The sequence below is a fragment of the Pedobacter quisquiliarum genome, assembly GCF_014642175.1.
GTDB lineage: Bacteria > Bacteroidota > Bacteroidia > Sphingobacteriales > Sphingobacteriaceae > Pedobacter > Pedobacter quisquiliarum.
In genome coordinates, this window is sequence record NZ_BMIL01000008.1 from 172,238 (window position 1) to 226,667 (window position 54,430).

The window sequence follows — 54,430 nt, forward strand, 5'->3', positions numbered from 1 at the left end:
CATACTTGGGTCTTCATTTTACGGTGTCTTGCCTCGGATTTTCAGCCGAACTACAAGTGGCGTAGCCTAGTTAATCCATCTTTTTCTTTCTGGTATTGGCTTTAACAGGTAGTTGCTCTGGCTTGTTTTTGCTGTGCCTTTCCGCTTTAATTCTTGGGTATTCGGCTGTGTGATTTGCCTTGAATTGATATTCTTAATTGGAGTGTCGGCGATGAATGCTGCTATATGTAGAGGGGATTATATGCGGTATGAGCCTTGAATTTTAGCTCATGTGATTAGCTGAAACATTTGCTCTGTGGCCTTGATATTCGTGCTTATGACCATCCAAATTTCATGCTATAGCGATGCCCAATGCACGCCTAATACTAGCCATTGGCCTGCAATTTATGTGGTGTATCCTGGAAGGTGTTACTGTAGTTTCTTACGTGTTTTATAGATCGGGTACAGGAAAACAGCGCCTAAAATTAACACTGCTCCGATGTAGAAACCCAGGGTCATTTTCTCCTGTTTTCCGAAAAAAAGGAAAGCTAGCATTATGCCATATACAGGCTCCAGATTGGTGATTAGTGCCACCCTGAAAGCGGAAAGCGTACGCATAACAGATACCCCTGCAACGTAGGCAAGCGCAGTACAGATGGTGCCCAATACCACTAAATAGATCCAGTCTGTACCACTTAGGCTGAAGGTCTCTGTGGCGAGAGATCCATCGAAAAGACGGTAGATGGTAATCCAGAAAAAGGCGCCTGCGATCTCATAAAACCCAATCACCTGAGGCTCGGTTTTCTGAACAAGTGTAGAGTTAAAGATGTTGAATATACTCGATGCAAGTGCTGCAGAAAGCCCAAAGATTATACCCAGGGTATACTGACTCTCAAACTTAAAGATCAGGTAAATGCCCAGGATGATGATCAGGCCGATTACGATGTCTGCAACCAGTATTGGCTTCCTTTTTATCAGGGGTTCCAGGATTGCCGTAAACAACGTAAACGACGAAAGGCAGACCAGCGTTACAGAAACTGTCGACACTTTGATGGCGTGGAAGAAGAGAATCCAGTGAAGCGCCACGATGCTTCCGATCATGAAAAACTGCACAAACTGCTTCCTGCTTACCTTGATATTTACCTTCGCAATCGTGAAATACAGGAACAAGGTAATGCTTGCAATAAGCACCCGATACCATACCATTTGTACGGCATCGATGGAGATCAGAGCACCCAAAATTCCGGTGAAGCCCCATACAAAAACCGTAAGATGAAGGATCAGGAGGTTTCTTTTTTCAGTGGCAGGAGTGATGTCAGACATGATTATTTAGGTGCTTTTCTAAGCAACACGTAGCCTAGAATTCCGAAGAGTATGGTGGGTAGCAGTACTGCAAAAAGGGGTGGAATACCGCCTTTAATGGAGAACATTTTTGCGAATTGGTTTAATACGATGTATCCGAAGCTCAGGAAAATTCCGATCCCCAGTGGTAAGCCCACGCCTCCGCGAACTTTACGCGAGGAGAGTGCGACACCAATTAAAGTCAGTACGAAGGCCGAGAGCGGCTGTAAATAGCGCTTATATTGCTCAAACAGGAGGTCGTTCATGATGCCGGATCCACGGACGCTTTCCTTGCTGATTTTATCAGAAAGCTCCCGGTTGCTCAGGTTCTCATAGATGTTATCATACGCGGAAAAATCATCCGGCCGCATATCCAGTATGGTGTCTTTCTTCTTATCACCACCGTTAATAAAGGTTTCTTTTAAGCCATCAATGTTGCGGATGGTGTAGTTGCTTAGCCTCCAGGAACGCTTGGTAGAATCCCATGTTATGGACTCCGCCACGATCTTCTTGCGCATCACATCACCATCGAAGTTATCGAGGATGAACTTCGTCCCAATTTTGGTTTTGTTGTCAAAACCGTCGATATAGATGTATGTGTTTTTATCCAGCTTCATGTGAATCTGGCCTTTCACAGAAGGATTGCCCTGCTTCACATAGGTATTCTCAAAGGTATTCTTGAGGGTGTTGGTGTATGGTAGGATGTAGAGGTTCGCTGCCAGATTCGCCGCAAAAATGATGAATGCGGAGATGAAATACGGCCTTAAAAACCTGTTGAAACTTACGCCACCACTTAAAATCGGTACAATCTCCGTCTGGTCGGCCATCTTTGCTGTAAAGAAAATTACGGCGATAAAGTTGATCAACGGGGAGAGCATGTTGACGTAGAACGGGATGGAACCGGCGTAGTATAAGGAAACAACCTGCCAGAAGCTAAGGTTGTTCCTTAAAAAATCGTCCAGCTTTTCAGAGAGATCGAAAATCACAATAATCACAACAAAGATCGTCAGGGTATATATAAATGTACCCAGATACTTGCCAATGATGTGGCGGTCTATGATTTTAAGTCTGCCTGTAAGGAAGTCCATTTATAGTTTTTGTCCTAATACTTGCACCATTTTGTTTTTCCACTCATAAAACGTTCCATTAATGATCCGTTCGCGGGCTTCTTTTACCAGCCATAGGTAGAAATTCAGGTTGTGTAGGGTGGCTATCTGGGCGCCAAGCATCTCTTTAGAGTGCATCAGGTGCCTTAAATATGCTTTGGAATACACCTGATCGGCAAACAGGTCGCTATCTGCTTCAATTGGCGAGAGGTCATCTGCCCACTTCTTGTTGCCGATGTTGATGATGCCGTTCTTGGTGAACAACATGCCGTTTCTGGCGTTGCGGGTCGGCATCACACAGTCGAACATGTCTACGCCTAACGCGATATTTTCCAGGATGTTGATTGGGGTTCCTACGCCCATCAGGTAACGTGGTTTTTCTTCCGGGAGGATGTCGCACACCACTTCGGTCATGCCGTACATTTCTTCTGCAGGTTCTCCAACGGAAAGACCGCCGATTGCATTGCCTTCGCGGCCCATGCTGGCGATGAATTCTGCGGATTTTACACGAAGATCTTTGTATACAGAGCCCTGAACGATTGGGAAAAGTGTTTGCTCGTAGCCGTATTTTGGCTCTGTGCTGTCTACACGTTCGCAGCAGCGCTTCAACCAGCGGTGCGTCATCTGGATGGATCTTGCCGCATAGCGGTAGTCGCAAGGGTATGGTGTACACTCATCGAAGGCCATAATGATGTCTGCGCCGATTGTACGTTGGATATCCATCGCAATTTCTGGCGTAAACAAGTGTTTAGAGCCGTCGATATGGGAGCGGAAGGTTACGCCTTCTTCCTTGATTTTGCGTACTTTGCTTAAAGAATATACCTGATAGCCACCACTGTCGGTAAGAATGGGACCGTCCCAACCGATGAATTTGTGGAGTCCGCCTGCTTTTTCCAGGACGTCTAATCCTGGGCGGAGGTATAAATGATAGGTGTTTCCTAAAATGATTTGTGCCTTGATGTCATCTTTGAGTTCCCGCTGATGAACCGCTTTAACGGTACCTGCGGTACCTACCGGCATGAAGATTGGGGTTTGGATTTCGCCGTGTGCTGTTGTAACTGTCCCTGCTCTTGCTTTTGAAAAGGCATCTCGTGCCTCTAAACTAAACTTCATATATTAATTTGCTCGCCAAATAATCCGTCAAAAGTAGCAAAAAAGGCGCTATTAACGCGTTTAAATTTTTATCAACATCGGGAACATTACAGATTATTAATCAGAAATTTGGCCACCAAAAATACACCGTGAACTTATCTATAATAGCGCTGGTGCTGCTTGGCACTTTCCTCTTCTGTTTTCTTGTCCAGCTCTATTTCACCCTCTTTGTACACCTCAAACTTGCTAGGTTTTCAGTTCCGGAGGTTAGTCCTGCTGCAGCCGGGCCGGTTACGGTGATCATTTGCGCGCGTAATGAGGCGGAAAATCTTGAGGCCAACCTGCCAGCTATATTAACACAAGATTACCCCGATTTCGAGGTTGTTGTGGTGAACGACCGTTCCTGGGATGGGACAAAGGAGGTATTGCGTGCATTTGAAGCGCAGTATAGCAATTTGAAAGTGGTTACTGTGCCTGAAACGGCCAGGTACATTGCGGGTAAAAAGTTTGCAGTTACCATGGGCATCAAGGCGGCAAAGCACGAATGGCTGGTGTTTACAGACGCAGATTGTAAGCCTGAATCTTCGAATTGGTTGATGGGTATGCAGCAGCCGGAAGATGCCGCCGTAGAGATTGTGCTCGGCTATTCGCCATACACCAGAACCGGGGGCTTGCTGAACGCGCTCATCCGTTTTGAAACCTTTTTCACAGCAGTAAATTACCTGTCTTTCGCCATAAAAGGTATGCCGTACATGGGCGTGGGCCGGAACATGGCCTACAAAAAGGCTTTGTTTTTCAAGAATAAGGGCTTTGCCACACACATGCATATCCCCTCTGGAGATGATGATCTATTTGTTAATGCGAACGCGCACGCGGGGAATACAGCCATTCAGATACACCCGGATACCTTTATGCATACCGATCCAAAAAGAACCTGGGGCGCATATTTGAAGCAGAAGAAGCGGCATTTTGGCGCTGGAAAAATGTATAAAGCACGGCATAAGTTTATATTGTCTGCACAGATTATTGTTCAATTTCTTTTCTATGTATTGCTCACCGCGATGTTTTGCCTCCGCGAGACGCAGCTCATCGCTGCAGGATTGTTTATCCTGAGTATATTAATACGTGCGTTGGTTTATCCACGACTGCTGATCAAGCTCGGCTACCCGGGCCTTCGGTGGTGGTTTCCTCTGCTGGACATACTATTATTCATTTTTTTAGTGTTTAATGGCATTCTGTCTATCTTTGTCAAAAAAGTACAGTGGAAATAAAATCAGAGCTCCTACAGCAATACTTCAGTAATCTTACCGAAAAGCAGATCCAGCAGTTTGATCAGTTATTTGAGCTTTACAGCTTTTGGAACGCACAAATAAATGTGATTTCCAGGAAAGATATTGAAGCGCTTTATGAACGGCATATCCTGCACTCGCTGGGCATCGCGAAGTTTATTTCCTTTAAACCGGGTGAGAAGGTGCTTGATGTAGGTACTGGAGGTGGCTTTCCAGGCATTCCGCTTGCCATCATGTTCCCGGAGACGCAGTTCCATCTCGTGGATTCCATCGGTAAAAAGATAAAGGTGGTGACGGAGGTTGCAGCGGCACTGGGGTTGACCAATGTTAAAGCTTCACACTCCCGTGCGGAGCAGATCGACGGTAAGTTCGACTTCGTGGTTTCCCGTGCAGTTACCCGCCTGATCGACTTCTATCCTTGGATAAAAGGTAAGTTCAATAAAGACTCCAAGAATTCAGTGCCCAATGGAATCCTCTACTTAAAGGGTGGTGACCTTCGGGAGGAAATCGAAGAGTCGAGGCTGAAAGCCGAGCTTTATCCTTTGTCTGAATACTTTAAAGAGGAATTCTTTGACACCAAGTACGTGGTGTACATTCCGCAGTAAATTTCTGAAGCTAAGTTAAGATCTTAGGCAAAGGTGCTGTACGTTGTAGTTAACCTATGGGGTGAGTAAGGCGCCCAATAGGTTATCTGCTATCTCTGAATTTGCAACAAGCTATCGTATTCCTATTGTTCATACCTTTCGATTTACTTAGATGTCATAACTTACATTATGACGTTGATCTCCAAAATCGCGCTTACGCTCATCAAGGGTGTCGGGCATGTAACAGCCAAGAATCTGCTGGCGACCTTCGGCGATGCCGACTCCATCTTTAAAGCTTCCAAAGAAGCGCTGATGCAGGTTCCGGGCGTGGGGGCTGGCATCGCCGCACAGATTCTGGAAACAGATGCACTTGAAGAAGCTAGCCGCCAGCTCAGGTTTCTGGAGAAGCATAAAATTGAAACCCTATTCTTCAAAGATGACAACTATCCTCGTCGCTTAAGAGAATGTCCGGATGCACCAATTATATTGTACTATAAAGGTACAGCAGATTTAAACCATGCTCGGATAGTAAGCATTGTTGGTACTCGTAGGGCCACAGAATACGGTAAGATGCTATGCAGGCAGCTTGCGGAAACACTAAGGTCATATAACGTGCTGGTGGTGAGTGGACTCGCCTATGGTATAGACATCGCTGCGCATAAGGAGAGTCTTGCCAATGAAATACCGACCATTGGTGTGCTGGGGCACGGATTGGACCGGATTTATCCAAGTATGCACAAAACCATCGCACAGGGGATGCTCCGCAATGGGGGCTTGTTGACCGAGTTTCCGCTAAACACCCTTCCTGATCGGGAGAACTTCCCTAAACGAAACCGCATTATAGCAGGCATTGCCGATGTAACGATCGTAGTTGAAGCAACTTCAAAGGGCGGCGCTTTGATCACTGCAGACATTGCGGGCTCCTACAACCGCGATGTCTTCGCCTTCCCGGGCCGTACGACGGATGAATATTCCCAGGGCTGTAATTTTCTGATCAAGACCAACAGGGCAGGGCTATTAAACCACGCACGGGACCTCGTGTACTACCTGGGCTGGGATGATCCACATCGGAAAAGCGCAGAAAGGCAGCTTAAATTGCCTGTTGGACTATCTCTTGAAGAGCTGAGCATTGTTCAGGTACTAAGAGATGCACCTGCAATGGTAGATGAAATCGCGATAAAAACAACCTTACAGCAAAGCAAACTGGCTATTCATTTGTTGAGTCTAGAGATGCAGGGGGTATTGACATCCTTACCTGGAAATGTTTATAGATTGAATTAATTACCGTATTTTTGTTGCTATGTGGTACAACAACATCCTAGAAACCATTGGAAATACACCTCTGGTAAAATTAAATAACGTAACGGAGGGTATCGAAGCGACCGTTCTGGCTAAAATCGAGAGCAACAATCCTGGAAACTCAATTAAAGACCGTATGGCCTTGAAAATGATTGAAGATGCAGAGAACAGCGGTGCTTTAAAACCTGGCGGTACCATCATAGAAGGTACTTCGGGGAATACAGGTATGGGGCTTGCTATGGCAGCCATCATCAAAGGATACAAATGTATCTTCACCTCAACCGATAAACAATCTAAGGAGAAGTTTGATGCTTTACGTGCCTTTGGTGCTGAAGTGATCGTTTGTCCTACTGATGTTGATCCTGAAGATCCACGTTCTTACTATTCTGTTTCTTCAAGGCTGGAGCGTGAAGTTCCAAACTCCTGGAAACCGAACCAGTATGATAATCTCTCAAATACCCAAGCGCACTACGAGCAAACCGGTCCTGAGATCTGGAAACAGACCGAAGGTAAAATCACGCACCTTGTTGTAGGTGTAGGTACTGGTGGTACCATTTCTGGCGCAGGGAAATACTTGAAAGAGCAAAATCCAGATATTAAAGTATGGGGCGTAGATACCTACGGTTCTGTATTCAAAAAATACAAGGAAACCGGTGAGTTCGACAAGAATGAGATCTACCCGTATATCACAGAAGGTATTGGGGAAGACTTCCTACCGCAGAATGTGAACTTCGACGTGATCGATGGATTCGAGAAAGTTACGGATAAAGATGCTGCCGTAATGACCAGAGACATCGCTTTGAAAGAAGGAATTTTCGCTGGAAACTCTGCTGGTGCTGCTGTCGCAGGTTTACTGCAACTGAAACACCACTTCAAACCAGAAGATGTTGTTGTTGTCATCTTTGTTGACCATGGCAGCAGATACATGGGCAAGATGTTTAACAAAGAATGGATGATGGAGCGTGGCTTCCTGGAAAATGAAACCATTACGGAAATCACCAAGTAAAATAAACTACTAAGCTTTACAACGTTGCGAATGCAGCGCCACAGCAGTTATGCTGCATAAAGCTTTTTCCATAAACAAGAAAAGCCCTGATCATCTCAGGGCTTTTCTTGTTTATGGATAGTATTTAGTGGCCTGGGCCATTACCATCAACACGTTTTATTTGAGCACCAAGTGCACGTAAACGGATGTCGATGTCCTGGTAGCCACGTTCAATCTGTTCAATATTATAGATCGTAGAAGTTCCTTCAGCGGATAATGCAGCAATCAGTAGCGAAACACCTGCACGGATATCCGGAGAAGTCATGCTGATGCCTCTTAAACGGTATGCCTTGTCGATTCCGATAACACTTGCACGGTGTGGATCACAAAGGATAATCTGCGCACCCATCTCAATCAGCTTATCTACGAAGAACAGGCGGCTTTCGAACATCTTCTGGTGGATAAGCACGGAACCTTTAGCCTGTGTAGCAACAACCAGCACAATGCTCAGCAGGTCTGGCGTAAAGCCTGGCCAAGGTGAATCTGCGATGGTAAGCATAGAACCATCAATAAAAGACTCAATCACATAGTGATCCTGAGAAGGGATGTATATGTCGTCACCTTTAAGTTCAAACTTAATACCCAACTTGCGGAAAACATCAGGGATAATACCCAGTTCTGAGTAGCAAACATCTTTAATGGTAATTTCAGAACCTGTCATTGCGGCAAGGCCGATGAAAGAGCCGATCTCGATCATATCCGGAAGCATGCGATGTTCCGTGCCACCCAACTTTTCTACACCTTCAATGGTCAGTAAGTTAGAACCGATACCGGATATTTTCGCACCCATGCGGTTCAGCATCTTACAAAGCTGTTGCAAGTAAGGCTCGCAAGCAGCGTTATAGATTGTTGTAGTGCCTTTCGCAAGCACTGCAGTCATCACGATGTTTGCGGTGCCCGTTACCGAAGCCTCATCCAATAGGATGTAAGTGCCCTGTAAATTGGTTGCATCAACGTTAAAGAACTCGTTTTTACTATCGTAAACGAACTTTGCGCCAAGCTTTTCAAACCCAAGGAAGTGCGTGTCTAAACGGCGTCTGCCAATCTTATCGCCACCAGGTTTAGGGATTGCAGCACGGCCGAAGCGACCCAAAAGCGGACCTACGATCATAATTGAGCCCCTCAAACTACCACCTTTTCTCTTAAAAGTCTCCGATTTAAAGAAATCCAGGTTGATGTTAGCCGCTTTAAACGTGTAGGTGTCTTTAGACAGGCGTTCTACCTCTACACCAAGATCTCCAAGCAGTTCGATCAATTTATTCACATCCTGGATGTCAGGAATATTACTTATGGTAATCTTTTCTTCAGTAAGCAGCACGGCAGATAAAATCTGAAGTGCTTCATTCTTTGCGCCCTGGGGCTGAATTTCACCTTTCAGTTTCTTACCACCAATAATTTCAAATGCATTCATGTGTTGTGTGTTTCTTTTTTATGGTATTCTTAGAATCTAGCCTTTGGGTTATTGTTGTTACGTTGCTGCGGGCGATTATTGTTATTCTGTTTACCTTTATTATTATTGTTGTTATTGCTTCTGCCGCGATTATTATTGGCAGGTCTGTTATTCACCACTGGCTTAAACTCCACCTTGTTCAGGTTAAAGTTTTCATCCAATTTCAATGCACCGCCAGACAGTTCACGCAGGTTTTTAAGGATGGTTTCATCTGCAACGCTGTCCTTGTTCCATTGTACATACGCCATTTTCATGAAGTTAGCAATGCCCTGAGCCATGCTCAACCGGCGCTCGGGATCTTCAACAGCCTTTGTTTTCTCAATCAGATCCTCAACCGTCTTACCATAATGCTTGTAAGTGATTTTCTTCTGCGGATAACCAATGTGTTTAGGTTTCACTTGCGCCTGCTCAATGGTTGGCTTAGGATAGGGGCTATCTACATCAATCTTATAGTCTGATATGATGTGCAGGTGATCCCACAGTTTGTGTTTAAAATCCGCGACATCACGAAGATGTGGATTCAAAAACCCCATCAAATCAATAACTGCCTGTGCATATCTATTGCGCTCCTCCCTGTCTGGCAGCTCGCAAATGTACTTAACCATATTCTGTACATTCCGCCCGTACTCTGCAAGGATCAGTTCGCTTCTGGTGGTATTATAATCGAAATTCATTTTATGTATTTATGAGCCTGGAGCGGGAGAGTGATTTCCAGGCACTTTAATTAATTTAGTAAAGATATATTGTTATTTGACAATCCGCAATTTAGCGAACTTAAGTAACAGTTGTTTGTTGCCCAGCCCCTGGAAAAATACCGTTGCTTTAACATCCGGAAGATTACCTTCCAGGTTAACGATTTTTCCGAATCCAAACTTCTCATGCTCAACTTCCATTCCATTTTGAAAAGCACTCGCCGCATCAGGCGCGAAACCCGGTGTTGGCACGTGTGCTTTGGGCAGAATTGACGTCGTTTTTGGCCGCTGTGCGGGCGTGGCACTGTTTGCCGTACTTGCGCTCGCTGGTTTCGGCTTACTAAAGGCATCCCGCTGTTGCGACCAGCTCCTGCGTTCATCAGAGAAACTGTTTTCACCCAGGGAACTCATTGCAGACTTCGCAACCTCCAGCTCCAGGTATTTTGCATTAATCTCGTTAATGAAACGGCTTGGCTCACAGGTGGTTAGGTTACCCCAACGATAACGTGAAGTTGCGTAAGTTAGTGTAAGTTTTTTCTCAGCACGGGTAATTGCGACATAGAACAAACGTCGTTCCTCTTCCAGATCACTTCTCGAATTCAAGGACATCTGCGATGGAAATAGATTTTCCTCCAGCCCCACCACGAACACGTTTTTAAACTCCAGACCCTTTGCCGAGTGAATCGTCATCAGGGAAACGGTATCTTTTTCTTTATCATCCTGACGATCGTCATTGGTTAGCAAAGCCACGTCCTGCATGAAAGTCGCCAGACTGCGGTCCTCAATGTCCTCACGTTCGGCAAATTCCTTGATACCATTCAGCAATTCGGAAATATTCTCGTACCTGCTCCGGCCTTCAATGCTGTCGTCGGTATGTAGCTCCTTTAAAATGCCTGAATGTTGTGCAATATATAGCGCGGTTTCATAGGCGTCCAACTTTTTCGCCTCCGCCATAAAGCTCTTGATCAGCATGGCAAAGTCGTTCAGCTGACTTGCTATCCTGCCGGGGATGTATTTCTGCGGGTCGCAAACCACATCCCACATGGTGATGTCGTGCTGATCTGCAGCGACAATGATTTTATCAACCGTAGTATCCCCAAGACCCCTTTTCGGGTAGTTGATCACACGTTTAATCGCTTCCTCATCTCCGGGATTGAAGGTCAAACGGAAGTAAGCAATTAAATCCTTGATCTCCTTACGTTGGTAGAAACTTAGTCCACCATATATTTTATAAGGCACATTCAGCTTCCGCAAAGCCTCCTCCATAGCTCTGGACTGGGCATTTGTGCGGTATAGAATGGCGAAATCTTTATGGTCATAACCTTTAGAAGTGCGTTCCTGTACAATGGCTTCAGCAACAAGCTTACCTTCTTCGTTGTCGGTAAAAGCACGTTGAACCTTTATACGGTCGCCACTTTCATTATCTGAAAAGACGTTTTTCTTCAGCTGGTTTTTATTGTTTGCAATAATGCTGTTAGCAACCTCTACAATATTCTGCGTAGAACGGTAGTTCTGCTCCAGCTTGTAGACGTTCAAATCCGGATAATCCTTTTCAAAGTTCAGGATGTTCTGAATGTTCGCACCGCGGAAACCATAGATACTTTGCGCATCGTCGCCAACCACACATATATTAAGGTATGCAGCCGCAAGTTTCTTCACAATGGTGTACTGCGAAAAGTTCGTATCTTGGTACTCATCCACCATCAGGTATCTGAATTTCTGCTGATATTTATTCAGCACGTCGATATGATCTTTCAACAAAACGTTTGTTTTGAAGAGTAGATCATCAAAATCCATCGCACCAGCCTTAAAGCAACGCTTGGTGTAAGTTTCGTAAATTGTACCAATCAGCGGACGCTTGTTAGAAACATCTTCTGCCTGAATCTCTGCACTTTGCTGATATTCCACATGGGAAATCAGGTTGTTCTTCGCTGCAGAAATGCGGTTATAAACGAAATTCGCATTGTATAATTTATCATCCAGCTGCATTTCGCGCAGGATGGAACGGATCAGACTTTTGCTATCGTCCGTATCGTATATCGTAAAGTTGGAAGGATATCCAATTTTCTGTGCTTCAACCCTTAAAATCTTCGCAAACACAGAGTGGAAGGTACCCATCCAGATGTTTTTAGCCTCTGCACCGATGACTTTGATGATACGCTCGCGCATCCCCTTAGCCGCTTTGTTGGTAAAGGTTAGTACCAATATATTGAAAGGATCCACACCTTTTTCTATAAGATGCGCCACCCGGTAAGTAATCACCCTGGTTTTACCCGATCCTGCTCCAGCAACAATCATTGCCGGGCCCTCGGTATTCTCTACTGCTGCACGCTGTTGTGGGTTTAATCCTGCTAAGTAATCCAAATGAAAAAAATTAATGCGCGAAGTTATAAATTGAGGAGGTAATTTATAGACGCTGTTTAAAACAAATCAGTTAATGGCAGCCTGCTGATCCAGCTAAGGGTAAGCGGGAAGAACAGCGATTATGAACGGCTGCGCACAAATATACCAAAAAGTTTAGCTTTGCTTTAATTCAATTGTTAAAGGAGATGCGGTACAACCTTTATATACCCTTGTTTATCATGGATAAAGATTGATTAACCTCAAAGTATTGGATGTTGATGTTGGCGGCACCGATAGAACTAAGTCGTTCACGTTGCTTTTCTGCGAAACTCCTTGCATTTTCAGCATTGTCAAACAGGTGAATTCCACCAGCAACGCCGGTTTCCTGATTCTCAATCCATATCTTAGAAATAAAGCCTTCCTCCAGGTTAAGACTTTCTGCTAATGGCTTGCCATTTTCGGCCAAACGGTTTCCCGACATATTTTTGTCGAAATCAAAATGTATCTGCAGTAAAATCATGGAATCAGCTTTCCGCATCAAATTGTAACCCTGTACTAATTGTAATATGCCGATGCGCGATGGTTGGCCAGCTGCCATTGATGTTTCGCTGAACCAGTGGCCGGCCGGGATGTGGAAAGTAGGTACAGGACACTTCAAGTTTAGAAGCTATGCAAGTATTCATAGGGTGAGAGTTAATAAAGATCGTAGCAAATATAATATAAGTCACCATAAGGTGACCAGGTTTGTGCACATAAAAGCTGATCTACAAGTATTTTGGTGGTACGGATCAACTCATGGACGAATATATCCAGACCAAAGACTTCTGGAGCAACGTTAGGGCGAGAAAGTGCCTAATGCAATTACCGACGGCGGCAAGGCATTCGTCGAAGAAATGCTGTTATTACAATTTGATCAGGTCGCCGGCGATGAGGCACTTCAAAAGCTTCTGTTGTGGCGGCTAACAGAACAACGAAATTCCCTTCAAAAGCTGGTTGAGGCACAGGAGGCAAACGGCGAAATCTTGCTAAAGAGCATCACTGACCCACATTTTCAAGACCGGTCTACGCAGTTTCGCGCCATAGCGGCCTTGCTGATTGGCGGCACCTACTACCTGGATTTATACGCTGCTGTAAATGGCAGTGTTTTTTGTGGTATTGATCTGGCAACGGAATCCGGAAGAAACGAAATCAAGAAGGCATTGTCCTTTCTGGTAGATACCACATATAAAAATCTATAAATCAAAATTATTACTCGAAGGCTTCAGAAAACATAGTTTGACGCCTTGACGCTCCTGAATCGACCTTTGTGAATCCCCAAATCCAGCTAAGAAGTAATGACTGTGATGTGATAAAGTATTTTTATACTTTAGCATCCTCACATTCGGGTGCGTTTTTGCGCGATGCCTGTAGCCTTTTCCGCGTTGAAAACCGCTATAAACAGGCTATGAAAAGCTTTAAGAAATCACCAAACGATCCTGAGACCATTTAATAAAATTGAAACATTCATTGTTATGCAAGAGATCAAAAAATATGTAGAAGAAAATAAGGAGCGCTTCCTGGAAGAGCTTTTTGAACTGCTTCGTTTCCCATCGGTAAGTGCGGATCCTAAATACAAAGGTGATGTACTAAAAACAGCGGATTACGTCGCGCAAAAGCTGAAAGATGCTGGTGCTGATCAGGTAGAAGTTTGTCAGACTGCAGGGTATCCAATCGTTTACGGTGAGAAAATCGTAGATGCTGCTTTACCTACGGTCCTGATCTACGGACATTATGATGTACAACCTGCAGATCCATTGGAGCTGTGGCATACGCCGCCTTTTGAGCCTACGGTACGCGACGGCAAAATTTACGCCCGTGGCGCCTGCGATGATAAAGGTCAATTCTACATGCACGTGAAAGCTTTTGAGCTGATGATGCAAACCAACACCCTTGCATGTAACGTTAAGTTCATGATTGAGGGTGAAGAGGAGGTGGGATCAAACAACCTATCCATTTTCGTTAAAGAAAATGCAGAACGCTTAAAAGCCGATGTGGTGCTGATCTCTGATACATCCATGATCAGCATGGAAAATCCTTCCATCGAAACCGGGCTTCGTGGCCTGGCCTACATGGAAGTTGAAGTTGTCGGTCCGAACCGCGATTTACACTCCGGTGTTTATGGTGGTGCCGTTGCAAACCCCGCAACCATCCTATGTAAGATGATCGCTTCGCTGCACGACGAGAATAACCACATCACCATTCCTGAATTCTACAACGATGTTGTGGAATTATCTGATGAGGAGAAAAAAGCACTAAACAGCGCACCATTTGACCTTGAAGAATACAAGGAAGACCTGAACGTTAAAGCAGAATGGGGAGAAAAAGGCTATTCTACACTAGAACGTACCGGAACTAGACCAACACTTGAAGTAAATGGTATCTGGAGCGGTTATATTGGAGAAGGTGCAAAAACAGTATTGCCTTCAAAAGCTAATGCTAAAATCTCGATGCGTTTGGTGCCAAACCAAAGCTCGAAAGAGATTGCGGCAATTTTTACCAAACATTTCGAAAGCATTGCGCCAGACTATGTTACGGTTAAAGTAACCGAGCACCATGGTGGCGAGCCTGTTGTGACCCCAACAGATAGCGTTGCTTACCGCGCAGCTGAACAGGCTATTCTTGAATCGTTCGGCAAAAAACCAATTCCAACCAGAGGTGGTGGTAGTATTCCTATTGTCGCGTTATTTGAAGAAGAACTGGGCATCAAGTCTGTATTGTTTGGTTTCGGCTTAGACAGTGATGCATTACACTCGCCAAATGAGAAATATGACATTTTCAACTATTACAAAGGCATTGAAACTTTGCCATTGTTCCATAAATATTTTGCAGAACTGAGCAAAGGTTAAAACTTAGCACAAGTTTAAAATGATAAAGGAGCTGAATCACACCGTGGTCAGCTCCTTTTTTCTTTGGCATGAAGCCCAGAAAGCAAAGACGATAAAGCACAAATAGCACCAGGATTTAGACACAGCTGATCCACACCTTGCACACACCTGCTCCACACCTGACCCACGTAATCTGTGGGTAAGCTGTGTTTCAGGTGTTGTTTAGCCATGAGCGATTGATAGCCTTTTCCAATTTGTATTTTCAGCTATTTGCTAGATTGTTGTGAGCTGTATTTGCAAGATTGTGGTACGCTGATTATATTTAAGAAAATAAAAAACATGACGCTCAACAAGATCATTAACATCGGACTCGTTTTTTCCCTCATCGTATTGTTATTAAACGTTGTTTTAATACTTGCTGATTTCAAAAGCATAGGAAAGTTCCCCATTGGCCTTGCCGTCACGACAAGCTTTTTGTTTATGCTGAAAGTACGAAGAGCAAAACAGGCTAAACAATCCCCCTTAGTCTAGCTACAAACCTTTACCCGCTGCCCATTGTTATAATCGTACCAAATACACGATTATGAGTCTGGATCAATATGTAGAGAAACGGGATTTCAGTAAAACCACTGAACCAAAATCTGGTAAAAGTAAGGACAAGGATAAACTCACCTTTGTCGTTCAGAAACATGATGCATCCAGGCTGCATTACGACTTCCGTTTAGAGATGGAAGGTGTATTAAAAAGCTGGGCGGTGCCGAAAGGTCCTTCAACAGACCCTAAGAATAAGCGCCTTGCGATGATGGTGGAGGACCACCCATTTGATTACCGTGATTTTGAAGGCATAATCCCGAAGGGGGAGTATGGCGGTGGAACCGTAATCGTGTGGGATGAAGGTACCTATGAGCCCATAGAACCGATTAAAGGAAAAAAGGCGCAGGAAAAGCACCTGCTGAAGCAACTGCATGAAGGTTCATTGAAGATCAAACTTCATGGTCAGAAGTTGCAGGGTGAATTCGCGCTCGTGAAAACCCACGGCATGGGTGAAAATGGCTGGCTCATGATCAAACATAAAGATGAGTTTGCCTCTACAAAGGACATCACCAAAGCAGATAAATCTGTCCTTTCCGGAAAAACCATCGAAGCGATGGAGAAGACCAGTGAGAAAGTCTGGAAAGACGGTCACCAACAGGATGTTGCGCCACCTGATAAAAAAACCAAAAGCACAGCAGCAAAGAAATCCAAAACAGCATCAACCAAAGCCAAGTCCAGCAAAGCGGCTAAGCCTGCAAAGGCCGGTAAAGATATATCCGAGCCTGCAGCGGCGCTGGACAACACAAAGGACGAAAAAATACAAGATAAGGTTGATGTAGCCGCGCTAATTAAAGCGGCACCGAAGGCTAAGATTCCGACGGGCATAAAGCCAATGCTGGCAACCCTGGTGGATGAACCCTTTGACGATCCGGACTGGCAGTATGAAGTTAAATGGGACGGGTATCGTGCTTTGGCCTATGTAAACAAGGGAGAAGTGGAGTTGCTGTCGAGGAACAAGAAGTCCTTCAACAATAAGTTTTACCCCATTCCAGATATCCTCAAAGCATCTGGCTTGAATGCGGTGCTTGATGGGGAAATCCTGGTGCTGGATGAAAAAGGCCGTTCTAATTTTGGCGACCTGCAGAACTGGCGCAGTGAGGCTGATGGCGATCTTGTGTATTATGTTTTCGATCTGCTGTGGTATGAAGGCAAGAACTTGATGGAGTTGCCACTGTATCAACGACAAGCAATTCTTAAAGACATTTTGCCTACAGATGATGACCGTTTAAGGTTGGGCCCGGTCTTTAATGCAGATGGGATAGAGTTCTTTCACGCTGCGGAGAAAATGGGACTGGAGGGCATTATTGCCAAGCAGAAAAACAGCACCTATTCACCAGACTTACGCTCAAAACAATGGTTAAAGGTTAAAGTACATAAGCGCCAGGAGGTGGTTATTGCCGGTTACACGAAGAATGAAGATACCTCCAAGCAGTTCAGTTCGCTGCTGCTCGGTGTGTACGAGCAAGGACGATTGCAGTATGTAGGAAAAGTTGGTACAGGATTTTCTGACAAGGTGCAGAAGGAGATGATTGCGGCATTTAAACCTCTAATTGTAGATGAAAGTCCATTTGAATCCATCCCGGATGTAAACAAGGGTTCCAGGTTCAGACCCAATCCGCCGAAGGCGAAAGCGACATGGCTGAAGCCTGAACTGGTGTGTGAGGTTGCCTTTACCGAAGTAACAAGCGACGGCGTGTTCCGTCATCCTTCTTTTCAGGGCATTCGCATTGATAAGAAAGCGAAAGAGGTGGTTAGGGAAACCGCGGTAGATACAGCAGATATCGTTGCTGTGGAGCCCGAGGAAGCCCCGAAAGCAAAGTCAGCCGCGAAAGCTGACAAACATAACGCAGCGATTAAGCCGCCGGGAAATAAAGAGCGCAAGACCTTACTGAACCCTAAAGACGAAACCCAGGTGCGAAAAGTCTGTGGACATGATCTTAAGTTCACCAACCTGAGCAAGGTTTACTGGCCCGAAGATAACGTGACCAAACGCGACATGTTCAACTTCTACTATCAGATTGCGGAGTATATTCTTCCGTACCTGAAAGACAGGCCTATGTCGCTGAACCGTTTTCCAGGTGGCATCCATGGACCGAGCTTTTACCAGAAGGATGTGAAGAATAAAGCACCAGAATGGGCAAAGACCTTCCCATACCGGACCAGCGATGGGGAAGATAAGGAGTACCTGGTAGGGGATGATGAAGCAACTTTATTGTGGATGGCTACCCTTGGCTGCATAGAGATGAACCCATGGTTTAGCAGGGTGCAATCGCCAGATCATCCGGATTATTGTGTCATTGATCTGGACCCTGACAAAAATACCTTCGACCAAGTGATAGAGGCGGCTTTGGTTGTAAAAAACTTGTTGGATGCCATTGATGTGCCATCTTTTTGTAAGACATCAGGCTCTACAGGAATTCATATTTATATCCCTATGGGCGCAAAATACACCTATGATCAAACCCAGCTTTTTGCCAGGATTTTGGTCAACCGGGTGCATGAAGAGATCCCGGAATACACCAGTTTGGAGCGGATGATTTCTAACCGGAAGGGTAAGATGTACCTGGATTTCTTACAAAATCGCCCTGGTGCGACCATTGCGGGTCCATACTCCTTGCGCCCGAAACCAGGAGCAACTGTCTCGATGCCATTGCATTGGGATGAGCTGAAGCCAGGACTGAAGATGCGCGACTTCACAATCTTTAATGCGCTGGACAGACTGAAGGTTGAAGGCGATCTGTTCATAGGGGCATTGGGAGAAGGTATAGATCTGGAGAAGGCGATTGTAAAAGCAAAATCTGTGTTTGGATAAGCAATTAGGGGGAAACCTGCGTGCAATTTGCTTCCATTTTGCAAGTGGCGGCAAATATGAATGGAACGATTTATGTACGACAGTCCTGCCAGGTAGCCAAAACGGTTTAAGCGCCTGCCTTTATCTATGTCTTTGGTAAAACCAGAATCTGCAATCCTTACCTTAATTCATCACGATCCACGTGTCTGCTTTGTATTTGATTTAGACGCAAAGAACTTTTCCTATGCTAATCCTGCTTTTTACACGTATTTTCAGACCAAAGCAGAAGGCCTGAAGGCGGAACGAATACAGAAGATGATTAGTAAAGAAGATCGTGCAAGGGTAGAGAAGATCTTCTGTGCTCTGGAGCCTGGTGTGATGCAGCAGCTTGATTTTAGTTTGAAATTACCGGACGGCGTGCTCCACTTTGTGGAATTATCGATCACATTGGACGTCCAGGACTCAGGCCGGCTGGTCACAGGCTTTCTACAAGATGTAACAATTCAGAAGCAAAAAGAAGTTACGGACAAAGATCTCCGGGCGGAGAAAGAACTGCGTAGACGCACTTTGAGGCATGATATTGCTGGTACGCTTGGCTTTATTCCAACCTTTACACACTTGCTGCTTAAAAAATCTGAAAGCCTGGAAGATCCACAGATTCCCGTGTTGCTTAGTTCGATAGAAAGTATAAGTAAAGAAACCTTGACAAAGATTAAGGAATACATGAGCGAAGAGGCCAATTAAAAGGAATTCATACATTTGTACTTTACATTCAATACCATATAAGTTGATTAAAAATAATCTTTTAGAGCAGCTGAAATCTGAAACGCTGTCTAATCACCAGCAGCTGGAAAAAAACCTGATATTAAAGCTTAAGGAGATGGCTAGTCTCCAGGATTACCTTCACATTCTCCAGATTTTCTATGCTTACTTTGGCGCTTTAGAAGATCAAATCAATCAATATATCGGTGCAGATCAGTTATCTGATTACGCGGCACGCAGAAAAACCCTGAGTATCAAAGAAGATATTCTGGCATTGAATGGCATAGTGCCTGAGAAAGCAACGGCTGCAGATTTGCCCGTGATTGACGATGTACTTAAAGCATTTGGTGCGCTATATGTTATTGAGGGATCTACGTTGGGTGGACAGGTGATTAGCAAGATGATCTCCAAAAAACTTGAACTGGCTACCGGTGAAGGACTTAGCTTTTTCAGGAGTTATGGTGAAGATACCATGGCCATGTGGGACAGTTTTAAAGTTGTGCTGGAAAGCCACGCCAATACGCAGCATGAAGCTGATGTAATTACGCAGGCGGCTAATGAAACCTTTCAGAAGTTTAAGGTCTGGATGGAAAAGTAATGATTTCTAATTTAAAAAAATGTTTGTACCAACCTTAGAAAACTGTAGTAGGGAACCCATACACATCCCCGGTCAAATTCAGGATCATGGTTTTCTCATCGCTTTAGATGGAACCTTCCGAATCACATACTGCAGTGAAAACGTCGTAAACTTCTTTGGGATTACGGCAACTGAACTTCTTAACCGGCCGGCAGGTATGCTGGACAGTTACCTGAGAAGAACAGAACCGCCCAATTTTGTGATTCAACTCATCAAGTTGGCGCAAAGTGACCAGGGTTTCGAACCTTTCAATCCATACCCATTAACCATCAACGGGCTACCTTTCAACCTGATTATCTCCAGGTCCGAGCAGTTTTATCTGCTTGAATTTGAACCGGAGTTCTCTGATTTGAAAGCAGATCTTCAGCGTGTGGTTGGTCGTTCGTTATCAGAAATGCTTTCAGATATTCAGCCTGCGAGTATTTTAAATAAGTCGGTAACCAAGATTAAAGAAATCATCGGCTACGATCGCGTGATGATCTATAAATTCCATGCTGACGGTCATGGTGAGGTTGTTGCAGAGGTGAAGAATGATAATCTGGAGCCTTTCTTAGGCTTACATTATCCGGCTACAGATATCCCGAAGCAAGCCAGGGAACTCTACAAGAAAAATCTAACCCGGCTGATAGCGAATGTTTATACGACGCCATCGCCGATTTCGACGATGCTTCAGGCAGATATGGCACCATTGGATTTAACCAATTCTGCATTGCGGGCCGTTTCGCCCATACACATCCAATACCTCAAAAATATGGGTGTGGCATCTAGTTTCAGTATTTCCCTGGTTCATGAAGATGAACTCTGGGGACTGATTGCATGCCATAACTATACGCCAAGGTTCATTAATTATAAAGAACGTGATGCTGCGAAGCTGATCGGACAGGTTTTGTCTTCAGCATTGAGCTTCCGTATTCTGGAGCAGGATGAGCAGAATGCCGCCCGCTACAAAGTTTCTACGGATTTATTAACGAGACAGTTGATCCGTGAGAATAACATTGCCAATGCCTTGTTTAACCATGAATGCACCTTATTGGATGCAGTAGATGCGACAGGCGTTGCCATGTTTTTCGACAATGAGCTGCATACCAAAGGGCCCGTTCCGGATGAAGCGTTTTTAAACAAGCTGGTTAGCTGGCTTGATGAAAACATGGAGCCGGATATTTATGCCACTCAGAAATTATCGGAGATCTATTCGGATGCACTTGAATTCAAGGAAGTTGCAAGTGGTATGCTGGCCTGCCGTTTATCTAAAGAACTTCGGGAATACATGATCTGGTTCCGTCCGGAAGTGATTTCAACTGTGAACTGGGCAGGAAATCCGAACAAAGCAGTAGAAGTTACAGGACCTGATATGAGCACGATTTCACCAAGGAAATCCTTCGAAGTCTGGTCGAGCGAAGTGCATCTTACTGCAGTGCCCTGGATTCATGAAGAGCTGCAGTCGGTACTAAAACTCAAAGAAGAGATCAGGTTCGCAATCAGTCGTAAAGCCACCCAGCTCAGGGTACTGAACGAAAAGCTGAAAGAAGCTTATGATGAACTGGATGCTTTTAGTTATACGATTTCTCATGACCTTAAAAACCCACTTTCTTCAATAAAGAGTTATTCGCAAATCTTACTACGCAATGCCGACTTGGACCCCAAAGCGCAGCATATGATCTCCAGAATTCTATCTGGTGCAGAGAAAATGCAAGCGATGATTCAAGATGTGTTAACCTATTCTAAGGCGGGGCAGATCAAGTCAGAATACAAGCTGGTGAACATGGAAAACTTGTTGAATGAATTAAAACAAGAACTGCTGGTATCTTACAACGATACTGATGTGAAAATCAACATCAATGGTGTTCAAGACGTTTACGGAGAAGAGACCATGGTGATGCAGGTATTCTCTAACCTGATTGGTAACGCGGTGAAGTATTCACAGCAAGCCAGTAAGCCTGTGGTAAACATCAGCGCGGTAGATCATGGCAATGAGGTTGAATATGCGATTCAGGATAACGGCATCGGCATAGACCCATCAGAGCAGGAGAAGATCTTTGAATTGTTTACCAGAGCGAGTGATGTTAAGGATTTTGAGGGTACCGGTGTAGGGCTTTCCATTGTTAAAAAGATCATGAATAAACATCAGGGAAGAGTGTGGGTAGACAGCAAGATCAACATGGGGTCTACGTTTTTTGTACGATTTAAAAAACCGGAGTTGGCCTAGAGTTCGAGCGCAATACTTATAATGACTTTCCTTGTAATACGCTAGGAATGAATACGGTACCTATTGCCCGTCCGGGTGTGGAGCCTTCCGAATGGCAAAATACCAGGTCCGGAACTTCAATGAGCTCAAATCATTGATTGAAAAATACAACATTTAGGCACTTAGATTGTTATAATCCTGTTTTTACTAATTTTTGTAGTAACACGGGCTTATGACAGTTACTGTAGTTCCAATCATTGAACCAGATCCAAGACCTGGTGTTCCATTAGCTAAGGTTATGCAGGAAAGGCTTCGCCGTATTGCGCAGGACTTGCAGGAAGTTCATTTGCGACATATGGAATCTGTTGAACCACTTTTTGATGACCTGGTGGTTTACGTGAGCTATAACAGCAAATATGCTGTACGTTGGCGCATTGTGAATGATGTGCCTGCTGCGGCCGAGACTATGACGGCTGAGGTTTGTGCCAAGCTTGGGTACATTAAATGGAAAACAGCAACCATAAATCTGTTCCACAGCCGCTAGGTTGTTTATTCCGGGACTTTCTCTTTCGGCAAAGTTGCTTGCAGGTGTTTCATGGCTGGCGTAGAGCTGATGCCATGTACCACTATGGATAGCATAATGGTGAAAGCGACAACCGCCCACAGTTCATCCTGATTTTCGAAGGTTGCCTCATGTAAAGCAAAGGCCAGGTAAAATATAGAGCCCATCCCTCGGATACCGAAGAAGCTGATTGCAAGTTTTTCCTTGATATTTATATCACGCTTAATCAGGCTGATCATGCCGGTAAGCGGGCGAACGATAAACACAAATCCTATGGAGAAGAGTGCCATCTTCCAGGTTAATGCATCAAGAATACCAGTTACCAGACTGCCTCCGAAGAGGATCAGGAGCACGGCAATGAGCAGCCGCTCAATCTGATCGGTAAAGGAGTGGAGCTCTGAATGAAACTCGTGTCCTTTCTCGTAATGCCTTAGGTTTACCGCACAGATGAACACGGCAAAGAAGCCATAGCCGTGCAACAACTCTGTAACACCGTATACCAGGAACGTAAGTGCAAGGGCAAGAAAGCCGTCTGTTGTTTTCAGGAATTTGTATTTGGCAGACAGATCGAACAGGAGATAACCTACGCCACGCCCGAATGCCCATCCAACAGCAATACCAGCAAGGATCTTGTAGACAACGTCAACGCCGAACCAGGTAAGCCATTCTCCGCCAGTAGAAAGTTTTCCCATGGTCATGAAAACGGCCAGCCACACAAATGGAAAAGCCATGCCGTCGTTCAGGCCCGCTTCAGCAGTGAGTGCGAATTTGGTTTCAGATTTTCGCTGTTCATTTGGCGGTCCGACTTGCACATCGGAAGCAAGAACGGGGTCGGTAGGAGCCAGGACAGCGCCGAGTAATACAGCCGAAGCAAGGCTAAATCCAAGGAAAGTATACCCAATCAGCATGGCAGCGGCCATCCCGAGAATCAAAGCGATGGTTACCAGGCGCAGTGGCGAAGCCCAGTGTCGCCAGGAAAACGATCGGTCTAGCTTTATACCGGTACCCATTAATGAAATGATGACGACAATCTCTGCAAAGTGCATGGTAAGGGTTCCATGTTCTTTAGGGTCTGCAGGTGGCATATGGTCAGGTACGATGGTGTAGAGCAGTACACCGATGAGCATGTAGATGATGGCGTATGAGATGCCACGATCTTTGGTTAAGGCTGGAATCCAGACCATGCCTAATGCAGCAAGGCCAAGGAGTGCTAACTCGAGCGTATATGGGTCCATATTTAACTTATTGTTATATACATTACGTTATTTGCCCCAGAAAGTTCTGGCATTTCGTATTTTTACGGGGTGCCACCACCTAAGAAACCGAACAATCATGCTGCGCTGGAAGATATTCCTAATCCCTTACGGTCCGGAAAACCTGTAAGAAGGAGCGCTCCTGCACCTGTTCGGAAGGCTGCCCCGAAAAAGCGTTCATCTAAGAAAAAACCGCTCCCGGCTTATGTGAAGTTTGCTGTCGGAGCGCTGGTGTTGATTTTATTATCACCTTTTTATTACGGTTACATCATCAAAGGTTTTAGTTCTACCTGGCGCTGGGTACTCGATATCGGTGAGGATCCAAATTACCGTACGTACAACAGTTTCGAGATTAAAATTCCCGTGGCCTACAACATTCATGGCATAGATGTTTCCTACTACCAGGGTAAGATTGACTGGCCCAAGGTAAGGGCCATGAAAGAAGATGGGGTGCAGGTCAGTTTTGCGATCATAAAAGCAACTGAGGGGCTGGCGAGTGTGGATCCATATTTTCAGCGGAACTGGCGCGAGGCTGCAAAGGTGGGGATTGTTTGCGGTGCCTATCATTTCTTCAGGCCTTCCAAATCTGGTAGACAGCAGGCCAGGTTGTTCCTGCAGACGGTTCATTTTGAGCAGGGTGACTTGCCTCCGGTCGTGGATATTGAGCACCTCAATGGCGCCACACCTGCTGAAATGCGGGTAGAGCTGCAGGCGTTTTTAGATCATGTGGAACAGAAGACAAAGGTGAAACCGATCATCTATTCCGGTCTCACCTATTATAATGATTATCTGAAAGGCTACTTTGATGCGTATCCTTTATGGATTGCGCACTATTACAAGTCTGAGCTGAAGATCGACAGCGGTGCAAACTGGTTTTTCTGGCAGCACTCTGATAAAGCGAGGATCACGGGCATCAACCACGTGGTTGATTTCAATGCTTTCCGCGGCGATAGTACAGCCTTTCAGTCTTTACTGATTAAGTAGTTGCATCTACAGTCCACTTTTCACATTGTTCCAGGAAAGCAGGATCTGCATCGGCACCAATACCAATGGTGTCTGGTGCGCTGAGCTGGTACCCATCAAAGGTTAGTCCGCCAATTACAGGATCTATCAGGTGGCCGAGCAGGCAGGTATCCAGATCATAAAATACCACATTAGGACTCGCCAGTGCGAAGTGTAGCTTAGCACTCAGGGCAATTCGGGTTTCCAGCATGGCACCAATCATGCATTTAACGCCACTTTGAAGGGACATCTCGTGGATCTTTTGTGCTTCCAGAATGCCGCCGGACTTGGAAAATTTGATATTGATATAGCTGCAGGACTGGCTGTTGATGAGCTTGCGGGCGTCATGGTGATTGTAGCAGCTTTCGTCGGCCATAATCTTTACCGGTGAATTCAGGTGTAACTCCGGCAGCCGATCATCGAACCAGGTGCGCATGGGTTGTTCGCAGAACTCAATGTCGTACTGGGCCATCTGGCCCAGTGCATGTAGCGCTTCATCGAAGTCCCAGCCCTGATTGGCATCCAGGCGGATGGACATTTCAGGCCCTACTGCAGCGCGGATTTGTTTAACCCTTTCAATATCTTCAATAGCGTTCTTTCCGAGTTTCACCTTGAGGAAGTTGCAGCCCTTGTTTCTGATCTTTAAAGCAGCTTCTGCCATCTTCTCCGGCGTATTGATGCCAATGGTCATGTCTGTTTCTACGATCTTATGCTGTCCGCCAAGGAAGGCGTAAAGTGGAAGCTTGGCATCTTTTGCGGCGATGTCAAACAGTGCCATGTCAAACGCGCTTTTAATGGTGCTGTTGTGCGCAGCGGCAGCAAGCAGGTCGTTCATGCGATCTGGTATTTCCAGTGGGTCTTTTCCGATCAGCTGTTTTGCGAACAGTTGCGCCATGATGATGCAGGTGTCCTGGGTTTCGCCCACGATCATTGGAAAGGCAGAACATTCACCGATACCGGTAATTCCAGCATCTGTATGGATTTTCAGTAGGGTGTTCTGCGCAAAGTGCATGGTGCCAGTCGCAATAACAAAGGGCTCCATGGGAATGCTGAATCGGTAAATATCGATGGATGTAATCTTCATGCCTTGGTGTTTCCGTAAAAGTAATAATTATCTCTTTACCTTTAAGGCTATGAAAGGGAACCCCAATAAGCTCATAAATGCTTCCTCGCCGTACCTCTTACAGCATGCGTATAATCCTGTAGATTGGCATGAGTGGGGTGAGGAGGCGCTCGAAAAGGCCCGCCGAGAACAGAAGCTGTTGCTGGTTAGCATCGGCTATTCGGCTTGCCACTGGTGCCATGTAATGGAACGCGAAAGCTTTGAATTGCCGGAGGTCGCTGCGGTGATGAACAAACATTACGTGTGTATAAAGGTGGATCGCGAGGAGCGCCCGGACATTGATCAGATATATATGCTGGCGATACAGCTGATGACGGGGAGCGGCGGCTGGCCATTGAATTGCATTTGTCTTCCGGACCAGCGACCGATATATGGGGGCACGTATTTCCGTAAGGACGACTGGATGAACATTCTCCAGAATGTTGCGGGGCTCTGGGCGACGGAACCTGCGAAGGCGCTGCAGTATGCCGAGCGACTTACAGAAGGTATTGTGCAAGCGGAGCGGATTGTGCCAAATGTGTTTCCTGACGATTTTGATGCATCGCAGTTGGATGCCATTGTAAAGCCCTGGGTAGAGCGGTTTGACCTTGAGGAAGGCGGGCACAATGCTGCGCCGAAGTTCCCCATGCCAAACAATTGGCTGTTTATGCTGCGGTACAGTCAGCTTAGTGGGGACACGGCCACCGCACACGCGGCAAGGCTTACGCTGGATAAGATGGCTTATGGTGGCATCTACGATCATTTGGGTGGTGGTTTTGCAAGGTACAGTGTTGATGAACGATGGCATGTGCCGCATTTTGAAAAGATGCTGTACGACAACGGGCAGCTTTTAAGTCTATATGCTGAGGCTTTTCAGCTTACAAAGGATATAGCATACCGCAGGGTTATTCAGGAGACAGCCGACTGGCTTGCCAGAGAAATGACTGCTCCGGAAGGGCTGTTCTATGCGGCACTTGATGCGGATAGTGAGGGCATTGAGGGAAGATTCTATGTGTGGGATAAGGAGGAGATTGACGCTTTGTTGGGCGAGGAAGCTGTGTACTTTAACGCTTACTACCAGGTTACTGCGGAAGGGAACTGGGCGGAGGAGGAAACCAACATCCTGATGAAGCAACAGGATGACGCAAGTTTTGCTGCTGAATATGGGCTGACACTACACGCATGGCTGGACATCCTGCAGCGGAGCAAGCAGAAGCTGCTGGAGAAAAGAGCGAAGCGGGTGCGACCAGGGCTGGATGATAAATGCTTAACGGCATGGAATGCAATGGCGATAAAAGGATTGGCAGAGGCTTCGGTGGTTTGTGGTGTTAAGGAATGGCTTGGGATGGCGAGTACCGCTGCAAGTTTTATCATTCAGAATATGAAAACACCTGAAGGCGGTTTGTACCGTAACTTTAAGCAGGGTAAGCCTTCCATCCATTGCTTTTTGGATGACTATGCCTTCATGATTGATGCATTGATCAGTCTGTATCAAGCTGATTTCAATGAAGCCTGGTTATATGAAGCCCAGCAGCTTTGTGATTATGTGATGGAACAGTTTGAGGATCCTGCAGGGCCGATGTTCTTTTATACAGGTAAAGGTGCAGAGGCACTCATCGCCAGGAAACATGAGTTGATGGACAATGTGATACCAGCATCTAACTCTGTGATGGCGCAGAATCTTCAACGGTTGGGCTTGTATTTTGACCATGACGGCTATTCGGCGCGTTCGAAAGCCATGCTCATGACGGTTCTGCCACAAATGAAAACCTATGGTTCAGCGTATTCAAATTGGGCGATTCAGTTGCTGAATGAGGTTTACGGCCTTACAGAAGTGGCAATTACAGGTGAAAAGCAGTCGGAAGTACTGGAAGCGCTGAGTTCCATTTACTTGCCGAACAAAATTATCTTAGCAGGAACAAATACAACGCTTCCATTGTTAAGAAATAAACAAAGCATAGAAACAAAAATCTATATTTGCCGCAATAAAGCATGTCAGCTGCCTGTGAATACAGTTGAAGAAGCACTTAAATTAATTATTTAAACAAGATTGTAATGACTATTAAACCTAACACCGTAGTTTCATTAACGTACGAACTGCATACCACAAATGCAGAAGGTCAACAAGTTTTTGTAGAGAAAGCTGATGAGCAAAATGCTTTGGTTTTTATGTACGGAACTGGCATGATGTTGCCGAAATTTGAAGAACATTTAGCTGGCTTAAACGCTGGTGATGAATATAGCTTTGAGCTTACCGCAGAAGATGGCTATGGTCCTATCGATCCAGGTGCTTTTGCTGATCTTCCTAAGGAGATGTTTAAAGAGGTAGATCTTCCAGCAGTTGGCGACATTATTCCATTACAGGATAATGAAGGTAACCACTTCAGAGCTGGTGTTACTGGCGTTCATGAGGATTCTATTTCTGTAGATTTGAATCACCCAATGGCTGGTAAAAACCTGATCTTCTCTGGTAAGATTCTTACCGTTCGTGAGGCTACTCAGGATGAATTGGCACATGGCCACGCGCATGGTGCTGATGGACATTCAGGTCACTAATAATAACGGATTTGTTATTTAACAATAAAGGCTGTTCCGATGAGGAACAGCCTTTATTGTTTTTGCTTTATTAAGCGTACTTGTTTTTACTTAGCACGCGTAAGATTCTAATGTAAAAACCCGCCACGTGGCTTATTTATACATTTCAGCTCTTAATGCTTGTACATCAGGACTGTTGATGTAGTCATCATAGCTCATCATTTTGTCAATAGTACCCTTCGGCGTAATCTCAATGATTCTTGTAGCTACAGATTCTGTAAGCGCATGATCTCGTGAGGTGAACAGTATTGTGCCTTTGAAGTCTTTCATGCCATTGTTTAAAGCGGTGATGGATTCCAGGTCCAAGTGGTTGGTCGGCTCATCAAACAATAAAAGGTTGGCATGCTTAAGCATCATTTGGGAGAACATACAACGCATCTTTTCACCACCGGATAATACTTTTACATTTTTAAGTACTTCCTCACCAGAGAACAACATCCTTCCTAAGAAGCTTCTTACGAATTGCTCATCCTGATCGGTGTTGGAATACTCACGCAACCAGTCTACCAGGTTCATGTCCTTACCTTCGAAGTACTGCGAATTGTCATTCGGAATATCTGCTAGGCTGATGGTGATACCGAACTTAAATTCGCCTGTATAGTCTTGGCTTCTACCGGTTAACACATTGTAGAATGCCGCTGTAGCTAAGCTGTTTTGTGAAAGTATTGCGATCTTGTCTCCTTTGTTAACCATGAAGCTGATGTTTTTGAACATCACTTCACCGTTTACGCTGTGCGATAGATTTTCCACCTGAAGGATCTGGTCGCCAGCCTCACGGCCCAGGTTGTTGAAGAGAATAGCTGGATATTTACGGCTGGATGCTTTGATTTCAGAAATGTCGATCTTATCAAGCGCTTTCTTACGTGAAGTTGCTTGTTTTGACTTGGAAGCATTCGCGCTGAAGCGCTGAATAAATTCCTGAAGCTCTTTAACTTTCTCCTCCAGTTTCTTGTTCTGATCACTGCGTTGTTTAAGTGCAAGTTGACTGGATTCATACCAGAAGGTGTAGTTACCAGAATAGATGTTCATCTTGCTGAAGTCGATGTCTACGATATGTGTACATACCGCATCCAGGAAGTGTCTATCGTGGGAAACCACTAAAACGATATTCTCATAGTCTGCAAGGAAGTTTTCCAACCAGGCGATGGTCTCGATGTCCAAATCGTTGGTCGGCTCATCCAGTAATAGAATATCAGGGTTACCAAATAATGCTTGCGCAAGTAGTACACGTACTTTTTGGTTACCGTCAAGTTCCTTTAGTAATTTATAGTGGTCTTCTTCCTTAATTCCAAGGTTGCTCAGCATGGTTGCAGCGTTGCTTTCCATGTTCCAGCCGTCCATTTCCGCAAAGCGATTTTCCAGTTCTCCAGCACGTTCACCGTCTTTGTCGCTGAAATCTTCTTTCAGGTAGATCGCATCTTTCTCCTTCATGATGGCATAAAGTTCCGTGTGGCCCATCATTACGGTTTCGATTACTGAAGATTCATCAAACTCATAGTGGTTTTGCTTCAGGACAGCCATCCTTTCACCAGGGGTGATAGCAACGTTACCGGATGTTTGGTTTACTTCACCGGAAAGGATTTTAAGAAAGGTTGATTTACCTGCGCCGTTAGCACCAATAACACCGTAGCAGTTGCCTTGGGTGAATTTTAAATTAACGTCTTCAAAGAGGGTACGTTTGCCGTAACGCAGGGATAAATTGGATACTGATATCATATATAGAAAATATCTGCAAAGGTAGGCATTATTTATAAAATCGCTAATTGGCTGGTACTATTCTTTTTAGGCCCGAGACAAGCTAATACCGGCATTATTAGAAATTACTTAGCTTTGCAGCCTATTATGGAAAAAGAACTAGACGTACTGCAGCGCATTATAAAGAGGAGAAGAAGCATATTTCCGGCAAGCTTTACACAAGAGGAAATCCCTGTGGAGGCCATAGAAGCCATACTGGAAAGTGCCAATTATGCACCTACACACAAGAAGACAGAGCCATGGCGGTTTTCTGTTTTCAGGAAGGGCGGAAAGACCAGACTGGGACAGGAACTGGCAAATGCCTATAAAGCGAGCACACCTGAAGAGTCATTCCTGCAAAAGAAATATGATTCATTCGGCGTGAAGTTCGAGCAAGCGAGTTGCGTAATCGTTCTGAAGGCGCAGTTGAATCCTGCACTTTTACCAGAATGGGAAGAAGTGGCTGCATTGGCTTGTGCTGTTCAGAATATGGCACTTACTGCTGAGGCATTGAACATTGGCGCTTACTGGAGTTCACCGGGCCCTGTTGCGAAAATGCGTGAATTCTTAGACTTGCAGCCGGATGAGCAGGTTTACGGCGTGTTCTACATGGGCTACCACAATGCGCCTGCGGCGGAAGCTAAAAGAACGCCTATTGAGCAAAAGGTTAAGTGGATTGAGGAATAGTGATGGCGTTTAATAAATCAGCCTTTTACGAAGCTTGTCTACGTTTTATTGAAGCCAGGATAGAGACTGCGGAAACTGCACTTGCACAGGCCCAGGAAGCAAGCAACGACGACACGAAAAGCAGTGCCGGCGATAAGTTTGAAACCACCAGGGAGATGATGCAGCAGGATATCTTCAGGAATAAGAAGCTCCTGGCAGACGCACAGCAGAACATGGCTTTGTTGAAAACCCTGGTTGATGTCCCTGCAGCAGCTGCTGTGAAGAATGGTAGTCTGGTGGAAACGTCTCAGGGGGTGTTTTATGTTTCCATAAGCGCTGGCCAACTCAGCGTTGAAGGTAAACCCGCTTTCGCGATTTCAGCAGCTTCTCCGGTTGGGCAGTTGATGCTTGGAAAACACGTGGGGGAGACGTTTACTTTTAATCAGAAAGCATACGAGATCATTAGTATTCAATAGACGCCGTAGATACTGTTAGTAGATTGCTCAGCAGCTTGCGGGGTAGAGATGCATTATGGCTGCGAGTACTATTGATGATGCAACATCCTGCATAAACTAAAATGAAAAAGCGCTTAACATCTTAGAACAAAAAGATGTTAAGCGCTTTTTTATGTTTAATCCTTGTGGTTAGAAGCTTCTGGTCATGCTGTTGTTCAAACGCTTCGCATCCCAGTATCCACTCGCGATAATTCGTCTGATCGTAAACAATGGATCTGAAGGGTCGCGTTTCTCAGCTAGGATATACCCCGATTTGAATCCACGCTTCTTCAGCTCTGGAAATGCTTCCGGGTTCCACAGACCAAAAGGGTAAGCGAAATGCGTTACTTTCTTGCCGGTGATGGCTTCCAGCGTTTTGGTAGGCTTCTCAATCTGCGTTACCCAGTCGTCGCCTTTGTACTTTTTCACATTCTGGTGATCCCAGGTGTGAGAACCAATCACGTGGCCCGCTTCAGATAGTCCTTTTACCTGATCTTTGGTCATGTACTTCGGCCGTCCAAGCGAAACTGTCATGATGAAATAGACAGCTTTAAATCCATACTTCTTCATTTCCGGAGCTGCAATCAGGTACTGATTGGCTTCCGTATCATCAAATGTCAGCATCACAGGCTTTTCGGGCAGGGGTGTGCCGAGGTTCAGATAGGCATAATATTCATCTGGGAGTATTGTGTTGTATCCACTGTCCGCAAGCATTTTCATGTGCGCCTTGAAGGTTTCAACCGGCACGATGTAGTCTTTGGCAGCTTTGGAGTCCGTCGGTTTCCAGTCACGTATCTGATGGTAGCACAACACTGGAACCTGCTTGCGATCAAGGATGGTTTTTGCGTCGGCAGTCTTGATGTCGTCAATACGAACGGGCTTGGTATCTTTCGTTGTTTGGTTTTCTACAACGGTACTGTCGGAGGTATTTGATAGTTGTACAGGCGTTTGCGACTTTGAAAAGCAGCCAGCAGATAATACGATTGCGGCGGCAACAAAGGGTCTAAATATTCTATTCATCAGGCGTATAAGGGTGATTAACTTCTCGGTATATGTCACAAATGTATGAAAATGTGTATAGTAAAGGTACATCACTATTAACTATCCTATTTATTACATCATTTCTCTCCGGCGATTTTCAATTTAGAGTACTTTAGAGCTTTAAATGTATGTAATGAAAAAACGCTACCTATTTTCCCTGGTGGCATGTCTGCTGTCCGGATATGCTGTTGCCCAAACCAGAACCATCACCCTAAATGAACCTACCTCAGACGCACCAAAAGCGAACTATTCGCTCGCTGCACGTTTCTCCCCAAACAAACTGAAGAAGATGGTTTATTCAACCACGGTAGATCCGCATTGGCTGAAGTTAAGCAACCGCTTCTGGTACGTTTATGAGACGCCAAATGGTAAATCGTGGATTATGGTTGATCCCGCGAAGCGGACAAAGAAGCAGATCTTTAACAATGCTGAACTTGCTGCGGAGATCACGCGGATTGTGCGTGATCCTTTCGATGCTGAACACCTGCCAATCGAAAACCTGAAGTTCGCAAAAGATGAAAAGAGCCTGAGCTTTGAAATCAAAAGCACGGTAGATGAAATCAAACCTGACCGAAAAGATAAAAAAGCTGCAGATTCCCTGCAGAAGAAGGTCTTCTACTTCAATTATGACATTGCAACTTCCAAGGTCACCGAAGTGCCAAACTATACCAAGCCTAAGGCGAAGCCGGATTGGGGTTCTGTTGCACCGGATTCCTCTGCGGTCATTTTCACCCGTAACTACAACCTTTACTGGATGGATAAGACCAATTACCTGAAGGCCGTTAAGAATGAAGAAGACAGCACGATTGTAGAGCATCAGCTTACCAAGGATGGCGTTAAGTTTTATGCCTACGGCAATGATGGCGATGGAGAGAACAACGAAGAAGTGCTTAAGAAGGACAAGAAAAGAAGACGTGCTTACGTACTATGGTCGCCCGACGCGCGCTATTTCGTTATGAACCGCCAGGACAGCCGGAAGGTAAAGGACCTATGGGTGCTCAACAACACTGCAGCGGGCCGCCCAACCCTCGAGACCTACAAATACCAGATGCCGGGTGAAAAAGAAGCACCAATAGATGAGATATTACTGTTTAACTTCGCCGCGAAGACCTACAAAAAGCTGAACGTCGCCGCCTTCAAAGATCAAAGCGTATCCCTATGGCAGGCACCATCTTTAGTCAAAGACCGTGATAATGAATTCAGACCATCCATCTGGCTCGGCAACAATTCCAAAATCTACTTTTCACGTACCAGCAGAGACTTAAAGCGTGTTGACATCTGTACGATAGACATCAACTCGGAAAAAGTAAGTCCATTGATAGACGAGCGCTTTAATACCTATGTAGAGATTAATCGTCCTGGGCTCGTTAAAGACGGTCAGGAGATCATCCATTGGTCAGAGCGGGACGGCTGGGCGCACTTCTACCTTTTCGACGCGAATGGAAAGCTTAAAAACCAGATCACCAAAGGTGCGTTCCACTGCGAAAGCATCGTCAACATCGATGAGAAGAACCGCGTGTTGTACTTCACTGCAAATGGCCGTGAAGCCGGTGAAGATCCTTACTACCAGCACCTTTACCGCGTCAACTTCGACGGAAGCGGCATGAAGTTGCTGAACCCAGGGAACTTTGATCATGCCGTAAGCATGAATGACGAGGCCAAATACTTCGTGAACAACTTCTCCAGGGTAAATACAGCACCGAAAGCAATGGTCATGGACAGCAAAGGTAATCCAGTAATGAACCTGGAGACCGCTGATCTTTCCCTGCTAATGGCCGCAGGGTACAAATTCCCTGAGCCTTTCAAAGTTAAAGCAGATGATGGCGTTACAGACATTTATGGTGTTATGTACAAGCCCTTCGACTTTGACCCAAACAAGAAATACCCAATCATAGAGTACGTGTATCCTGGGCCACAAACGGAAGCGGTAAATAAGGCTTTCACCAAAAGCATGGACAACACCGACCGCCTTGCGCAGCTAGGTTACATCGTTGTTTCTGTGGGTAATCGCGGTGGAAACCCGGCACGCTCCAAATGGTACCATACCTTCGGCTACGGCAATCTGAGAGACTACGGCCTGGCAGATAAAAAAGCAGCAGTAGAACAACTGGCTGCACGTCATAACTTCATTGATGCGAGTAGGGTGGGCATCACTGGCCATTCCGGTGGTGGATTCATGTCTACTGCAGCCATGCTGGTTTACCCCGACTTCTTCAAAGCGGCAGTATCGAAAGCTGGTAACCACGATAACAGTATATACAATCGCTGGTGGAGTGAGAAACACCACGGGGTGAAGGAAGTAATCGATTCCAAAGGAGACACCACCTTCACTTACAGCATCGACAAGAACCCAGAGCTTGCAGCTAACCTGAAAGGACACTTGATGATTATGACTGGTGATATCGACAACAACGTACACCCGGCAAACACCATCAGACTTGCAAATGAATTGATGAAGGCCGGTAAACGCTTTGAGTTCGTGATCCTTCCAGGACAACGTCATGCTTTTGGAGACCTAACAGAATATGCTTTCTGGAAACTTGCAGATCACTTTAACAGATACCTCATCGGTGATTTCGAGGGCCCGGACAAAGTCGATATCGTCGAAATCGACAGGGAAAAAGAACGAAATGGTAAGAACAAAAAGTAACCACATAAAAAAAGCATCCCTAGGGATGCTTTTTTTTGATGTCTGCTTAATCACATGACAGATTTCAGCAGATGGGTTTATTGTGTGTTGTGTTTTATTAAAAGTGGAATTGGATACCCAATTTTGGAGCGAAAAAGTTAGTTCCAAAACTTACGTTGTCATAACCTGCGCCTTTAACGTCGTTTTCATTAGCGTCTTCAACACGGTAGTTAGTGTAGCTTAAACCGTTTAAAGCCAATTCAATACCGATTTTCTTAGTAGGGAAGAAAGCAAAACCTGGAGATAATGCTACGCCGATTTGAGTAGACTTACCTAATTTTGCACCTTCATCACCTTGTGCGTCAACAGCATGTGCTGAACCGAACTGCATAGGCACTGCTAATTGTCCGAAGAATTTGAACTGCTCTGAAATGTTTGTGTAGTAACGACCAAATGGACTTACAACAAACGCTTCGTTTTTAGTTGTACCAATGTTCTTATCGTAGCTGTAACCAATACCAGTACCTACTGCAATGTTATCTGAAACAAAGTAACCTACACTAGGAACAATCTCAAAGCTGGTGTTTGCTTTCGAATTTGCTGCATCGCTTTTTTGACTATCAAATGCAATGTTACCACCCAACATAACTTTTCCTTTTTCTGTTTGTGCCTGAGTACTAAAACCTAAAGCAGCTACTGCAAAAATTGATAATAATAACTTTTTCATTTTCTTAAATTTTAATGTTCAACGTGGCCATTTTGTTTTTATATCCTGACCAACGATGTCATATAGTCAATAGCTGTGCCAAAGCCAACATGTCTTAAATGTGGAATAAAGCACGTTTTTGTCTAACTTGCTAGTTAATAACTAAATAAGAAATCCAAATAGAGCGTTTATTATTTTGCAGTGACACAACTAAGTGTTATTGTAACACTAAGGTCATGTAATTGAAAGATGCAGTCTGACTAATTTAGAAAGATTGTCAGTAATAAAGATGCCAAAATAGACAATTTAGACTGACAAGCCGTCTCAATAACCCTTGAACATGAAAAAGCCGCCCTTGCGAAATTCAGGGGCGGCTTTCAATTAGCCATGCTTGTGCATGCTGTCAAAAACTTGTGCTAGCAACCACTAGCTAACGGTCTCTGGCTTCATGTTTAAGAAAACAAACTTGTGATCGAACATGTCGAGTTTAATCTTACTATCCTTATCAATATTACCAGCGAGGATCTCTTTAGAAAGCTCGTTCAGAATACGTTTCTGGATAACACGCTTCAATGGACGTGCGCCGAACTGTGGATCATAGCCAAGCTCTGCAAGCCAATCCAATGCTTCATCCGTAGCTTCGATTTCAACACCCATATCTTTAAGCGTCTCCTGTACATGTCTGAACTGTAAAGTAACAATGCCTCTGATCTCCTCACGGTTTAGAGGCGTGAACATGATCAGCTCGTCGATACGGTTCAGGAACTCTGGTCTGATGGTCTGCTTTAAGAGCTCAAACACCTCATTCTTTGTTTTCGCAATCAGCATATCCCTGTTCTCATCGATCAGCTCTTTGAAGTTTTCCTGGATCAGATGGGAGCCGATATTCGATGTCATGATGATGATCGTGTTCTTGAAGTTCACCAAGCGACCTTTGTTGTCGGTCAACCGGCCATCATCAAGCACCTGCAGCAGGATGTTAAACACATCCGGGTGGGCTTTTTCGATCTCGTCCAGCAAAACTACTGAATAAGGCTTTCTACGCACCGCTTCAGTCAGCTGCCCACCTTCATCGTATCCTACATATCCCGGAGGCGCACCGATCAGTCTGGAAACCGCATGACGTTCCTGGTACTCACTCATGTCGATCCTGGTCATTGCATTTTCATCATTGAACAGGAACTCCGCCAGAGCTTTTGCAAGCTCGGTTTTACCCACACCCGTTGTGCCCAGGAAAATAAAGGACCCAATGGGCTTGCGCTTATCCTGCAATCCGGCGCGGGACCTGCGAATGGCATCGGAGATGGCTTCTATCGCTTCATCCTGACCGGCCACACGTTTATGCAGTTCCGCTTCCAGGTGCAGCAGCTTCGCGCGTTCACTTGCAATCAGCTTCGTCACCGGAATACCTGTCCAACGCGCCACTACACCCGCAATATCGTCGGCAGTAACTTCCTCTTTAAGCATGCGGCTTTCTGCCTGCTGACCTTCCAGCTCGGCTTTCACCTGAGCAGCTTTATCCTGTGCTTCTTTAATTTTACCGTAACGGATCTCCGCCACACGGCCGTAATCACCTGCACGCTCTGCTTGTGCGGCCTCAAGCTTGTAGCTTTCGATCTGTTCAGATAAGCTGTTCACCAGCTCTACCTGGTCTTTTTCTGCCTGCCATTTCGCTTTAAGCGCATCCCGCTCCGCAGAAAGATTTGCAATCTCTTCACCTAAGGATGCCACCTTTTTCTCGTCGTTTTCACGCTTGATGGCCTCTCGTTCAATCTCCAGCTGCATAATTCTGCGGTCCAGCTCATCCACATTTTCTGGTACACTGTCCATTTCCAGGCGCAGCTTAGATGCGGCTTCATCCATCAGGTCAATTGCTTTATCTGGCAAGAACCTGTCGGAAATATACCGTTGGGAGAGTTCTACTGCAGCAATAATGGCCTCATCTTTAATACGCACCTTGTGGTGTGTTTCATAGCGTTCCTTTAAGCCACGCAAAATGGAAATCGCATCTTGTGTATCCGGCTCATCAACGTTCACTTTCTGAAAACGTCTTTCCAGTGCTTTATCCTTTTCAAAGTACTTCTGGTACTCATCAAGGGTAGTTGCACCAATTGCACGAAGTTCACCGCGGGCTAGGGCAGGTTTAAGTATGTTTGCAGCATCCATGGCACCTTCACCGCCGCCGGCACCAACCAGCGTATGGATCTCATCAATAAACATGATGATATCGCCCTCGCTCTGTTGCACCTCTTTAACCACGGCTTTCAAACGTTCTTCAAACTCCCCTTTATATTTTGCACCGGCAATCAGTGCACCCATATCTAAAGAAAATACAGTCTTGGTCTTGAGGTTCTCCGGCACGTCGCCTTTAATGATACGAAATGCGATACCTTCCGCAATGGCGGTCTTACCAACACCTGGCTCCCCAATAAGGATAGGGTTGTTTTTAGTCCTGCGGGATAGAATCTGAATTACCCGTCTGATTTCCTCATCACGGCCAATAACCGGATCCAGCTTACCAGATTCCGCATACTCATTCAAGTTACGTGCATATTTATTTAAGGCATTATAGGTCGCCTCCGCATTCTGGTCCGTTACCCGGTTATCACCACGTAGGGAAACAATTGCGGTCTTAAGATCTTTTTCATTTACACCCATATCCTTCAGAAGTTTGGATGTATTGTCGTTCGCGGCAAGGATCCCAAGCAGCAGGTGCTCTACGGATACAAACTCGTCTTTAAACTCTTTAAGGTAAGATTGTGCTTTTTGCAAAGCCGTATTTGCGCCGGAGGATAGGTAGACATTACTTCCACTTACCTTCGGGTATTTGCTAATCTGGGCATCCAGATATTGGTTTAGTACATTTAAGTTTACGTTTAGCTTCTTCAATACGTAAGAAACCACGTTCTCATCAACATTTAGCAAACCTTTAAGTAGGTGTGCGGTCTCAATAGCCTGTTGCTGATTGCCTTCGGTTATTGCTGAAGCCTGTTGAACTGCTTCCTGGGCTTTGATTGTAAAGTTGTTGAAGTTCATACTTGCTTTGGCACAAAACAGATGCCATGCACTGTATAAAGCAAGACTAGGAAAAACTGTCCTGTAATAAGAAGTTGAACAGACTAATTGGCTGTTTATGAATCTGTTTAACTGTAAAAATGTCTGTAAGTGTTATCTATAGGTGAAAACCAGTGCTGCTGATGAGCCAGCATATCCTTTTTTCCACTTGTAAGTGAGCAAGTCATAACCGGTGGGTAGCGTATTAGAAGCAATTGCTTGGAGATCAGAACTGATCAGTACGTGCGTACCCGCCTGATCTCTAACGAAAACAGTAAAGACATAATCAGCGTCCCGCTCAATGATGCCAGCTAAACTAATCTGTTCATTAACGTCGATGTTTATAAATCCTGTTGAACTAGCGGGTACATTCTTAATAACATCGCTCTTGTAATATAGCGGATAATCATATAAGGAGTTCGGCTGCATCTTATAAGCTACACCTTTCACCGGTTTATAGACCTCCACCCAGACATCGCCGCCGTTGAATTTCTTTAAGGTGTGAAAGTCGAAGCCTTCCCATCCTGAAAGGTTTTCTATGATAAAGTTCTTGATGAAAGGTTTTAGGATCGTAATTGACTTCCTAGTCGTGGCTGTTTTACCATCAGCACTCGTAGCAGTCATGCTGAGAATGTAAGTTCCAGCTTTTTTATATGATATTTCTGGGGCTTTTTCATTGCTTGTTCGGCCATCACCAAAATCCCAGAGATAAGAAACGGCATTAGTAGATCCATTCGTCGGCACGCCCCAAAAGGAATCCCGACTTACATAATTAGAGACATTCTCTCTACCAAAAGTGAAATCGGCGCTAGGCTCGGGCTTAAGCTCGTCTTTTTTGCAACCGACAAAACTTAGCGTAAAAAGGGTGAGGAGTAGTAATGCTTTCTTCATGATTCGCGTTAATGTTTGTAAAAGTTACAAATAAACCGCATCGCCAGACAATCTGTAATTCATTTGTTGCATAACAACAAAGCCCCCACAGTGTGGGGGCTCGTAAGCATATATTATTAAATGAGCTTAAACCAGCATTTCAGCAAGTTTGCTGGTTTGGTGGTCCGCTAATTTTTGTAGTGGCCCGGAAGCCAACATTTTCATCATCATGTTTAAATCTGCAGTGATGGTATGCTTTGCAGTTGTGCCGCCATTAGCATTAGGCGCTACATTCCATTTAAGTTCCACATCAAAGGGCGCCTTTTCAGAGGGGATTGCTGTAAGCTCCTGATTTTCAATGCGCGTATTGATTTTAATGGCAAGTTTAGCCATGTTCTGAATCGTGAAACTCGCTTCATCCTCTGTTGATGACCAGTTATAGATGTTCTCTGGCATCAGTTGTTGATGGTTGTTCAGATTTGAAAGAAAGGCATAAACAGCCTCTACGGGCTGGTTTATTTCTGTTGTACTCTCTATGATGGTCATATAATATTTGGTTTTTAAATCTTATCTACCCCACTCAGCAGGGTTCTCGCGCCATTTTTTAAGCAACTCAATGTCAGTTCCTGCGATAATGCTGTGTTCGGATGCATAGTCGATCAGGGTCTCGTAGTTTGATAAGGAAGTGTAACGACATTTCGCCGCCTTAAAGTTCTCCTCAGCTACGTCAAAACCATAGGTAAAGATGGACACCAATCCTGCTACAGACAAACCTGCATCTCGCAATGCCGCTACAGCAGCTAAGCTGCTTTTTCCGGTAGAGATTAGGTCTTCTACAAGTACAACGCGTTGGCCTTCTACAATTTCCCCTTCAATTAAACTGCCAGTTCCATGTTCTTTTGCTTTTGCACGAACATAAGCAAAGGGTAAACCAAGTTCCTGTGCAACTAATGCGCCCTGTGGTATACCAGCGGTGGCAACACCAACAATAAGATCAACAGATCCATACTCTTCCTGAACCAGCTGTGTAAGCTTCTGTCTGATGTAGGTTCTTATTGAAGGATGGGAAAGCGTAACTCTGTTATCGCAATAAATAGGGGATTTCCAACCCGAGGCCCACGTAAATGGATTATTAGGTTGTAACTTTATTGCTTTAATTTGTAAAAGAAATTCAGCTACCTTTAATTCAATATCACTTTTATTAAACATGATCCAAAATTACAGAATTTATATCAACGATAACAGTTTGTTTATATCAGACACGATGCCTGATGAAGTCGAGAATCTCCAACTTCTTGAAGCTGAAGGGTTTGAATTTAAAACATTTTATAAAAATCTTAGTAAAGGATCAGCTGGTCATTATGTGATTCTAACAGAATCTCCTAAAGTCGTTTTTAAAAGGATCAAAGAATCCTGTCAGCTCATCAAAGCCGCTGGCGGACTTGTAAAAAATGCAGATAAAGGCTACTTGTTCATTTTCAGGAACAAACGCTGGGATCTTCCGAAGGGTAAAGTAGAAAAGGGCGAAAAAATGAAGGAAGCCGCTTTACGTGAGGTTGAAGAAGAATGTGGGGTGAAAATCTTCAAAAACAAAGAAAAACTCTGCAGAACCTACCACATCTATGAGATGAACAACCGCATTGTGCTGAAAAAAACCAACTGGTACAGCATGACTGTAAAGGGCTCACCGAAGCTGGTGCCGCAAAAAGAAGAGGGTATCACCAAAGCAGAATGGCTAACTCCAAACGAGCTTGCCCCAGTGTTGAAAAACACCTACCCACTTATCCTTGATGTGCTAAAGTCGGGCGACCTGCTCTAGTAAAATCAACAGCAGCTCAACTGCTTCAATCCGCTTTTTTATAGATACTGTATGGCTTCTTTCGGGAGAAAGGAGCTTACATCTCCACCATTACGCAAAATATCGCGCACAATCGTAGAACTGATGGCTGAATATTCCGGTTTGCTCAGTATGAAGATCGACTCCACTTCCGGCATCATCGTCTGATTGATCTGCGCGATAGCACGCTCGTACTCAAAATCTGCTACCGAGCGGATGCCTCTCACCATATAAGTTGCCTTAATTCTCTTGCAAAAATCTACCGTCAGGCCTTCATAGGTCTGCACTTCAATATTTGCTTCATCCTGAAATACCGCTCGTACAATCTCTTCACGCTTATCTGCAGAAAGAAATCCCTGTTTTGAACTGTTGAGGCCTATGCCCACAACAATCTTGTCGAACAGGGGCAAAGATCGCTTCAGAATATCCACATGCGCAATCGTTATGGGATCGAAAGAACCTGGAAATAGTGCTATTTTCATACTATGCTTCTACTGGGTTTTCAAAAAAGCTGAAGGAAGAGTTACCGTATCGGCGCGTTTCGGTAAAACCTTCAAGAAAGTTAAGCTTCAGGAAGGAGGGATGTTCAATAACCAGCACGCCATTATCGGTTAATAACCCGTTCTTAATAACCTTTTCCGCAATCTGCGGGATGTTCGGCAGGTCGTATGGCGGATCTGCAAAAATGATCTGGTACGACTTCTTATGCTGATCGAGGAACTTAAACACATCACCTTTGATGGTGTGGATCTGATTCAGCTCATATTTCTTGATCACGGACTCCAGCCAGTAAACACAGCCGGAGTGTTTATCTACTGATGTCACACTTTTGATGTCACGGGAGGCAAATTCAATGCTGATGTTCCCCGTACCGGAGAATAAATCCAGCACCTCACAATTGTCGAAATCGTACGTATTATATAGTATGTTAAACAAGGCTTCTTTGGCCATGTCAGTAGTCGGTCTAACGGGTAAACTTGCTGGCGCATTCATGCGGATGCCCTTAAGTTTTCCTCCAATTATTCGCATAGATTCAGTGCTAGTAAGCTGGTATAATAATGTGGAGGCATATCCTCCAGGATAGAATTGTTGGTAAGATCTTCAGCAGGTGTGCAAAGTTGTATCGCCGGGAAGTATTTCATCAGGATATCGTATTGTTCGTCGCCCTCATTAAAGATCCCGCTCGCAAGTAGTCTGGTTTGCGTTGTGTCGATGTTGAGCTGCTTCAGGAGTAGCAGTAAGTAGTAATGGAATTCCTCCGCGTTTTCAATCTGAAAAACGTTCTGGAAGATCATCTTTCCATGTTGAAGTAACATTGCCTGAAAAGACCCTGCGGTAAAATCAAGATAAAACTGCTGTGTTGCGGCTCCTGCATTTAAGGCCAGCAATCCGGCGGTCTGCTCATAGGTGCCTGCTTCACGCCAGTGTGATTTAAGGGCGGATTCTACAGCATTCGGAAGCAGAAATAGATTCGTAAAATCCTGTCCGGAATAAGCAGCCGTGTACACATTGGAGGAATAATGGTCCAGGTCGCTGAAGTATTGCAAGTAGGGTGCAGCAACCGCTTCAGTGTAAAGTGTCTTTGGTATCGACACGGTATTGGTCGTGTACGACGAGATCTTGACACGATTAAACAGCAGGCTTAAATAAGGATCTGAAAGAATGGTAGAAGAAAGATTGTATGCTGTAGGCTGGAAGTCCTGGCAATCGTAAACCACTTCAACTTTCTGCTCGACAGTGTTAACAATGGCATAGGAAAAGCTATCTGCCGTAATCTTCAACAACAAATTACAATTTAAAGCCGCTACCGGATCAAATGCCGGATCCTCCAATAAGATGCTGTTTTTGTTATTCATCTTAGCAAAATTAATCCTTTTTTCTATAACCACAGCATTGCATATTTGTAAAATGGATAAAGCCCAATTGATTGCCCAATCCTATCAATTTACACCTACTGCCGAACAGCTGGAATTTTGTAGAAAGATGGCGCTGTTTTTATCGCAACCGCTCGATGGCCAATGTTTTATCCTTCGTGGCTATGCCGGTACCGGAAAAACAACCTCTGTTGCTGCCCTGGTAAAAGCCCTGCCCAAGTTTCGTCTTCGTGCAGCCTTGCTTGCCCCAACTGGCCGCGCAGCAAAGGTGATGAGCAACTATTCCGGCCGAACAGCCCTTACCATTCACAAGAGAATTTACCGGAAAAAGTCGGCTGTCTCTACAGACATGAGCTTTCAGCTGGCACCCAATCTGGCGGAACATACCGTGTTTATCATTGATGAAGCATCCATGATCGCAGATGAGTGGAACACCCAGACGGGTTCCTCCTTTCTGAAAGATCTGATGGACTATGTCTACAATCGTAAGAATTGCGCAGTGATATTTGTCGGCGACACTGCCCAGCTTCCACCTGTGGGCAGCATGGAGAGTCCTGCGCTTAACGGCGCTTACATCGCAGGCACCTTTTATAAGAGTGTTAAGGAAGTCGAACTGCGGGAAGTTGTGCGCCAGGAGAAAACCTCGGGTATTCTGGCGAATGCGACCATGCTGCGGGAGATGATTTTCCAGTATGAAAATGAGATGCCAGAAGATATGGAAGGCGCGCTACCCATACCAAAGTTTTACACCAGTGGCTATAAGGATATCTTCCGCATGACAGGATTAAAACTGGTTGAAGGTCTGGAATATGCTTATGGCAAATTCGATATGGAGAATACCCTGGTTGTCTGCCGATCCAATAAATCTGCAAACATTTATAACCAGCAGATCAGGGCGAGAATTTTGTACCGCGATGAAGAGCTTACCGGGGGTGATCAGATCATGGTGGTGCGCAACAACTACTTCTGGTTACCAGATAATGAAGCGACTTCTTTCATTGCTAATGGCGATATGGCCAAAATTACCAGGGTTCGTAATCAGGAGGAACGTTATGGCTTCCGCTTTTCGGAAGTGCAATTGGAATTTCTAGATTACCCCGACGCCGGCAGCATCACCTGTAAGGTTATGCTGGACACGCTCACCTCGGAGAGTCCTAACCTCGCTTATGAAGACAGCAGAAAGCTTTTCGAGGAAATCAGTCTGGATTATGCACACATTACCAACAAGAAGGAGCGACTCCTTGCCATAAAGGAAGATCCATATTACAATGCCCTGCAGATTAAGTTCGCCTACGCCGTCACCTGCCATAAAGCCCAGGGTGGACAATGGGACGCTGTATTTGTAGATCAGGGATACTTAACAGAAGAGATGATTGATCTGGACTTTCTCCGCTGGCTGTACACCGCCATTACGCGTGCCAAAAGGCAGCTGTTCCTGGTAAACTTCGCACAGACACTCTTCCTGTCCCCCGCGCCGGAAGAAGAGTATTAGCAATCTATTGTGCCCAGATATTGGCTGTTGCTCTGTCTCGTCCTGTCCGCAGAAATAAATGCCGCATAGACATGGATGGTTTGTCCTAGAAAGGCCTTGTAGGTATCCATGACGTGATGGCCCACATTCCGGAAAGACCCGTGAACATCATATACCATGGTCCGGCTTTCGGGATGATAGGCGAGTACCATCGCCTGATCTTTGTTGCTTGTTTCGGGTATGTAATCTGGCGACCAACTAAAATGGAGCTTGTTTTCCTGCAGTTCGCAACTGATGTCCGCTGAAAGCGGAAGATCACCATAGCTGACCTTGACCAGCTCCGGCATAACTTCGCCCTGTAGTATGGCGTTTTTCAGGTTATAAGATTTTGCTGCATTGTAGCCTTCGGATGTGGCGGTATAACCTGCGAAGCCGACCCGAAGAAAGTCGAGCAAGGGCTGTAGCCAGGCATGTGCAGTCTTGAACTTGTTTCTATTGGTTTCTTCTTTTTCGCTGGGTTCGCTAGTGCGTGGGCGGCCTTTCGCCCGCATGTAAGGTATGCCTTTCCATACACAACCAACCACGGTACCCACTTTGCCGACGAACACGCCATTTATTCCTTGTCGATATTTTGCCATCTGAGAACGTTAATTTGTTTCTTAAAGATACAAAAAAGCTCATCAGAAATCGTGATTGTTAAACAATTTAATAACACAAGAAAAACACCTTACCCACACTTTGCGTGGGCGAGGTGTGGATAAGGTGTGCGCCAGGTGTGGCTAAGGTGTGCTTGAATTTATGCTCCGTGTTCTTTTTAATTGGCTTCCAATGCCCACTCCGGTCTTTCAAAGTGGCAGGTATATCCGTAAGGATTTTTCTGCAGATAAGCTTGATGCTCTTCTTCTGCATCCCAGAAGTCGCCCGCCGGAACCACCTCAGTTACGACCTTACCCGGCCAGATACCGGATGCATCCATTTCAGCAATCAGGGTATTGGCAACTTCCTGCTGTTCTTCATTTAAGTAGAATATGGCAGAGCGGTAAGATACGCCGATGTCATTTCCCTGCCTGTTTCTGGTTGTTGGATTATGGATTTGAAAGAAGTACTCCAACAATTTGCGGTATGACAGCTGCGCGGGATCATAGGTAATCGCAATCGCTTCCGCGTGCGTTCCGTGGTTGCGGTAAGTTGCGTTGGGCACATCGCCACCTGTATAACCAACGACCGTGGATATAACACCTGGATATTGGCGAATCAACTCCTCCATACCCCAAAAACATCCACCGGCTAATATTGCTTTTTCAGTATTCATATGATTTATTTCTAGACAACAAATGTATAAGTTATCGGCTAAACAACTTGGAAATCGTAATTGTTCGGGTGCTTTGCCGGCTTAGCGTGCCTGTTCGGGATTATGACTTTTAGCTGTGTATTTTTTCCTATTTTGGATCCGGAGATGCCTAACAGCAGTAAGCTTAAGCTTTCGTGTCTGGCACGATTGAAGAAACAGTTATGGAGCAAAATTACGTTTATAAAGAAATACAAAGATTTACGCAGTGGTGGTTGTGGCTGATCCTGGTTGTATTGAACCTGGTTTTCATTTATGGATTTTATAAGCAGGTGATTACAGGGCAGCCTGTTGGAGACAATCCAATGAGAGACACCGGCGTTACGGTTGCAACGCTTGTTAGTTTCCTGTTTAGCGCATTTTTCTATAGCCTTCGGCTTGAAACGCTTATTAAGGCTGACGGTATTTACGTAAGATTTTTCCCTTTTCACCTCAAGTTCAAACACTATCCATGGTCCAGGATCAACAGATCTTATGTGCGCAAATATTCGGCAATCACAGAATATGGAGGCTGGGGCTTAAGGTATGGGATGTTTGGCAAGGGAACCGCTTTCAACGTCTCTGGGAATCAAGGCTTGCAACTGGAGTTTGTGGACCAGAAGAAATTGCTGATTGGCACCAACAATCCGAAGGGGCTTTCTTCTGCATTGAAGGCAATGGGGCAGCTGCGAGATTAATTGCAGTCTGGCCTGAACGCATATTCTTTTTGTAAAAATAAATTTTGATAGATGCTCACGATTTTTTATCTTAGAATAGCGACTAAATTGAGTTGTAGTACTGCATTTCTGCTTTATATGTTCGTTTATTTGCTTAATTAAGCACCAAAAACTCGTGAATTTGGGCTTTCAAGGTCTATCTTGTGATTTTTTATCCTTAAAATTCCCATTAAATACTGATGTTATGCAGGCATAGCACTTTTATTTCTGGTTTTCGTCCCAATTTTATCCATGAATTTTGATAATGCAGCAATATTTAAGCTGTTTTCTATTTAGATTTTGTATAAAATATTTTACACAACGGCTTTTTGCCTTTTTTATTTTAGGAATGTGATACCTTAGACTTAATTGTCAATTCCCTAACCTAAAACCAGTACAAATGCAAAAACTCGTACAAAGTTTATTGTTTTTGTTCCTTATTGTTGGCTCTGCCTATGCGCAGGTTAAAACAATAACCGGAACAGTCACCTCAAAAGATGATGGGCTCCCAATGCCCAGTGTAAGCATCAAAGTCAAAGGAACCAGCGTAGTCAGTCAGACTGGAATTAACGGTACCTATTCCATTAAAGTACCAGCAGGCGGCACGCCAGTTTTGGTGTTCAGCTATGTTGGGTACGCAAGTCAGGAAATCAATGCCGGCAACAGAACCACAGTAAACCTCACGCTGGCGCCTGATCAGAATCAACTTAGCGAAGTCCTGATCGTTGCTTATGGTACTGCAAACAAGAATACCTACACCGGGTCTTCTGCGCAGATCAATAGTGCTGATTTTGAGAACAGACCAATTACCAACGTGATGAGTGCTGTTGCAGGCTCCGCACCAGGTATTCAGGCAACCACCTCCAGCGGTGCACCAGGTTCTACACCGGGGATTCGTATTCGTGGATTTGGATCTATCTCTGCCTCTAACGACGCGCTTTATGTTGTTGATGGTAGTGTCTACGACGGCGCCATTTCTAACATTGACCCTGCAGACATTGAGTCTGTGTCCCTCTTAAAAGATGCGGCAACAGCCGCCCTTTACGGTTCAAGAGCTGGTAACGGCGTGGTGCTAATCACCACTAAAAAAGGAAAAGCTGGTCGTCAGACACTGAACTTCAAAGCAAATACCGGCTGGGTAAGTCGCGGTTTGCCAGAGTATGAGCGCGTAGACGCTTTTCAGTATTACCCTTTAATGTGGGAAGTTCAAAGAAATACCCTGGCCTACGGATCTTCGAAAATTCCATTGGACATAGCTGGTGGTATTGCTTCAGGGAACATCACCACTTATAATGGCAGCAGATACAGCGGTATTAAAAGTTTGTTAGGCTATAATCCTTTCAACGTTGCTGATAACCAGATTGTCTCCGCAGAAGGTGTGCTTAATCCTGCAGCAAGCCTTTTGTATGCGGATGATTTAGACTGGGCAGACCAAGCCATGCAAGGTGGTAAAAAGCGTCAGAATTACACTATGTCTTATTCTGGCGGAAGTGAAAAGTCGGATTATTTTGGATCATTGGGTTACACCAATGATGAGGGATATTTGATTAACTCCAGCTTAAAGCGTTTCAATGGACGTTTGAACCTCAATACGCAACCAGTAACCTGGTTCAGCACTGGCTTGAACCTGAATGGTACGTATTCTAAATCACGTTACGATAATGCCGATGGTGGAACCAGTTTCATCAATCCATTTTACATCTCCAGAATGATTGCGCCAATTTATCCGGTGCATTTGCATGATGCAAACGGGGCATTGGTGCTGGATGCTAACGGTCAGCCACAGTACGATTTCGGTGATGGTCGTCCATTTGCATCTGGTCGTCACACTATCTATGAAAACCTGAACGATCGCCAGAACCAGGTGAGAGGTGCGATCGGTGCCCGAACTTTTGGTAGCGTGCACATCCTACCAGGACTGAAAGCGACTGCAAGATTGAGTTTTGACTTCCAGGATACACAGGACCGCACCTATGATAACCCTAACGTGGGTGATGGTGCACCATCTGGAAGAGCTTACCAATACCTGTATCGTACCACAAGTTACACCTTCTCGCAACTTGCGGAATATAACAAGCGCTTTGACAAGCATAATCTACAAGTACTCGCAGGTCATGAGAACTACGGTTACAAGTACAACTATCTATCTGGTAGCCGTAGCGGTATCATCGTGGATGGTATTACCGAACTGGTAAACTTTGCGACGGTATTGGGTACAACTTCATACGAAGATAATGCGACCATCGAAAGTTATTTGTCAAGAGTATCTTATGACTATGATTCGAAATACCTTTTCAGCGGTAGCTTCAGACGCGATGGTAACTCGAAGTTTTCACCAAGTGTAAGGTGGGCAAACTTCTGGTCCGTAAGTGGGGGCTGGAACATCAACCGTGAATCCTTCTTTAAAGCGAGCTGGGTAGATCAGTTGAAACTTCGTGCATCATATGGTGTGCTTGGAAATGATGGTGGCTTAGGATACTATCCATATCAGGCATTGTATGATCTTGGCAGAAATAACCAGACTGAAGCCGGTATCATCCAGCGTTCACTATCCAACCCTGACCTGACCTGGGAAACCTCAAAGAACTTTGATGCAGGTGTTGATTTTAGCATGTTCGGTGGCCGTCTTGGTGGTAGTGTAGAGTACTTTAAAAGAAAAACAGATGGTTTAATTTTCCAGGTTCAGCAGCCGCTATCTAATGGTGGTAGTTACAACGACGGAAACTTTACCATTCCGACAAATATTGGTAATCTATACAATTCAGGTGGTGAGTTGACCTTAACTGGCCAAATCGTTAAGGGTCGTGCTTTCAGTTACACCACAACGTTAAACCTGACCTCCTTTAAAAACAGAATAACGAAGATGCCGGAAAATTCGCCGCTGATCCAGGATGGAACCAAAGGGTACAGTGTAGGTCATTCTATTTACGACTTCTACCTGCGTGATTACTACGGTGTTGATCCGGAAAATGGAAATGCGCTATATAAAACAAACATCCAGACGAACAACACCAAGATCATTGGTGCTGATACCGTAACCAGCGTACTGGGTGAAGCAAACTACCGTTACACTGGTGATAGTGCGATTCCAGACATCTATGGATCTATGACGCACAACTTCGGATACAAAAACTTCAGTCTTGATGTACAATTCAATTTCCAGACTGGCGGTAAGGTGTATGATGGCGCTTATGCAGCTTTAATGCACGGTGGTAACTATGGTACAGCTTTGCATGTTGATGCATTGAACCGCTGGAAAAATCCTGGTGACGTGACGAACGTGCCAAGATTGGACAACGGCCAGGTGGCGAACTTTGCTGGTCAAAGTAGTAGATTCCTTGTTGATGCAAGTTATTTCCAGCTGAATAGAGTGACCCTGAATTATGAACTTCCGAAAGACTGGATGACGGCCATTAAGGCACAGTCGGCAAGTATTTACGTGAGCGGTGAAAACCTAGCGCTGGCTTCAAAAAGAAGAGGCATGTTCCCGGGAACTTCATTTAACGGTACCGTTGGAAACAACTACAACTTCAGCAGAACCATCTCGGTTGGTGTAAACGTGAACTTTTAATCTAGCAATAAGAACATGAAATTTATATATAACAAAATTGTACTCGGTTTACTGGTGATCATATCAGGAACCGCCTGCAAGAAGGAATTTCTTCAAACAACCCCCACCGATCAGGTGGAAACTGGTACGGCATTCGGCACCACAAAGAATGCCTGGGCAGCATTAAACGGTATACACCGCACCATGTACTCACAGATATTTGGTGTGCAGGCACAAGGCGGGCAGAGTGGTAATATGCTTTACATGGATATCCTGGGTGAAGATATGGTTTTTAATACCTCATCGAGTACCTGGTTATTGCCTGAATACCGTTGGATCAGACACCGTGATGCGACAAGCAGCATGCTGTTTTACAACTATCAATTCTACTATGTGATCATCGGTAATGCAAACATGATCCTTGCGAATATCAAAAGCGCGGAAGGGCCTGAGGCAGATAAGATGGCCATCAGGGGGCAAGCACTTGCTTATCGTGCCTGGGCATACTTCCAGATGGTACAACTTTTCGGAGAGCGGTATGTTCCGGGAGCACAGAATTCGTCACTTGCCGTACCGCTGGTGCTTGATCCAAAAACTACACCCACGCCAAGAAGCACCGTTGCAGAAGTATATGCACAGATTAACACAGATATTAATCAGGCCATCACGGATCTTGTAAACTATAAAGGCGTAAATAAATCGCATTTGAATGTAAATACCGCACAAGGTATCAAGGCTCGTGTCGCGTTGGTTCAGGGTGACTGGGCAGCAGCTGCCGCAGCTGCAAAATCCGCGAGAACGGGTTATACTTTGATGAGCAATACGCAGTATTTAGCTGGTTTTAACAATTATGACAATCCGGAATGGATCTGGGCATCAAGAATCCAATCGGATCAGACCAGTTATTTCTATTCTTTCTTCGCGTACATGTCTGCGAATTATAGTTCTACGGTAATCCGCACCAGTCCGAAGTCGATCTCTTCTACCTTGTACAATACCATTTCCCCGACTGACGTACGTAAAGAAGTTTGGGATCCGACTGGAACAAATACCACTTTCCCAATACCAACTTCTGCGTCCATCAGAGCGCCATACATGAGTAGAAAGTTCAGGGTAGCAGATCCAAGCTTAAGTATCGGCGATGTGCCGTACATGCGTGCTGCGGAAATGTACCTGATTGAGGCTGAAGCATTGGCAAGAAGCGGTGATAACGCTGGCGCTGCTGCGGCACTTTACCCATTGGCGGTGAACAGGGATCCCTCTTATGTGCAGTCTACCAATACTGGTGAAGCGCTGATCAACGAAATCATGTTACAGCGACGCGTGGAGCTATGGGGTGAAGGTTTCCGTTTCTACGACTTGAAACGTACAAATTCACCGCTAAACCGGAATGGTGCTAACCATAATGCAAGTTATGCAAACGGCGTTCTTGAGGTTCCTGCAGGTGATGTGCGCTGGCAGTTCCTGATTCCACAGGATGAAATCAACTTTAGTAATGGTGTTGTGGTTCAGAATCCGCAATAGCAGATTTGTTTTCTAACAAGAAAGGGCATTCCGTTTGGAATGCCCTTTCTTGTTAAAGGTGTTTTATTATTTTGCTAGTGTATATCGGATGTTCGAGATGGCTAAACCTGGCAGCTCCGGCTTCTTGTTTTCCAGGACTATGGTAATCTTTTTGAATGGTGTTTGTGATTTCACCGCAATTAATCTGGCACCTGATGGAGCGCTTACTGTTTGATTTACGCTGAAAAGCTCATTCTCCAGTTTGCTGTCTTCTTCCTGGTAACTTACATTAACGTTGAGGTCCATGCCTGTCGCATTTGGGGCAATTTCGAAGCCGAATGTTGTCACTTTTTTGTTCAGGTTAAGGATCATGACATTGGATACGAAGCCTTCTTCGCTTTCCGCGAAAAGTACATTCGGGTATTCAGACTCGGTGTAAGGACTGTAGTTCCAGTGTGTCCACCAGCCTTTAGGTCCATTGTTTAATTTCTTAAAGCCCATGGTTGAAGATAGGGTAATCTTCTTGTCTTTAATGTCGTATGTAAATTCACCATCCTTCAGCTTAGATATATCGAATTTTCTAGTTTCTTTCAGGTACTCATCACATACGGTGTCTATCAGTTTGACTTTTACATCATAGTAGTTTGTGAGCACTGCTGCTGGCAGATTCTTTTTAGGCAGGATGTTCGTAGACATGTCATTGCCGGCTAATGGATAAACCTTTTCTGCGGAAATGCCGGTTTTTTTAGCTTCCAATTTATCCAGATCTGTCGTTTTCTTTTCACAGGAAGCGAGCATTGCTAGGCAGCATGCTGCAAAGATGGTGTTGCGGTAAAATGAGGTCATAGGGGATGTTTATTTTAGATGTGCAGCGAAATTAAGGCTTTAGCTATGCTGCGACATGTGTAAATTGGAAAACGGGAAAATTCGTGTAGAAGCTGAGCCGAATTGAGAAGCTAATTGAGCATTCAGTGCGGAGGACGCTGTCCTTTAGCTGCTTTGATTCTGATTGCTGCGCAGAATTTGTAATTTGGGCCATATAACATGATGCTATGAAAAGAATGATTTCCAGCCAGGAGGCTATCGCACTTGAAGATAAATACGGTGCACATAATTATCATCCGCTTCCGGTGGTGTTAGATCGGGGTAAAGGCGTTCACGTCTGGGACCCCGAGGGTAAGCGGTACTTCGATTTTCTTTCTGCATATAGTGCAGTAAACCAGGGGCACTGCCATCCGCGCATCATTGAGGCGTTAACTGCACAGGCCAGTCAACTTACACTGACATCCCGTGCTTTCTACAGCTCCAAACTTGGTGAATGCGAGCAATACATAACCAGTTACTTTGGTTATGAGAAAGTGCTGATGATGAATTCTGGTGCTGAAGCGGTGGAGACGGCCATTAAACTTGCCAGAAGGTGGGGTTACGTGAAGAAGGGCATCCCTGATCAGAAAGCGACGATTATTGTTGCAGATGAGAACTTCCATGGTCGTACCACAGGTATTATTTCTTTCTCTACGGACCCGAGCGCCACGAGTAACTTTGGTCCATATATGTCTGGTTATGTTTCCGTGCCACACAACAACCTGGAAGCATTGGAAGCGCAGTTGCAAAACCCTGATGTTTGTGCTTTTCTGGTAGAACCTATACAAGGTGAAGCAGGAATTAAACTGCCGGCCGACGGCTATTTGTCTAAGGCTTATGCCTTATGTAAGCAGCATAACGTCTTGTTTATTGCGGATGAAATACAGACGGGCATAGCACGTACAGGGATGTTACTGGCTTGCAATTATGATGATGTTCGTCCGGATGTGCTGATTTTGGGCAAGGCTTTATCTGGCGGCGTGCTACCGGTTTCAGCCGTGCTGGCTGATGATGAGATCATGCTGACGATTAAACCTGGTGAGCATGGGTCAACTTTTGGGGGCAATCCCTTGGCCTGTGCCGTTGCGATGGCGGCTCTGGCCGTGGTTGAGGATGAGCAACTGGCTGAGAACGCAGCAAGGATGGGAGAATTGTTCCGTTCTGGCTTGCAGGAACTCCAGGAGCAGTTTCCAGGAGTCATTTCTGTTGTTCGTGGACGCGGCTTGATGAATGCGGTGGAGATTGTTGAACAGGCTGATGGCCGTACTGCATGGGATTTGTGTGTTGCGTTGAAGGATATGGGCTTACTGGCTAAACCTACCCATGGACATATCATCCGCTTTGCGCCGCCTTTGGTGATTACGGAAGGGGAGATGCAGGAAAGTTTAGCAATTATTAGAAAGACTTTGGAACAGTATAGCAAAGGATAGGTGGTAAATAGAAAAAGGGATGATTGTTAAAGAGGCCACTGAAAAAGTCCTTTTGAATTAAAGGGTAAAAAGGAGCAGAAGACAAAGGTTTTCTGCT

The 54,430-nt window shown here is 45.0% G+C and carries 44 protein-coding genes and 1 pseudogene; 23 read left to right on the plus strand and 22 right to left on the minus strand.

The annotated features are described in order from the left end of the window. Positions 1-408 precede the first annotated feature (408 nt). The 3 genes from IEW69_RS13040 to tgt are packed head-to-tail and all read right to left on the minus strand — an operon-like array spanning position 409 to position 3,539. A complete protein-coding gene (locus IEW69_RS13040) occupies positions 409-1,302 on the minus strand; it encodes a DMT family transporter (protein ID WP_188627305.1) in 894 nt (297 codons plus the stop codon). Between the two features lie 2 nt (positions 1,303-1,304). Further along, on the minus strand, positions 1,305-2,408 hold the full coding sequence (locus tag IEW69_RS13045) for an LptF/LptG family permease (protein ID WP_188627306.1): 1,104 nt from the start codon (positions 2,406-2,408) through the stop codon (positions 1,305-1,307). Beyond that, entirely contained in the window at positions 2,409-3,539 is a 1,131-nt protein-coding gene (tgt, locus tag IEW69_RS13050; protein WP_188627307.1) for a tRNA guanosine(34) transglycosylase Tgt, read from the minus strand. It abuts the gene before it with no gap. 128 nt (positions 3,540-3,667) lie between these two features. On the opposite strand from tgt, the gene IEW69_RS13055 reads away from it, so the two are divergent. The 4 genes and pseudogenes from IEW69_RS13055 to IEW69_RS13070 form a co-directional block, all read left to right on the plus strand. Beyond that, positions 3,668-4,789 (plus strand): glycosyltransferase, encoded by a 1,122-nt coding sequence (locus IEW69_RS13055; protein WP_188627308.1) that lies wholly within the window; start codon positions 3,668-3,670, stop codon positions 4,787-4,789. Next, a complete protein-coding gene (gene rsmG, locus IEW69_RS13060) occupies positions 4,780-5,412 on the plus strand; it encodes a 16S rRNA (guanine(527)-N(7))-methyltransferase RsmG (RefSeq protein WP_229663620.1) in 633 nt (210 codons plus the stop codon). The genes IEW69_RS13055 and rsmG overlap by 10 nt, the downstream gene beginning before the upstream one ends. A 168-nt stretch (positions 5,413-5,580) precedes the next feature. After that, on the plus strand, positions 5,581-6,672 hold the full coding sequence (gene dprA, locus IEW69_RS13065; protein WP_188627309.1) for a DNA-processing protein DprA: 1,092 nt from the start codon (positions 5,581-5,583) through the stop codon (positions 6,670-6,672). Between the two features lie 19 nt (positions 6,673-6,691). Then, positions 6,692-7,681 (plus strand): annotated as a pseudogene (locus IEW69_RS13070) (PLP-dependent cysteine synthase family protein); the annotation flags it as partial. Positions 7,682-7,820: 139 nt separating this feature from the next. Here the strand turns inward: IEW69_RS13070 and murA are convergent. From murA to IEW69_RS13090, 4 genes are all read right to left on the minus strand, one after another. Continuing rightward, positions 7,821-9,146, minus strand: a complete 1,326-nt coding sequence (gene murA / locus IEW69_RS13075) for a UDP-N-acetylglucosamine 1-carboxyvinyltransferase (protein WP_188627311.1) — start codon at positions 9,144-9,146, stop codon at positions 7,821-7,823. 29 nt (positions 9,147-9,175) lie between these two features. Continuing rightward, a complete protein-coding gene (locus tag IEW69_RS13080) occupies positions 9,176-9,859 on the minus strand; it encodes a DUF4290 domain-containing protein (protein ID WP_188627312.1) in 684 nt (227 codons plus the stop codon). A gap of 72 nt (positions 9,860-9,931) precedes the next feature. Continuing rightward, positions 9,932-12,241: an ATP-dependent helicase gene (locus IEW69_RS13085; RefSeq protein ID WP_188627313.1), complete on the minus strand. Its 2,310-nt coding sequence runs from the start codon at positions 12,239-12,241 to the stop codon at positions 9,932-9,934. A gap of 199 nt (positions 12,242-12,440) precedes the next feature. Continuing rightward, on the minus strand, positions 12,441-12,818 hold the full coding sequence (locus IEW69_RS13090; RefSeq protein ID WP_188627314.1) for a YdhR family protein: 378 nt from the start codon (positions 12,816-12,818) through the stop codon (positions 12,441-12,443). A gap of 250 nt (positions 12,819-13,068) precedes the next feature. On the opposite strand from IEW69_RS13090, the gene IEW69_RS13095 reads away from it, so the two are divergent. From IEW69_RS13095 to IEW69_RS13125, 7 genes are all read left to right on the plus strand, one after another. Further along, on the plus strand, positions 13,069-13,458 hold the full coding sequence (locus IEW69_RS13095; protein ID WP_188627315.1) for a hypothetical protein: 390 nt from the start codon (positions 13,069-13,071) through the stop codon (positions 13,456-13,458). Positions 13,459-13,731: 273 nt separating this feature from the next. Beyond that, positions 13,732-15,105, plus strand: coding sequence for a dipeptidase (locus IEW69_RS13100; protein WP_188627316.1), 1,374 nt, complete (start codon positions 13,732-13,734; stop codon positions 15,103-15,105). Between the two features lie 562 nt (positions 15,106-15,667). Next, on the plus strand, positions 15,668-18,490 hold the full coding sequence (gene ligD, locus IEW69_RS13105; RefSeq protein ID WP_188627317.1) for a DNA ligase D: 2,823 nt from the start codon (positions 15,668-15,670) through the stop codon (positions 18,488-18,490). 126 nt (positions 18,491-18,616) lie between these two features. Further along, entirely contained in the window at positions 18,617-19,213 is a 597-nt protein-coding gene (locus tag IEW69_RS13110) for a PAS domain S-box protein (RefSeq protein ID WP_188627318.1), read from the plus strand. Positions 19,214-19,256: 43 nt separating this feature from the next. After that, the gene (locus IEW69_RS13115; protein ID WP_188627319.1) at positions 19,257-19,829 is read left to right on the plus strand and encodes a biliverdin-producing heme oxygenase; all 573 of its coding nucleotides are present in this window, start codon (positions 19,257-19,259) and stop codon (positions 19,827-19,829) included. Positions 19,830-19,848: 19 nt separating this feature from the next. Next, positions 19,849-22,074 (plus strand): ATP-binding protein, encoded by a 2,226-nt coding sequence (locus IEW69_RS13120; protein ID WP_188627320.1) that lies wholly within the window; start codon positions 19,849-19,851, stop codon positions 22,072-22,074. 211 nt (positions 22,075-22,285) lie between these two features. Further along, positions 22,286-22,597 carry a hypothetical protein gene (locus IEW69_RS13125; RefSeq protein WP_188627321.1) on the plus strand — a complete coding sequence of 104 codons (312 nt, stop codon included), beginning with the start codon at positions 22,286-22,288 and terminating at the stop codon, positions 22,595-22,597. A 5-nt stretch (positions 22,598-22,602) separates the two neighbouring features. On the opposite strand, the gene IEW69_RS13130 is transcribed toward IEW69_RS13125, so the two are convergent. After that, positions 22,603-23,850, minus strand: a complete 1,248-nt coding sequence (locus tag IEW69_RS13130; protein WP_188627322.1) for a cation:proton antiporter — start codon at positions 23,848-23,850, stop codon at positions 22,603-22,605. A gap of 69 nt (positions 23,851-23,919) precedes the next feature. Here IEW69_RS13130 and IEW69_RS13135 point away from each other — a divergent pair, with 69 nt between their 5' ends. Next, positions 23,920-24,852 carry a glycoside hydrolase family 25 protein gene (locus tag IEW69_RS13135; protein WP_229663621.1) on the plus strand — a complete coding sequence of 311 codons (933 nt, stop codon included), beginning with the start codon at positions 23,920-23,922 and terminating at the stop codon, positions 24,850-24,852. Here the strand turns inward: IEW69_RS13135 and IEW69_RS13140 are convergent. Further along, positions 24,845-25,954, minus strand: coding sequence for a mandelate racemase/muconate lactonizing enzyme family protein (locus IEW69_RS13140; protein ID WP_188627323.1), 1,110 nt, complete (start codon positions 25,952-25,954; stop codon positions 24,845-24,847). The genes IEW69_RS13135 and IEW69_RS13140 overlap by 8 nt on opposite strands. Positions 25,955-26,003: 49 nt before the next feature. Here IEW69_RS13140 and IEW69_RS13145 point away from each other — a divergent pair, with 49 nt between their 5' ends. Together IEW69_RS13145 and IEW69_RS13150 are read left to right on the plus strand one after the other, a co-directional pair. Next, positions 26,004-28,016 (plus strand): thioredoxin domain-containing protein, encoded by a 2,013-nt coding sequence (locus IEW69_RS13145; RefSeq protein ID WP_188627324.1) that lies wholly within the window; start codon positions 26,004-26,006, stop codon positions 28,014-28,016. Positions 28,017-28,027: 11 nt separating this feature from the next. Then, a complete protein-coding gene (locus IEW69_RS13150; RefSeq protein WP_188627325.1) occupies positions 28,028-28,528 on the plus strand; it encodes an FKBP-type peptidyl-prolyl cis-trans isomerase in 501 nt (166 codons plus the stop codon). 132 nt (positions 28,529-28,660) lie between these two features. Here IEW69_RS13150 and IEW69_RS13155 read toward each other — a convergent pair whose 3' ends face one another. Then, entirely contained in the window at positions 28,661-30,283 is a 1,623-nt protein-coding gene (locus tag IEW69_RS13155) for an ABC-F family ATP-binding cassette domain-containing protein (RefSeq protein WP_188627326.1), read from the minus strand. Between the two features lie 126 nt (positions 30,284-30,409). Here IEW69_RS13155 and IEW69_RS13160 point away from each other — a divergent pair, with 126 nt between their 5' ends. Together IEW69_RS13160 and IEW69_RS13165 are read left to right on the plus strand one after the other, a co-directional pair. Continuing rightward, the gene (locus IEW69_RS13160) at positions 30,410-30,988 is read left to right on the plus strand and encodes a nitroreductase family protein (protein WP_188627327.1); all 579 of its coding nucleotides are present in this window, start codon (positions 30,410-30,412) and stop codon (positions 30,986-30,988) included. 2 nt (positions 30,989-30,990) lie between these two features. Beyond that, positions 30,991-31,443: a GreA/GreB family elongation factor gene (locus IEW69_RS13165; RefSeq protein ID WP_188627328.1), complete on the plus strand. Its 453-nt coding sequence runs from the start codon at positions 30,991-30,993 to the stop codon at positions 31,441-31,443. Between the two features lie 168 nt (positions 31,444-31,611). Here the strand turns inward: IEW69_RS13165 and IEW69_RS13170 are convergent, their stop codons facing one another. Further along, positions 31,612-32,481: a polysaccharide deacetylase family protein gene (locus IEW69_RS13170; RefSeq protein ID WP_188627329.1), complete on the minus strand. Its 870-nt coding sequence runs from the start codon at positions 32,479-32,481 to the stop codon at positions 31,612-31,614. A 154-nt stretch (positions 32,482-32,635) separates the two neighbouring features. On the opposite strand from IEW69_RS13170, the gene IEW69_RS13175 reads away from it, so the two are divergent. Next, on the plus strand, positions 32,636-35,152 hold the full coding sequence (locus tag IEW69_RS13175) for a S9 family peptidase (RefSeq protein WP_188627330.1): 2,517 nt from the start codon (positions 32,636-32,638) through the stop codon (positions 35,150-35,152). A gap of 97 nt (positions 35,153-35,249) precedes the next feature. Here the strand turns inward: IEW69_RS13175 and IEW69_RS13180 are convergent, their stop codons facing one another. From IEW69_RS13180 to pyrE, 5 genes are all read right to left on the minus strand, one after another. Further along, positions 35,250-35,858, minus strand: coding sequence for an outer membrane beta-barrel protein (locus IEW69_RS13180; protein ID WP_188627331.1), 609 nt, complete (start codon positions 35,856-35,858; stop codon positions 35,250-35,252). Between the two features lie 405 nt (positions 35,859-36,263). Continuing rightward, on the minus strand, positions 36,264-38,873 hold the full coding sequence (gene clpB, locus IEW69_RS13185; RefSeq protein ID WP_188627332.1) for an ATP-dependent chaperone ClpB: 2,610 nt from the start codon (positions 38,871-38,873) through the stop codon (positions 36,264-36,266). Between the two features lie 132 nt (positions 38,874-39,005). Beyond that, positions 39,006-39,782, minus strand: a complete 777-nt coding sequence (locus IEW69_RS13190) for a PKD domain-containing protein (RefSeq protein ID WP_188627333.1) — start codon at positions 39,780-39,782, stop codon at positions 39,006-39,008. Positions 39,783-39,908: 126 nt separating this feature from the next. After that, entirely contained in the window at positions 39,909-40,307 is a 399-nt protein-coding gene (locus IEW69_RS13195; protein ID WP_188627334.1) for an SRPBCC family protein, read from the minus strand. Positions 40,308-40,328: 21 nt separating this feature from the next. Then, on the minus strand, positions 40,329-40,970 hold the full coding sequence (gene pyrE, locus IEW69_RS13200; RefSeq protein ID WP_188627335.1) for an orotate phosphoribosyltransferase: 642 nt from the start codon (positions 40,968-40,970) through the stop codon (positions 40,329-40,331). On the opposite strand from pyrE, the gene IEW69_RS13205 reads away from it, so the two are divergent. Continuing rightward, positions 40,969-41,580 (plus strand): NUDIX hydrolase, encoded by a 612-nt coding sequence (locus IEW69_RS13205; protein WP_188627336.1) that lies wholly within the window; start codon positions 40,969-40,971, stop codon positions 41,578-41,580. The two genes, pyrE and IEW69_RS13205, sit on opposite strands and share 2 nt — an antisense overlap. Before the next feature lie 38 nt (positions 41,581-41,618). Here the strand turns inward: IEW69_RS13205 and coaD are convergent, their stop codons facing one another. The 3 genes from coaD to IEW69_RS13220 are packed head-to-tail and all read right to left on the minus strand — an operon-like array spanning position 41,619 to position 43,454. Beyond that, complete coding sequence (gene coaD / locus IEW69_RS13210; protein ID WP_188627337.1) at positions 41,619-42,080, minus strand: pantetheine-phosphate adenylyltransferase; 462 nt, start codon at positions 42,078-42,080, stop codon at positions 41,619-41,621. 1 nt (position 42,081) lies between these two features. Next, positions 42,082-42,627 carry an RsmD family RNA methyltransferase gene (locus IEW69_RS13215; RefSeq protein ID WP_188627338.1) on the minus strand — a complete coding sequence of 182 codons (546 nt, stop codon included), beginning with the start codon at positions 42,625-42,627 and terminating at the stop codon, positions 42,082-42,084. Further along, positions 42,618-43,454 carry a DUF3822 family protein gene (locus IEW69_RS13220; protein WP_188627339.1) on the minus strand — a complete coding sequence of 279 codons (837 nt, stop codon included), beginning with the start codon at positions 43,452-43,454 and terminating at the stop codon, positions 42,618-42,620. Before IEW69_RS13220 ends, IEW69_RS13215 begins: the two co-directional genes overlap by 10 nt. 52 nt (positions 43,455-43,506) lie before the next feature. On the opposite strand from IEW69_RS13220, the gene IEW69_RS13225 reads away from it, so the two are divergent. Continuing rightward, a complete protein-coding gene (locus IEW69_RS13225; RefSeq protein WP_188627340.1) occupies positions 43,507-44,964 on the plus strand; it encodes an ATP-dependent DNA helicase in 1,458 nt (485 codons plus the stop codon). On the opposite strand, the gene IEW69_RS13230 is transcribed toward IEW69_RS13225, so the two are convergent. After that, a complete protein-coding gene (locus tag IEW69_RS13230) occupies positions 44,961-45,581 on the minus strand; it encodes a DUF6266 family protein (protein WP_188627341.1) in 621 nt (206 codons plus the stop codon). The two genes, IEW69_RS13225 and IEW69_RS13230, sit on opposite strands and share 4 nt — an antisense overlap. Before the next feature lie 176 nt (positions 45,582-45,757). Further along, positions 45,758-46,255 carry a peptide-methionine (S)-S-oxide reductase MsrA gene (gene msrA / locus IEW69_RS13235; RefSeq protein WP_188627342.1) on the minus strand — a complete coding sequence of 166 codons (498 nt, stop codon included), beginning with the start codon at positions 46,253-46,255 and terminating at the stop codon, positions 45,758-45,760. A gap of 200 nt (positions 46,256-46,455) precedes the next feature. On the opposite strand from msrA, the gene IEW69_RS13240 reads away from it, so the two are divergent. From IEW69_RS13240 to IEW69_RS13250, 3 genes are all read left to right on the plus strand, one after another. After that, positions 46,456-46,968 (plus strand): DUF6141 family protein, encoded by a 513-nt coding sequence (locus IEW69_RS13240; RefSeq protein ID WP_188627343.1) that lies wholly within the window; start codon positions 46,456-46,458, stop codon positions 46,966-46,968. A 418-nt stretch (positions 46,969-47,386) separates the two neighbouring features. Further along, positions 47,387-50,557 carry a SusC/RagA family TonB-linked outer membrane protein gene (locus IEW69_RS13245; RefSeq protein ID WP_188627344.1) on the plus strand — a complete coding sequence of 1,057 codons (3,171 nt, stop codon included), beginning with the start codon at positions 47,387-47,389 and terminating at the stop codon, positions 50,555-50,557. Positions 50,558-50,572: 15 nt separating this feature from the next. Continuing rightward, positions 50,573-52,060 (plus strand): RagB/SusD family nutrient uptake outer membrane protein, encoded by a 1,488-nt coding sequence (locus IEW69_RS13250; protein WP_188627345.1) that lies wholly within the window; start codon positions 50,573-50,575, stop codon positions 52,058-52,060. Positions 52,061-52,126: 66 nt separating this feature from the next. Here IEW69_RS13250 and IEW69_RS13255 read toward each other — a convergent pair whose 3' ends face one another. Then, the gene (locus IEW69_RS13255) at positions 52,127-52,885 is read right to left on the minus strand and encodes a hypothetical protein (RefSeq protein ID WP_188627346.1); all 759 of its coding nucleotides are present in this window, start codon (positions 52,883-52,885) and stop codon (positions 52,127-52,129) included. A 206-nt stretch (positions 52,886-53,091) separates the two neighbouring features. On the opposite strand from IEW69_RS13255, the gene rocD reads away from it, so the two are divergent. Further along, positions 53,092-54,333: an ornithine--oxo-acid transaminase gene (gene rocD, locus IEW69_RS13260; RefSeq protein WP_308420587.1), complete on the plus strand. Its 1,242-nt coding sequence runs from the start codon at positions 53,092-53,094 to the stop codon at positions 54,331-54,333. Positions 54,334-54,430 lie beyond the last annotated feature (97 nt).

Coding starts and splice junctions, on each gene's coding strand:
- IEW69_RS13125 (WP_188627321.1), top strand. CDS start 22,286: ATGACAGTTACTGTAGTTCCAATCATTGAACCAGATCCAAGACCTGGT.
- IEW69_RS13190 (WP_188627333.1), bottom strand. CDS start 39,782: ATGAAGAAAGCATTACTACTCCTCACCCTTTTTACGCTAAGTTTTGTC.
- IEW69_RS13245 (WP_188627344.1), top strand. CDS start 47,387: ATGCAAAAACTCGTACAAAGTTTATTGTTTTTGTTCCTTATTGTTGGC.
- IEW69_RS13110 (WP_188627318.1), top strand. CDS start 18,617: ATGTCTTTGGTAAAACCAGAATCTGCAATCCTTACCTTAATTCATCAC.
- IEW69_RS13130 (WP_188627322.1), bottom strand. CDS start 23,850: ATGGACCCATATACGCTCGAGTTAGCACTCCTTGGCCTTGCTGCATTA.
- IEW69_RS13215 (WP_188627338.1), bottom strand. CDS start 42,627: ATGCGAATAATTGGAGGAAAACTTAAGGGCATCCGCATGAATGCGCCA.
- clpB (WP_188627332.1), bottom strand. CDS start 38,873: ATGAACTTCAACAACTTTACAATCAAAGCCCAGGAAGCAGTTCAACAG.
- IEW69_RS13180 (WP_188627331.1), bottom strand. CDS start 35,858: ATGAAAAAGTTATTATTATCAATTTTTGCAGTAGCTGCTTTAGGTTTT.
- IEW69_RS13165 (WP_188627328.1), top strand. CDS start 30,991: ATGGCGTTTAATAAATCAGCCTTTTACGAAGCTTGTCTACGTTTTATT.
- IEW69_RS13225 (WP_188627340.1), top strand. CDS start 43,507: ATGGATAAAGCCCAATTGATTGCCCAATCCTATCAATTTACACCTACT.
- IEW69_RS13140 (WP_188627323.1), bottom strand. CDS start 25,954: ATGAAGATTACATCCATCGATATTTACCGATTCAGCATTCCCATGGAG.
- IEW69_RS13240 (WP_188627343.1), top strand. CDS start 46,456: ATGGAGCAAAATTACGTTTATAAAGAAATACAAAGATTTACGCAGTGG.
- IEW69_RS13040 (WP_188627305.1), bottom strand. CDS start 1,302: ATGTCTGACATCACTCCTGCCACTGAAAAAAGAAACCTCCTGATCCTT.
- IEW69_RS13100 (WP_188627316.1), top strand. CDS start 13,732: ATGCAAGAGATCAAAAAATATGTAGAAGAAAATAAGGAGCGCTTCCTG.
- IEW69_RS13255 (WP_188627346.1), bottom strand. CDS start 52,885: ATGACCTCATTTTACCGCAACACCATCTTTGCAGCATGCTGCCTAGCA.
- IEW69_RS13230 (WP_188627341.1), bottom strand. CDS start 45,581: ATGGCAAAATATCGACAAGGAATAAATGGCGTGTTCGTCGGCAAAGTG.
- IEW69_RS13045 (WP_188627306.1), bottom strand. CDS start 2,408: ATGGACTTCCTTACAGGCAGACTTAAAATCATAGACCGCCACATCATT.
- rocD (WP_308420587.1), top strand. CDS start 53,092: ATGAAAAGAATGATTTCCAGCCAGGAGGCTATCGCACTTGAAGATAAA.
- IEW69_RS13205 (WP_188627336.1), top strand. CDS start 40,969: ATGATCCAAAATTACAGAATTTATATCAACGATAACAGTTTGTTTATA.
- IEW69_RS13155 (WP_188627326.1), bottom strand. CDS start 30,283: ATGATATCAGTATCCAATTTATCCCTGCGTTACGGCAAACGTACCCTC.
- IEW69_RS13160 (WP_188627327.1), top strand. CDS start 30,410: ATGGAAAAAGAACTAGACGTACTGCAGCGCATTATAAAGAGGAGAAGA.
- tgt (WP_188627307.1), bottom strand. CDS start 3,539: ATGAAGTTTAGTTTAGAGGCACGAGATGCCTTTTCAAAAGCAAGAGCA.
- dprA (WP_188627309.1), top strand. CDS start 5,581: ATGACGTTGATCTCCAAAATCGCGCTTACGCTCATCAAGGGTGTCGGG.
- IEW69_RS13145 (WP_188627324.1), top strand. CDS start 26,004: ATGAAAGGGAACCCCAATAAGCTCATAAATGCTTCCTCGCCGTACCTC.
- murA (WP_188627311.1), bottom strand. CDS start 9,146: ATGAATGCATTTGAAATTATTGGTGGTAAGAAACTGAAAGGTGAAATT.
- IEW69_RS13175 (WP_188627330.1), top strand. CDS start 32,636: ATGAAAAAACGCTACCTATTTTCCCTGGTGGCATGTCTGCTGTCCGGA.
- msrA (WP_188627342.1), bottom strand. CDS start 46,255: ATGAATACTGAAAAAGCAATATTAGCCGGTGGATGTTTTTGGGGTATG.
- ligD (WP_188627317.1), top strand. CDS start 15,668: ATGAGTCTGGATCAATATGTAGAGAAACGGGATTTCAGTAAAACCACT.
- pyrE (WP_188627335.1), bottom strand. CDS start 40,970: ATGTTTAATAAAAGTGATATTGAATTAAAGGTAGCTGAATTTCTTTTA.
- IEW69_RS13150 (WP_188627325.1), top strand. CDS start 28,028: ATGACTATTAAACCTAACACCGTAGTTTCATTAACGTACGAACTGCAT.
- IEW69_RS13090 (WP_188627314.1), bottom strand. CDS start 12,818: ATGGCAGCTGGCCAACCATCGCGCATCGGCATATTACAATTAGTACAG.
- IEW69_RS13250 (WP_188627345.1), top strand. CDS start 50,573: ATGAAATTTATATATAACAAAATTGTACTCGGTTTACTGGTGATCATA.
- IEW69_RS13120 (WP_188627320.1), top strand. CDS start 19,849: ATGTTTGTACCAACCTTAGAAAACTGTAGTAGGGAACCCATACACATC.
- IEW69_RS13195 (WP_188627334.1), bottom strand. CDS start 40,307: ATGACCATCATAGAGAGTACAACAGAAATAAACCAGCCCGTAGAGGCT.
- coaD (WP_188627337.1), bottom strand. CDS start 42,080: ATGAAAATAGCACTATTTCCAGGTTCTTTCGATCCCATAACGATTGCG.
- IEW69_RS13220 (WP_188627339.1), bottom strand. CDS start 43,454: ATGAATAACAAAAACAGCATCTTATTGGAGGATCCGGCATTTGATCCG.
- IEW69_RS13080 (WP_188627312.1), bottom strand. CDS start 9,859: ATGAATTTCGATTATAATACCACCAGAAGCGAACTGATCCTTGCAGAG.
- IEW69_RS13170 (WP_188627329.1), bottom strand. CDS start 32,481: ATGAATAGAATATTTAGACCCTTTGTTGCCGCCGCAATCGTATTATCT.